Origin of the sequence: Vibrio navarrensis (genome assembly GCF_000764325.1) — a bacterium.
GTDB lineage: Bacteria > Pseudomonadota > Gammaproteobacteria > Enterobacterales > Vibrionaceae > Vibrio > Vibrio navarrensis.
In genome coordinates this window covers 1-57671 of record NZ_JMCG01000002.1, presented here as the reverse complement: position 1 = coordinate 57671, position 57671 = coordinate 1, and the positions used below count along the sequence as shown (strand labels likewise).

46 protein-coding genes, 1 CRISPR repeat array and 1 riboswitch (1 of these 48 running past the window's edge) are annotated in these 57671 nt (G+C 45.5%); of the genes, 27 read left to right on the top strand and 19 right to left on the bottom strand.

The features are described from left to right. The 5 genes from hutH to hutC all read right to left on the bottom strand — a co-directional run. Nucleotides 1-433: the 5' portion of a histidine ammonia-lyase gene (gene hutH / locus EA26_RS14665; protein WP_039429429.1), read on the bottom strand. It extends 1103 nt beyond the left edge of the window; the window shows 433 of its 1536 coding nt (coding positions 1-433); the start codon lies at nt 431-433; its stop codon lies off the left edge, out of view. A gap of 11 nt (nt 434-444) precedes the next feature. Next, nucleotides 445-2136, bottom strand: a complete 1692-nt coding sequence (hutU, locus tag EA26_RS14660) for a urocanate hydratase (protein ID WP_039429427.1) — start codon at nt 2134-2136, stop codon at nt 445-447. Nucleotides 2137-2236: 100 nt separating this feature from the next. Then, nucleotides 2237-3238, bottom strand: a complete 1002-nt coding sequence (gene hutG, locus EA26_RS14655; RefSeq protein ID WP_039429425.1) for a formimidoylglutamase — start codon at nt 3236-3238, stop codon at nt 2237-2239. Further along, a complete protein-coding gene (hutI, locus tag EA26_RS14650; RefSeq protein ID WP_039429422.1) occupies nt 3238-4452 on the bottom strand; it encodes an imidazolonepropionase in 1215 nt (404 codons plus the stop codon). Before hutI ends, hutG begins: the two co-directional genes overlap by 1 nt. Nucleotides 4453-4571: 119 nt before the next feature. Beyond that, nucleotides 4572-5279 carry a histidine utilization transcriptional repressor HutC gene (gene hutC, locus EA26_RS14645; protein ID WP_039429420.1) on the bottom strand — a complete coding sequence of 236 codons (708 nt, stop codon included), beginning with the start codon at nt 5277-5279 and terminating at the stop codon, nt 4572-4574. A gap of 182 nt (nt 5280-5461) precedes the next feature. Between hutC and EA26_RS14640 the strand changes: the two genes are divergently transcribed. Further along, the gene (locus EA26_RS14640; RefSeq protein WP_039429417.1) at nt 5462-6205 is read left to right on the top strand and encodes a sporulation protein; all 744 of its coding nucleotides are present in this window, start codon (nt 5462-5464) and stop codon (nt 6203-6205) included. A 9-nt stretch (nt 6206-6214) separates the two neighbouring features. On the opposite strand, the gene EA26_RS14635 is transcribed toward EA26_RS14640, so the two are convergent. Then, complete coding sequence (locus EA26_RS14635) at nt 6215-7195, bottom strand: DUF3187 family protein (protein WP_081947159.1); 981 nt, start codon at nt 7193-7195, stop codon at nt 6215-6217. Between the two features lie 374 nt (nt 7196-7569). Between EA26_RS14635 and thrS the strand changes: the two genes are divergently transcribed. The 4 genes from thrS (at nt 7570) to rplT (ending at nt 10749) form a co-directional block, all read left to right on the top strand. Next, complete coding sequence (gene thrS / locus EA26_RS14630; protein WP_039431551.1) at nt 7570-9498, top strand: threonine--tRNA ligase; 1929 nt, start codon at nt 7570-7572, stop codon at nt 9496-9498. 3 nt (nt 9499-9501) lie between these two features. Next, nucleotides 9502-10053: a translation initiation factor IF-3 gene (gene infC, locus EA26_RS14625; protein ID WP_081946392.1), complete on the top strand. Its 552-nt coding sequence runs from the start codon at nt 9502-9504 to the stop codon at nt 10051-10053. Nucleotides 10054-10158: 105 nt separating this feature from the next. Further along, nucleotides 10159-10353, top strand: a complete 195-nt coding sequence (gene rpmI / locus EA26_RS14620; protein WP_039429413.1) for a 50S ribosomal protein L35 — start codon at nt 10159-10161, stop codon at nt 10351-10353. A 42-nt stretch (nt 10354-10395) separates the two neighbouring features. Further along, nucleotides 10396-10749 (top strand): 50S ribosomal protein L20, encoded by a 354-nt coding sequence (gene rplT, locus EA26_RS14615; protein WP_004727974.1) that lies wholly within the window; start codon nt 10396-10398, stop codon nt 10747-10749. 65 nt (nt 10750-10814) lie between these two features. Here rplT and EA26_RS14610 read toward each other — a convergent pair whose 3' ends face one another. From EA26_RS14610 to EA26_RS14600, 3 genes are all read right to left on the bottom strand, one after another. Then, on the bottom strand, nt 10815-11777 hold the full coding sequence (locus EA26_RS14610) for an integron integrase (protein ID WP_039431550.1): 963 nt from the start codon (nt 11775-11777) through the stop codon (nt 10815-10817). 234 nt (nt 11778-12011) lie between these two features. Then, entirely contained in the window at nt 12012-12584 is a 573-nt protein-coding gene (locus EA26_RS14605; RefSeq protein WP_039429362.1) for a sugar O-acetyltransferase, read from the bottom strand. Nucleotides 12585-13001: 417 nt separating this feature from the next. Then, on the bottom strand, nt 13002-14477 hold the full coding sequence (locus tag EA26_RS14600; RefSeq protein ID WP_039429360.1) for a carboxypeptidase M32: 1476 nt from the start codon (nt 14475-14477) through the stop codon (nt 13002-13004). A gap of 237 nt (nt 14478-14714) precedes the next feature. Here EA26_RS14600 and EA26_RS14595 point away from each other — a divergent pair, with 237 nt between their 5' ends. Continuing rightward, on the top strand, nt 14715-15350 hold the full coding sequence (locus tag EA26_RS14595; protein WP_039431548.1) for a LysE family translocator: 636 nt from the start codon (nt 14715-14717) through the stop codon (nt 15348-15350). Nucleotides 15351-15414: 64 nt separating this feature from the next. Here EA26_RS14595 and EA26_RS14590 read toward each other — a convergent pair whose 3' ends face one another. Continuing rightward, nucleotides 15415-16791 (bottom strand): alanine/glycine:cation symporter family protein, encoded by a 1377-nt coding sequence (locus EA26_RS14590; protein ID WP_039429358.1) that lies wholly within the window; start codon nt 16789-16791, stop codon nt 15415-15417. 135 nt (nt 16792-16926) lie between these two features. Next, nucleotides 16927-17026, bottom strand: a riboswitch (glycine riboswitch). A 330-nt stretch (nt 17027-17356) separates the two neighbouring features. Here EA26_RS14590 and EA26_RS22060 point away from each other — a divergent pair. Together EA26_RS22060 and EA26_RS14580 are read left to right on the top strand one after the other, a co-directional pair. Next, nucleotides 17357-17515 carry a hypothetical protein gene (locus tag EA26_RS22060; protein ID WP_039429357.1) on the top strand — a complete coding sequence of 53 codons (159 nt, stop codon included), beginning with the start codon at nt 17357-17359 and terminating at the stop codon, nt 17513-17515. A gap of 30 nt (nt 17516-17545) precedes the next feature. Continuing rightward, the gene (locus EA26_RS14580) at nt 17546-18295 is read left to right on the top strand and encodes a chromosome partitioning protein ParA (protein WP_039429356.1); all 750 of its coding nucleotides are present in this window, start codon (nt 17546-17548) and stop codon (nt 18293-18295) included. A gap of 52 nt (nt 18296-18347) precedes the next feature. Here the strand turns inward: EA26_RS14580 and EA26_RS14575 are convergent, their stop codons facing one another. The 5 genes from EA26_RS14575 to EA26_RS14555 all read right to left on the bottom strand — a co-directional run bounded on the left by EA26_RS14575 (nt 18348) and on the right by EA26_RS14555 (nt 23384). After that, nucleotides 18348-19475: an ABC transporter permease gene (locus EA26_RS14575; protein ID WP_039429354.1), complete on the bottom strand. Its 1128-nt coding sequence runs from the start codon at nt 19473-19475 to the stop codon at nt 18348-18350. Then, nucleotides 19472-20632 carry an ABC transporter permease gene (locus EA26_RS14570; RefSeq protein ID WP_404976593.1) on the bottom strand — a complete coding sequence of 387 codons (1161 nt, stop codon included), beginning with the start codon at nt 20630-20632 and terminating at the stop codon, nt 19472-19474. The genes EA26_RS14575 and EA26_RS14570 overlap by 4 nt, the downstream gene beginning before the upstream one ends. Before the next feature lie 8 nt (nt 20633-20640). After that, nucleotides 20641-21615, bottom strand: a complete 975-nt coding sequence (locus EA26_RS14565; protein ID WP_039429350.1) for an HlyD family secretion protein — start codon at nt 21613-21615, stop codon at nt 20641-20643. Further along, on the bottom strand, nt 21612-23021 hold the full coding sequence (locus EA26_RS14560; protein WP_039429348.1) for a TolC family protein: 1410 nt from the start codon (nt 23019-23021) through the stop codon (nt 21612-21614). The genes EA26_RS14565 and EA26_RS14560 overlap by 4 nt, the downstream gene beginning before the upstream one ends. Nucleotides 23022-23156: 135 nt before the next feature. Further along, on the bottom strand, nt 23157-23384 hold the full coding sequence (locus EA26_RS14555; RefSeq protein ID WP_039429347.1) for a hypothetical protein: 228 nt from the start codon (nt 23382-23384) through the stop codon (nt 23157-23159). A 343-nt stretch (nt 23385-23727) separates the two neighbouring features. On the opposite strand from EA26_RS14555, the gene EA26_RS14550 reads away from it, so the two are divergent. The 10 genes from EA26_RS14550 (at nt 23728) to EA26_RS14510 (ending at nt 35326) form a co-directional block, all read left to right on the top strand. Beyond that, complete coding sequence (locus EA26_RS14550; RefSeq protein ID WP_039429344.1) at nt 23728-25347, top strand: ATP-binding protein; 1620 nt, start codon at nt 23728-23730, stop codon at nt 25345-25347. Further along, the gene (locus tag EA26_RS14545; RefSeq protein ID WP_039429342.1) at nt 25344-26030 is read left to right on the top strand and encodes a response regulator; all 687 of its coding nucleotides are present in this window, start codon (nt 25344-25346) and stop codon (nt 26028-26030) included. Before EA26_RS14550 ends, EA26_RS14545 begins: the two co-directional genes overlap by 4 nt. A gap of 394 nt (nt 26031-26424) precedes the next feature. Continuing rightward, nucleotides 26425-27927: a glucose-6-phosphate dehydrogenase gene (gene zwf, locus EA26_RS14540; RefSeq protein WP_039429340.1), complete on the top strand. Its 1503-nt coding sequence runs from the start codon at nt 26425-26427 to the stop codon at nt 27925-27927. Next, nucleotides 27924-28640 carry a 6-phosphogluconolactonase gene (gene pgl, locus EA26_RS14535; RefSeq protein WP_039429338.1) on the top strand — a complete coding sequence of 239 codons (717 nt, stop codon included), beginning with the start codon at nt 27924-27926 and terminating at the stop codon, nt 28638-28640. Before zwf ends, pgl begins: the two co-directional genes overlap by 4 nt. A gap of 36 nt (nt 28641-28676) precedes the next feature. Beyond that, on the top strand, nt 28677-30125 hold the full coding sequence (gnd, locus tag EA26_RS14530) for a decarboxylating NADP(+)-dependent phosphogluconate dehydrogenase (protein WP_039429335.1): 1449 nt from the start codon (nt 28677-28679) through the stop codon (nt 30123-30125). A 239-nt stretch (nt 30126-30364) separates the two neighbouring features. Then, complete coding sequence (locus EA26_RS22470; RefSeq protein ID WP_264299479.1) at nt 30365-30496, top strand: hypothetical protein; 132 nt, start codon at nt 30365-30367, stop codon at nt 30494-30496. A gap of 743 nt (nt 30497-31239) precedes the next feature. Next, a complete protein-coding gene (gene tnpA, locus EA26_RS14525; RefSeq protein ID WP_039429332.1) occupies nt 31240-31560 on the top strand; it encodes an IS66 family insertion sequence element accessory protein TnpA in 321 nt (106 codons plus the stop codon). Beyond that, complete coding sequence (gene tnpB / locus EA26_RS14520; protein WP_039423669.1) at nt 31557-31910, top strand: IS66 family insertion sequence element accessory protein TnpB; 354 nt, start codon at nt 31557-31559, stop codon at nt 31908-31910. The genes tnpA and tnpB overlap by 4 nt, the downstream gene beginning before the upstream one ends. Before the next feature lie 59 nt (nt 31911-31969). Beyond that, the gene (gene tnpC / locus EA26_RS14515) at nt 31970-33502 is read left to right on the top strand and encodes an IS66 family transposase (protein WP_039424673.1); all 1533 of its coding nucleotides are present in this window, start codon (nt 31970-31972) and stop codon (nt 33500-33502) included. A gap of 1026 nt (nt 33503-34528) precedes the next feature. After that, nucleotides 34529-35326 (top strand): hypothetical protein, encoded by a 798-nt coding sequence (locus tag EA26_RS14510; protein ID WP_152593735.1) that lies wholly within the window; start codon nt 34529-34531, stop codon nt 35324-35326. A gap of 161 nt (nt 35327-35487) precedes the next feature. Here EA26_RS14510 and EA26_RS14505 read toward each other — a convergent pair whose 3' ends face one another. Then, a complete protein-coding gene (locus tag EA26_RS14505; RefSeq protein WP_000221349.1) occupies nt 35488-35778 on the bottom strand; it encodes a type II toxin-antitoxin system RelE family toxin in 291 nt (96 codons plus the stop codon). Next, the gene (locus tag EA26_RS14500; RefSeq protein ID WP_000126952.1) at nt 35768-36016 is read right to left on the bottom strand and encodes a type II toxin-antitoxin system Phd/YefM family antitoxin; all 249 of its coding nucleotides are present in this window, start codon (nt 36014-36016) and stop codon (nt 35768-35770) included. Before EA26_RS14500 ends, EA26_RS14505 begins: the two co-directional genes overlap by 11 nt. Nucleotides 36017-36227: 211 nt before the next feature. Between EA26_RS14500 and EA26_RS14495 the strand changes: the two genes are divergently transcribed. Both EA26_RS14495 and EA26_RS14490 read left to right on the top strand, forming a co-directional pair. Further along, the gene (locus EA26_RS14495; protein WP_039428564.1) at nt 36228-36509 is read left to right on the top strand and encodes a hypothetical protein; all 282 of its coding nucleotides are present in this window, start codon (nt 36228-36230) and stop codon (nt 36507-36509) included. Between the two features lie 1091 nt (nt 36510-37600). Further along, complete coding sequence (locus EA26_RS14490) at nt 37601-38179, top strand: DJ-1/PfpI family protein (protein WP_039429326.1); 579 nt, start codon at nt 37601-37603, stop codon at nt 38177-38179. Nucleotides 38180-38305: 126 nt separating this feature from the next. On the opposite strand, the gene EA26_RS14485 is transcribed toward EA26_RS14490, so the two are convergent. Both EA26_RS14485 and EA26_RS14480 read right to left on the bottom strand, forming a co-directional pair. Beyond that, entirely contained in the window at nt 38306-38596 is a 291-nt protein-coding gene (locus EA26_RS14485; RefSeq protein ID WP_005377002.1) for a type II toxin-antitoxin system RelE family toxin, read from the bottom strand. Next, the gene (locus EA26_RS14480) at nt 38586-38834 is read right to left on the bottom strand and encodes a type II toxin-antitoxin system Phd/YefM family antitoxin (RefSeq protein WP_039429296.1); all 249 of its coding nucleotides are present in this window, start codon (nt 38832-38834) and stop codon (nt 38586-38588) included. Before EA26_RS14480 ends, EA26_RS14485 begins: the two co-directional genes overlap by 11 nt. Nucleotides 38835-43310: 4476 nt before the next feature. On the opposite strand from EA26_RS14480, the gene EA26_RS14460 reads away from it, so the two are divergent. The 7 genes from EA26_RS14460 (at nt 43311) to EA26_RS14430 (ending at nt 54248) form a co-directional block, all read left to right on the top strand. Next, complete coding sequence (locus EA26_RS14460) at nt 43311-43532, top strand: VF530 family protein (protein WP_005526706.1); 222 nt, start codon at nt 43311-43313, stop codon at nt 43530-43532. Nucleotides 43533-43811: 279 nt separating this feature from the next. Next, nucleotides 43812-45639: direct repeats of the CRISPR family, unit length 28 nt; unit sequence GTTCACTGCCGCACAGGCAGCTTAGAAA. A 3106-nt stretch (nt 45640-48745) separates the two neighbouring features. Next, nucleotides 48746-49111 (top strand): hypothetical protein, encoded by a 366-nt coding sequence (locus EA26_RS14455; protein ID WP_039428613.1) that lies wholly within the window; start codon nt 48746-48748, stop codon nt 49109-49111. A 1542-nt stretch (nt 49112-50653) separates the two neighbouring features. Next, nucleotides 50654-51109 carry a GNAT family N-acetyltransferase gene (locus tag EA26_RS14450; protein WP_200877698.1) on the top strand — a complete coding sequence of 152 codons (456 nt, stop codon included), beginning with the start codon at nt 50654-50656 and terminating at the stop codon, nt 51107-51109. Nucleotides 51110-51720: 611 nt separating this feature from the next. After that, nucleotides 51721-52194, top strand: a complete 474-nt coding sequence (locus tag EA26_RS14445; protein WP_039428546.1) for a GNAT family N-acetyltransferase — start codon at nt 51721-51723, stop codon at nt 52192-52194. 153 nt (nt 52195-52347) lie between these two features. Further along, on the top strand, nt 52348-52707 hold the full coding sequence (locus EA26_RS21685; protein WP_032471909.1) for a hypothetical protein: 360 nt from the start codon (nt 52348-52350) through the stop codon (nt 52705-52707). Nucleotides 52708-53321: 614 nt separating this feature from the next. Then, nucleotides 53322-53636, top strand: a complete 315-nt coding sequence (locus EA26_RS14435) for a DUF4144 domain-containing protein (RefSeq protein ID WP_039426510.1) — start codon at nt 53322-53324, stop codon at nt 53634-53636. A 159-nt stretch (nt 53637-53795) separates the two neighbouring features. Beyond that, the gene (locus EA26_RS14430; RefSeq protein ID WP_039429287.1) at nt 53796-54248 is read left to right on the top strand and encodes a hypothetical protein; all 453 of its coding nucleotides are present in this window, start codon (nt 53796-53798) and stop codon (nt 54246-54248) included. Nucleotides 54249-57671 lie beyond the last annotated feature (3423 nt).

Below are 57671 nucleotides of genomic sequence, written 5' to 3'. Positions count from 1 at the left end.
CCGAAGCGCCGACCGAGCCTTTTTGTGGTACGCAAGGGTAGACTTCGGCATTCACCAGTTCGATCAGCATGTTGATCACTTTCAAACGAATGCCGGAGAAGCCGCGAGCCAAGCTGTTGATTTTCAAAACCATCATTAAACGGACGGTTTCATCTGCCATAAACTGACCGATTCCCGCAGCATGCGAAAGCACAATACTGCGTTGCAGTGTTTCGAGATCTTCTGGGGCGATACGCGTATTGGCCAGTAAACCGAAGCCAGTGTTGATGCCGTACACGGTGCGATTTTCCGCGATAACGCGATCCACGACTTGAGTGCTCTCCTCAATCGCTGGAATCGCTGATGCATCCAAGGACAATTTGAGCGGGGAGCGGCTTACTTTGCGCAGTTCATTTAGGCTCAAGTGGCCTGGGTTCAGCGTGAGATTAAACATGTCGATTTTCCTTACTTCAACTTGCGCAATTCTTCGTTAAGCATTGGCAGATCAAGCCCTTGCTCGGCAGCACATTTTTTGGCGATGTCGTAACCGGCATCGGCATGGCGCATCACACCAGTCGCTGGGTCGTTGTGCAGCACGCGAGCAATACGCGCAGAGGCATCATCGCTACCATCACAGCAGATCACCATACCGGAGTGTTGTGAGAAGCCCATTCCCACGCCGCCACCGTGATGCAGCGAAACCCAAGTTGCGCCGCCCGCAGTGTTCAGCAGAGCATTGAGCAGTGGCCAATCTGAAACTGCGTCTGAGCCATCCATCATGCCTTCTGTTTCACGGTTCGGACTGGCGACAGAACCCGAGTCGAGATGGTCGCGACCAATCACTATCGGCGCTTTTAACTCACCATTTTTAACCATTTCGTTAAACGCTTGGCCCAAACGTTCGCGATCTTTCAAGCCGACCCAGCAGATCCGTGCAGGCAAGCCTTGGAACTGAATGCGCTCACGTGCCATGTCGAGCCAGTTGTGCAGATGAGGGTTATCTGGGATCAGTTCTTTGACCTTCTGATCGGTTTTGTAAATATCTTCCGGATCACCAGAAAGGGCTGCCCAGCGGAATGGGCCAATTCCTTCACAGAAGAGCGGGCGAATATACGCGGGTACAAAACCCGGGAAATCAAAGGCGTTTTCCACCCCTTCTTCCAGCGCCATTTGACGAATGTTATTGCCGTAGTCGAGCGTCGCAGCGCCGCGAGCTTGCAGATCGAGCATGGCACGGACTTGAACCGCCATCGACCGTTTTGCTGCTTTGACAACCGCAGCTTCATCTTGCAGACGCATTTCGGCGGCGTGTGCCATGCTCCAACCTTGCGGAAGATAACCGTTAAGCGGATCGTGCGCCGAAGTTTGGTCGGTGACCACATCCGGGGTGATGTTGCGCTCAACCAGCTCAGCGAAGATGTCGGCGGCGTTACCCAGCAAGCCAACCGAAATCGGTTTATCGGTTTCTTTGATCATCGCCAAGGCTTCGTCAAGCGACGTGGCTTTTTTGTCCACGTAACCAGTGCGCAGGCGGTAGTCAATGCGTGATTCGTCACACTCAACCGCAATCATAGAAAAGCCAGCCATTGTCGCTGCCAGCGGCTGCGCGCCGCCCATGCCACCAAGGCCACCCGTCAAAACCCAGCGTCCTTTGGCATCACCTGCAAAATGCTTCTTCGCCACGGCAACAAAGGTTTCGTAGGTGCCTTGCACTATGCCTTGTGAGCCGATGTAAATCCAACTGCCAGCCGTCATTTGGCCGTACATCATCAAACCTTTTTTATCGAGCTCGTTGAAGTGCTCCCAGTTGGCCCAATGCGGCACCAAGTTTGAGTTGGCAATCAGAACGCGTGGTGCGTTTTTGTGGGTGGGAAAAACGCCCACAGGTTTACCCGATTGCACCACCAGCGTCTGGTCTTCTTCCAAGCGCTCCAGCACTTCAACAATTTTATCAAAACATTCCCAGTTACGAGCGGCACGGCCAATGCCACCGTAGACCACCAGTGCGTGCGGGTGCTCTGCCACATCAGGGTCGAGGTTATTCATCAGCATGCGAAGTGGCGCTTCAGTGAGCCAGGATTTGGCACGCAGAGTTGTACCGTGCGGGGCGCGAATGGTTCTGCTGGTGTCAAGGCGAGGATCGTGTCCTTGTGTCATGTGGAGACTCCTTTAATTTCACGAATTGGCAGGCTCATTGGCCGACCTGATAGTTGTTTTAAGTCGCCTGAACGCTGGCGCTGTTCAGGCCGAGTTCGGTCTAAAACTTGTTATTCATCGCGTTGGCGATATCCCAGCACAATCTGGCGGCCAAACGGGCGGTTTGGCTGTCAACATCATAGGTTGGGTTGTATTCGGCGATGTCTGCCAGCATCAGCTTGGAATGATGGCTGAGAATGCGTTCAAGAAACGGAGCCAAGTAGTCATAGCTCACGCCTCTGGCTGCTGGCGCACTGACGCCCGGTGCGGCTGCTGCCGGGAAAACATCGAGGTCGATGGTTAAGTAGAGGTAATCACAACCATCGATGAAGTGCTGCAGTTGTGTCAGGAGATAGTCGAGATTGAGTACCCCGAGATCTTTATCTTCCACATACCAAACATGGAGTTGCTCCGCGCGTTCAAAGAGCGCTCTGGTATTGCTCGCTCGGCTTACTCCAAGGCACGCGTAATGGAAATCCCAGCCCGCCTGCTGGCAAAAGTGCTGGATCTGATTAAATGGTGTACCTGAGCTTGGCTTAACTTCGGCGTGTTGGCTGTGAAACGTGCGCAGGTCGAAATGTGCGTCGAAGTTGATGATGCCAATTTTGGGCTTACTCTGTGGCTGATGATTTTGCAGATAAGCCGCTAAGCCTTGGAATGAAGCCCACGCGACTTCATGTCCGCCGCCGAGGGTAATGACCGGGCAGTGGGCGAGGGCTTGACTGATAACCTCTGCACATTGCTGCTGACTGCTCTCGAGTTGGTCATCCTCACACACCACAGTGCCGAGATCGTAGAACGGCGCATCGCTGTGCCAAGCCAGATTGGCTAGTGCACGGCGGATCAAATCGGGAGATTTCTTTGCCCCGATACGCCCCTTGTTACGCGCCACACCCGCATCGCAGGCGAAACCCAGCAGGGCAACGGCGCGTGAAAGTTGCTCGATGTCAGCATAGTCGACATGACGAATGACATGATGGACGCGTTTACCCAGCGCACCATCTTCGGCATCGTGTCGGCCTTGCCAATGAAACTCGTTGGTGAGATTAAGTGGACTTTTCATCACAACACTCCTTTGTGCTGTTGGTAATCGCCATCGACCACGCGAGCATGCAGGCGTTTTACACCGACTTGATAACTTAAATCAGCGGGGTGTTCGATATCCCAAATCGCCAGATCGGCTTCCAAGCCAAGACCGATTTGCCCACGTTTTCCTTGATAGCCAAGCGCTTGCGCCGCATGTTGGGTGACGCCGCGCAGCGCCTCTTGTGGCGTGAGTCTGAACAGTGTGCACGCCATATTCATCATTAAGGTCAAATCGGCAAAAGGCGAAGTGCCTGGATTGACGTCGGAGGCAATCGCCATGGGCACTTGATGCTGGCGCAAGAGATCAATCGGCGGCTGTTGCTGTTCACGTAAGAAATAGAAAGCGCCGGGCAGCAGTGTCGCTACCGTGGACGAATTGGCTAAGGCGAGAACACCAGCCTCATCTAGGTATTCAATATGATCGGCCGACAGCCCATGGTACTTGGCGGTTAATGCACTACCACCAAGGTTGGATAACTGTTCGGTGTGGCCTTTGATGTGCAAGCCATGCTCAAGAGCGCAGCGAAACACCTTCTCCGTTTGCGCGAGGTTAAAGCCTATCGACTCGCAAAACACATCCACACTCGAAGCCAGTTGCTCTTGTGCAACCGTTGGAATGATCTCTTGGCAAATGAACTCGATATAGTCATCTGCTCTACCAGCGTATTCGGGAGGAAGGGCGTGGGCGGCCAAGAGAGTCGTCGTGACCTTAACTTTACGATGACGTTGTAACTCCTTGGCCGCTCGCAGCATTTTGATCTCGTCAGCCAAGGTCAGCCCATAGCCAGATTTCACTTCCACGGATGTGACACCGCTGGCAAGCAGCCCATCCAATCTCGGCAGACTTTGCTCAATCAAGGTGTCGATGCTTGCCAGACGTGTGGCTTGTACCGTAGAAAGGATCCCGCCACCTTGCTGGGCAATCTGTTGATATGGCGCCCCGTTTAGGCGCATCTCAAATTCATTCGCGCGATTTCCGGCGTACACAAGATGGGTGTGGCAGTCAATCAGACCGGGTGTGACCAGACGGTTTTCCAGGTTGATGCGTTGGTTTGCATGGTGCTCAGTGTCCACACCCACATACGTGATCAACCCATCTTGAATACCAATGGTGAGCGGATCAGTCGGGTGGTAACCCATGTCTCCGTCAAGCATGGTAACGAGGCGAGCATTGGTGAGCAGCAGATCCATGATGTCATCCTGATTAATTGTATGCATTAAATGTATATACAAATAAATAGATCAAAAAAGTGTTTATGACAAGTTGGATGTTGCAAAAATGTGATCGAATCGAAGTGGCAAGGTGGCGATCAAAGCAGAATTTTGGAACTTAGCTTGTAGCGGTTACCAGGGTGATAGAGCAGGGCAGTACTGACGAGTCGGTCGTCGCTCCATGTGCGTCGGTTGAGCAGCAAACAAGGTTCGCTCACTTTCATATTGAGTTCTTGGCGCACGCGCGCATCGGGAATGATCGCCTCTACCGTGTGTTCCATCGCGCTCAGTGGGCAGCTTTCCGATAAATACTGGTTCGGCGTTATCTGGGTGAAATCCTGCTGCAAGTAATTGGGCGCATAGCTGCTATTGACCCAGCGCAGCTCGAGTTGGATTGGTTCTTTGTCCTCGTAGTGGATGATCTCACTGTAAAACACTTGCGTGCCTAGCATCACGCCCAACTTAGTTGCAATTGTATCGTCCGCTTTCAAAGCTTGTTGGCGAAGCACTTTGCTGCGGTACGCTTTGCCACGATTACTCACTTCCTCGGCAATATTGCGAATATCCAGCAACGGCGATTCGGCTTTTTCCGTCGGTTCACAGACAAAAGTGCCTAAACGTGGCCGACGCTGCAGTCGCCCTTCATTGACCAAATCGCGGATTGCTTTGTTAACCGTCATGCGGCTGACGCCAAATTGCTCTGTCAGTGCCAGCTCCGTGGGGATTTTGAAGCCGATATGCCACACACCGCTGTCGATTTTCTGCACAATAAACTGTTTGATTTGCATATAAATTGGCGATGACATAAAGGTTCCTTTTAATTGACTATACAAATAGTGCGGAAAAGAGGCATAAAAAGCAACTCAAGATGACCATTTTGTGCTGTGACACATTCCTACCATTCATTTGCGCCATTTTACTTGCGACACGTTATGCGGTTGTGTAAACAGGGGCAAAGTACAAATAAATCAGCATAAAAAGGGATCTCATGTTTAAAAAACTTAAGGCGTCATTGGGAATTGGTTCAGCCAAGGTGGATACGATTCTCGACCAAATGAGTGTGTATCAAGGTGAAACACTCAAAGGCTACGTTCACATTAAGGGCGGCGATGTGGAACAGCAGATCGACGCCATCATCATCAAGCTCAATACCGAAGTCAAAGTTGAGAGCGAAGAGAGTGTCAGTTACCAAACGTTCACACTGGACAAATTGGCTGCCGTTCAGCCATTCGTAATTCAAGCGAATGAAGAAAAACAAGTGCCGTTTGAGATGAAATTGCATGACGAAACCCCGATCACCGCGGTCAATGCATTGAAAAACCAGTGCCATGTTTGGCTGGAAACGACATTAGATATTGACTTTGCCATCGATCCGCGTGACCGAGATTTCATCGAAGTCAAACCACTGCCCGTAGTGAGCAAGGTCATCGACGCTATTGTTCAGGCGGGGTTCACTATGGTGAAAGCGGACGTCGAAAAGGGGCAGTTGCGTGGACAGAGTTTTTCTTCCCGTTCCGGTTGCTATCAAGAGCTTGAGTTTCGCAGTAACGGCTTTATCGGCAGTAAAGAGATCGAACTGTCGTTTATTTTGGGCGGCCAGCGAGTCCATTGCTTGGCGGAAATTGATCGCTCATTGAGCTTTTCTGGCGATCAATATCGTTCCTTTACCCTGCCGTTATATGCGTCCGCCGCGCAAATTACTCAAGCGCTTGCTCCGACGCTCAATCTGTAATAGATAAGGTCAGCGCCCATCTTGGGCAAACAGGTACCGATATCCAAATGTAAATGCGATATCGGTACTGTTATCCATATTTCTCGCGTTTTCGATCATCATTATCTCGAACGCCGAATTGTCGAGTAAGTATCGATAACCAAGAAGCACTTCGTTAGAAGGATCGGTAAAATCGTCGGGGCCTTCTGTTGCACCTTGATAGAGGTGGTACTCCAGCAATAAGTGATGACGCTTGCTGATCGCATAGCGATAGCCAGCAGCGAATGCGAAGGTTTCACTTCGATAGAGAATGTCGGCAAGAGAAAGATCCTTATCGCTCAAGGTGATGCCGAACATGGTGTAGAGAGCGTGGTCTTGGCGATAGAAACTGTAGTTAAGCTGAATACCTTGTTCAAAACTATGTCCCTTAAATGGCCCTTGATTAACACCGTTGTAATAGAGACTGCCACCTAACGAGAGTGCATGCTGCTCGTCTTCATAGAGTTGATATTGTAAATAGGTGGAAATACCGCTCGACAGGGTTTCGCCTGTAAAGTCTTCGACTTCAATGCCATATTCGGGCATTGAAATGTAGAAGCGATGTTTATCAACCGTATCACGTCCATTTTGCTCAATACCGAACAGATCGTGAAATGCCTGAGTCAAACTGTCTAGGTGATTATCGGCGGCAAATGTCCAACGGTAGTTGATCTCCCACTGCCACAACTCATCAACTTGCCATTTAGCACCAAATTCCAGTTGGTTGTGGTAATAATCGAGCATGTAGTCGTCTGTTTCTGCCCAAACACTGGCTGCAGTGAGCGAGGTGTATGCCTCTATTGAACCTTCAGGCATGCTTGCGCCAGAACGTAGCACATTGCTCAATGCGTTCGATTGCATCGGAGATTGAGCATAACTGCGCAGCGGGCCATAGGCGTCACTAGCGTAAGTTGGCGCAGAAAAGCCGCAAACGATGGGAATAATGGATGCTAACTTCAGGTCAATATTCATATTATCTATTTGATCTTTCTAATTATTGTCATCAAGGTAACTATAGACTAAGGAAAAGCTAAGGGTAAGCAATCGTGAAAATTCATCTGTAGTAGCGTAGTGATGAATTAATGTGAGAAGTGACTGCAAGCCTACAATGCTGCAATGTAAGGTGGTATTTTCATGAAACCTTCTCAAATGAGAAACTCATTGCGATCTCAGCTTCATTGGTTAGAATGCGAGGTCAGTACTTAAGCTGGTGCATCCGTAATTGCACCAAAATTCGTACCAAATCAATTACACTCGCAATGCGTTTTTCATACCAATATGAATCTAAAGCGTATTTCTTAAAACATGTGTTGCTTGGTGTGCAACACCACTGTAAAGGAAAAAACATGCCAATTATTACTCTTCCTGACGGCAGTCAGCGTCATTTTGATAACCCAGTTTCTACTATGGAAGTTGCGCAATCGATCGGTCCTGGTCTTGCGAAAGCGACCATTGCAGGTCGTGTCAACGGTCAACGTGTGGATGCGTGCGATCTGATCGAAAGCGATACCAGTCTTGAAATCATCACCACAAAAGATGAAGTGGATGGTCTTGAGATTGTGCGCCACTCTTGTGCGCACCTTTTGGGGCACGCGCTTAAGCAGCTTTATCCAAATGCGAAAATGGCGATCGGTCCGACCATCGACAGTGGCTTTTACTACGATATTGATCTTGAAGAGTCGTTAACACAAGATGATCTAGAAAAGATCGAAGCTCGCATGAAAGATCTGGCGAAAACCAAATATCAGGTTATCAAGAAGAAAGTCAGTTGGCAGGAAGCGCGTGATACGTTTGAAGCGCGCGGCGAAACCTACAAGATGGAAATCTTGGACGAGAATGTCTCTCGTGACGATCGTCCGGGTCTGTATCATCACGAAGAATACATCGACATGTGTCGTGGTCCGCACGTCCCTAATATGGGCTTTTGCCAACACTTCACTTTGTTGAATGTGGCTGGTGCGTACTGGCGTGGTAACAGCGACAACAAGATGCTGCAACGCATTTACGGTACGGCTTTCCACGATAAGAAAGCGCTGAAAGACCACCTGACTCGCCTTGAAGAAGCGGCAAAACGCGACCACCGTAAGATCGGTAAGCAACTTGATCTATTCCACATGCAGCAAGAAGCACCGGGCATGGTGTTCTGGCATCACAACGGCTGGTCAATTTTCCGCGACTTGGAAGTGTTCATTCGCGCTAAGCTAAATGAATATGGCTATCAAGAAGTGAAAGGCCCATTGATGATGGACCGTGTATTGTGGGAGCGTTCTGGTCACTGGGACAAATACGCTGACGCGATGTTCACGACTTCTTCTGAAAACCGTGAGTATGCGATTAAGCCGATGAACTGTCCGGGTCATGTGCAGATCTTCAACCAAGGTTTGAAATCATACCGCGATCTACCACTGCGTATGGCGGAGTTTGGCTCTTGTCATCGTAACGAGCCTTCTGGCGCATTGCATGGTATCATGCGTGTTCGCGGATTTACTCAAGACGATGCGCACATTTTCTGTACAGAAGGTCAAATTCAAGAAGAAGTGACCAGTTGTATCAAGATGGTGTATGACACTTACCAAACTTTCGGTTTCGACAACATTGTTGTTAAGCTTTCTACTCGCCCGGAACAACGTGTTGGTAGCGATGAAATTTGGGATCAGTCAGAAGAAGCATTGAAACTGGCACTGGCGTCGATGGAAATTCCATACGAAATCCAAGAAGGCGAAGGGGCATTTTACGGTCCAAAAATCGAATTCACGCTGTATGACTGCCTAGATCGTGCTTGGCAATGTGGTACTGTACAACTCGACTTCAACCTGCCGTCTCGTCTTGGTGCAACTTACGTTGGTGAAAACAACGAACGCCTTATCCCGGTTATGATTCACCGTGCGATTTTGGGTTCACTTGAGCGTTTCATCGGCATTTTGATCGAAGAATACGCGGGTTTCTTCCCAACTTGGCTGGCGCCAGAGCAAGCAGTGATTATGAACATCACTGACAAACAGGCTGATTATGTTCAGGAAGTTGCTCAAAAACTACAAAAATGTGGAATTAGAGCAAAAGCGGACTTGAGAAATGAAAAGATTGGCTTTAAAATCCGCGAACACACTTTGAAGCGCGTACCATTTATGTTGGTTTGCGGCGACCAAGAAATGGAAGCTGGCGAAATCGCAGTGCGTACTCGTAAAGGTAATGATTTAGGTAAATTTAAGGTGGATGACTTCATTTCTTACATCCAAGACCAAATCAGTAGCCGTAAGCTCAATCTGGAGGAATAAACTATTAAAGGCGGAAGACGTGGCCAAGTTCCGGTCAAACAAAACCAGCACCGTTTAAACGGTGAAATTCGTGGCGTTCGTGAAGTTCGTTTAACAGGCGCTGACGGTGAATCTGTCGGCATCGTATCGATCCAAGAAGCATTAGCAGCAGCCGATGAAGCTGGTATGGATCTCGTAGAGATCAGCCCTAACGCCGAGCCACCAGTCTGTCGAGTGATGGACTATGGCAAGTTCCTCTTTGAGAAGAGCAAAGCTACTAAAGAGCAAAAGAAGAAGCAAAAACAGATTCAGATCAAGGAACTTAAATTCCGTCCTGGAACTGATATCGGAGACTACCAGGTAAAACTACGCAACCTGGTGCGTTTCCTTGAGGAAGGCAACAAAGTGAAAGTAACTATTCGCTTTCGTGGCCGCGAGATGGCTCACCAAGAGATCGGTGTTGACGTTCTGAATCGCCTGAAAGAAGACACAGTGGATTTTGCTGTTGTGGAATCTTTCCCGACGAAGATTGAAGGTCGCCAGATGATCATGGTGTTGGCCCCTAAAAAGAAGTAATTAACGGCTTTTGCAAGTAATAAATACCCGCCGTTTAACGCGGCGGTTTTTTATTCGCCCTAATTACGTTGTTTATTAAACTACTACAATGCGGAGTTATTCATCATGCCTAAGATGAAAACCAACAAAGGTGCTGCTAAGCGTTTCAAGAAAACTGCTGGTGGTTTTAAGTTCAAACACGCTACCAAACGTCACATCCTGACTAAGCGTACTACTAAGAACAAACGTCAACTACGTCCAAACTCAATTCTTCCTAAATGTGAAGTTGCGGGTATCGTTCGTTGTCTGCCATACGCTTAATTTGTTTTTAGTTTTTAATTCGTTTAGTTTAGGAGAAGCATAATGCCTCGCGTAAAACGTGGTGTACAAGCTCGTGCACGTCATAAGAAAGTTCTGAAACAAGCTAAAGGTTACTACGGTGCACGTTCTCGTGTTTACCGCGTAGCTTTCCAAGCAGTTACTAAAGCTGGTCAATACGCTTACCGTGACCGTCGCGCTAAGAAACGTCAATTCCGTCAACTATGGATTGCGCGTATCAACGCAGCATCTCGCCAAAATGGTCTATCTTACAGCCGTTTCATCAACGGTCTTAAGAAAGCTTCTATCGAGATCGATCGTAAGATCCTAGCCGACATCGCAGTATTCGACAAAGCAGCATTTGCTGTTCTAGTTGAAAAAGCGAAAGCTGCTCTTTAATTAGCAGTTTGGGTTTAAGAAAAGGAGAGCATTTGCTCTCCTTTTTTCTTATCCTTTTTGCTCATTTACAAACGAGATAACGGGCTGAGTACGCCTGATGCGCCTCTGTCGAGCACGTGAGTATAGATTTGCGTTGTTTTGACATCTGAGTGTCCTAACTGTTCTTGCACGGTACGAATGTCAGCGCCTGATTCAAGTAAGTGAGTTGCAAAACTGTGCCGCAAGGTGTGGCAAGTGATGCTCTTTGTGATCCCAGCGTCGGCTGCAGTTCTTCGCACCGCACGTTGCAAAGCGGCTTCGTTGATATGTTGCCGGCGTTGTAGGCCAGTTTCAGGATCGATGGAAAGCTTGGTTGATGGAAACAGGTAATGCCAGTTGAACTCAAACTCAGCGCCTGGGTGTTTTTTCTGTAGCGCGTTCATCATCCATACGCCCGCATAACCGGGTGTGATCATATCTTTGTGATAATATCGTCGTGCCAGTGCTTCTTGCTCTTTGAGCAGCGGGTGGAGTTCTTTAGCCAATGTCACCGTTCGATTCTTCCCGCCTTTACCTTGCCAAATACGGATCGCGCCGTAATCATAATCAATATCTTGAACTCTGAGCCTTACGCACTCCATGACCCTCAATCCTGAGCCATAGAGGAGCATTACGTGCAGTTTGTATTTGGGGTCTATGAACTGCATGAAGCGGCGCATTTCATCTTTGGTCAGTACTACAGGCAGTTTTTTATCGACCAAGGATCGCTTAAATTTCAAATCCTGATTTAGAGGTGTGCGAAAGTAATCACGGTATAAAAATTGAATCGCATTGAGAGCAAGTGCTTGTGTTTTGGCCGCGACTTTTTCTTTGACTGCCAAGTGAGTTAAAAATTGCTCTACCTGTTCGTCATTCAAGCGAGAAGGATGTTGCATCTGGTGAAAGACGATATAACGTTTGATCCAGAACAGATAGCTTTTTATGGTTTTATTGGCGTAGTACTTGGCATGCATAAACTCTTGCAGGCTAAGAAAGAACTGAGATTTCATTCGTGAAGTGTCCAGTTGACTGTTTATATAAACAGTATTGCTACCTATCCTAACCAGCAAGATGTTTTCTGAACAATTGATGAAGTTGCAAGCGATGCTGTGAAAAGTAAACTTTATCAGACAATCTTGTTGCAGCAGAAACAGCTGCATGTCGACACGTTCCAGTAAGGTATTTAGCAAGGAGCGAGCTGATGTCCTTAAACTCTCAGGAAGGCTAAGGACACCTTGATGTACTCAGCTATTTAGCTCATTCTCTGTAATCTGTTTGACCACGCGACACGGATTGCCCACAGCGACCACATTATCGGGAATGTCTTTTGTGACCACGCTACCCGCGCCAATAACACTATTGTTACCAATGTTGACTCCGGGGCAGACGATAACGCCGCCACCCAGCCAAACGTTGTTGCCTATGTGAATCGGTAAGCCAAACTCAACACCGTCCTCAACGCGGCCTTTGACGTCGATAGGATGGCCTGCGGTATAGATTTGCACATTAGGGGCAAACAAAACGTTATCCCCGATTGAGACCTCAGCTACGTCGAGAATGACACAGTTGAAGTTCGCATAGAAATTCTTACCCAATTTAATGTTTGTGCCGTAGTCGCAGCGAAAGGGCGGTTCAATATAAGCCTGATAACTGTCAGGCAATAGTTCGTCAATCGCCGCTCTCCACTCTCCGCTTAGAGGGAGGCTGTTGTTTAAGCTGTGCAAAGTTTTACGACAGGATAACCGTGCTTGTAAAAGTTCTTGATCCCCTGCATCGTATGGTTCTCCAGTGAGCATTTTTTGTTTTTCAGTTTTCATTACTTTATCCCGTTTAAAAAAGTGAATAGAACCATAGAGGAATAACACAAAATGTGACCTTAGTTGGATATGAAAAACTTGCTGAAGGCGCGTCTTCCGCCTTTGGCGATATTCTGCTCTGATACACGTTTCGCGTTATACAAAAAATGACAAGCGTGTCTTACAGGGTTCAACCGTAAGAGTGAAAGGTAGAGAGTTCGCAGATGAGCGTAAGGTTTAAGGGATTTCAAGTGGAAGTAGATATTTATCAGGTTGATGCGTTTACCAATGAACTGTTTAAGGGCAATCCACTCTAGGTGGGCGCATGGTGGTGAAGTTATCGCCTGAGGATGAATAGAAACACTCGCATAGGTCATATTTGTCATCCTCTGAAGGAGAGCGAGTTATTCTTCAGAGGATGACAATTTACAAGTTTGTTTATCCGAGATAGCGAGAAACTAAGTGACGCTTAAAGTGCTCGGAATTTAATGTCTCGCCCGTTGCCGCTTTGACCAGTTCGTCGGTGGTTAAAAGGCTACCTTTGCTCCAGATATTGCTCGACAACCAGTGGAAGATTGGCGTCAAGTCGCCAGAACGAACCACGCTGTCCACATCTACCGTCTTTCTCATTGCTGCCATAAATTGCGCCGCATACATCGCGCCCAATGTGTAACTTGGGAAATAGCCAAAGCTACCATCGGTCCAGTGAATGTCTTGCATACAGCCATTGGTGAAATTGCCAGCAGTAGAAAGTCCAAGGTAAGCTTGCATTTTTTCATGCCACAGCTCAGGGACGTCGGTGTGTTTGATGGCACCGTTCATCAGATCGCGCTCGATTTCGTAGCGTAAAATGACGTGAGCGGGGTAGGTGAGCTCATCCGCATCAACCCGAATAAAGCCTTTTTCAACGTGGGTGTAGATTTTTGACAGGTTGTCCTTGGCAAATTCCGCACCTTGGAAATGATTTGAGGCGAGACGCGATAAGTGTTCCACAAACGCTTCACTGCGGCCAAGCTGCATTTCGAAAAACAGGGACTGAGACTCGTGGATGCCCATAGAGCGAGCTTCACCAGCAGGTGTTCCTGCGAAGGCTTGAGGTAAGCCTTGCTCATAACGTGCATGACCTGTTTCGTGAACAATACCCATTAAGGACTGCACAAATTCGCTTTCGTTATAACGGGTAGTAATGCGCACATCGCTCGGTACTCCACCACAAAATGGGTGGGTGCTCTCATCCAAACGGCCATGTTCGAAGTCAAATTGCAGCAGCTTCATCACTTCTAAACCGAGTGCTTTTTGTTTTTCAGCCGGATAGTGACTATTGGGCAAAAGTATTGAACGTGATTTCTGCTTTTCGATAGCGTTATCGATGAGTGATGGAAGCCAAGTTTTTACCTCGGCAAAAAGCGCATCGAGTGACGCAGAGCTCGTGCCGGGTTCATAGAGTTCGAGCATAGCATCGTAGGGCGATGTGCCATTGGCGTCAGCACGAATTTGCGCCTCTTCTTGGGAAAGCTTAACCACTTCAGCCCAGTTTTTCTCAAAGCCAGCCCAATCGTTGTTTTTACGTTGACTGCGCCAAGCGTGCTCGCATTTTGAACCGGCAAGTGATTGAGCTTTAACTAGCGCTTCCGGGAGCAGGTTGTCTTGCTGCCAAGTACGTTTCATCTCGCGCAGCACGGCTTGTTCTTCTGTTGAGAGCGGAAGCTCTTGTGCTTGGTCAAACAAATCAGCGAGGTGTGGCTGTGTCATCAGTGAGTGGATATGAACATCGAGTTCTGCCATGGCATTGGAGCGTGCTTCAGCGCCGCCTGATGGCATCACCGCGGCTTGATCCCAGCCAATGATGGAGGAGAGATGTTGAAAATTGGACACTTTCTTTGAATGTTCGACCAGTTGTTGAAATGCGTTCATGTGACTACTCATTAATTATTGTTCTTTCCGTAAACACCTGTTTTTAAGTGCAGGGTTCCTCTTTACTTTATTCGTTTTGTTAACCAAGGGTAAACAAAACCAAGCCTATTATTCTCCACAAATGAGAACGATTGTATACAAGCGGTTGCGATTGTTCTCGCCAATGTGAAAGCGGCTTGCGTAAATCAAGAAATCAGAGTATTGATCAACGCCTGTTTCACATTTTTATTCAACAATATGGACATTCTAAACTTCGAAGCGTTTCTGCTCGCCATCACCATACTGACATTGACTCCCGGGTTAGATACCGCATTGGTGATCCGTAATACCAGTCGCGCAGGGCTTAAAGATGGCTGTATGACCAGCCTGGGTATCTGCTTTGGCCTTTTTGTGCACGCTCTTTTCTCTGCGATTGGCATTTCTGCCATCCTTGCACAATCTGCCGAGCTTTTTCAGATGGTAAAAATGATTGGTGCCGCCTATCTTATTTGGCTGGGACTCAGTAGCTTAAGAGCGCTGATGAAAAGTGGTGCAGGCATGACGGTCGCGGAAATGACTCACCAGTCATACAGTGCCAAGCGTTCGCTCAGGGAAGGGTTTCTTTCCAACGTGCTCAATCCGAAAACGGCGGTGTTTTATTTGGCGTTTTTGCCTCAGTTTGTTAACCCAGAAGGCTCTCCGCTGCTGCAATCCATGACCATGGCGGCGATTCACTTTGTGATTGCGATGGTGTGGCAATGCGGACTAGCAGGGGCGTTGAACTCGGCGAAAAATTTGCTCAAAAATGCCAGCTTCATGAAATGGATGGAAGGAGCAACAGGAACGGTTTTGGTGGTTCTGGGTATCAAATTGCTGATTGAGAAACCCGTGTGAACCCAGCGGTAGGGTGAAGTGACGTTAAAAAGCCCACGTGAGATCGTGGGCTTTTTGCTGTTGGTTATGCGTTCACTGTATCCAGCTCGTCATTGCGCGATGCGGACTGAAAAAAGAGTTTGGTCTCTTCGATGACCACGTGGCGTAGCGCGATCAAGCCGATCAAATTGGGAATGGCCATCAAACCGTTCACGATGTCGGCTAAAATCCAAATCATGTCGAGTTGCATAAACGCGCCAGAGGCGACCAGCGCTAAGAAAATCACCTTGTAGGGCAATACCGCCTTGGTGCCGAGCAAAAAGACCACACAGCGCTCGCCGTAGTAATTCCAGCCCAAGATGGTGGTAAAGGCAAAAAACATCAAACCGATTGAAACCAGAATGGGCCCCAGAGTTTCCGCATTGAGCCCAACGGCAAACGCATGGGTTGTCATCGCTGCGCCAGAGAAATCACTTTGCCATGCGCCAGTAAGGATGAGTGCCAGCCCCGTCATGGTACAAATAACGATGGTGTCGAAGAAGGTGCCAGTCATGGAGATCAAGCCCTGCTTGACACAAGAATCGGTTTTGGCCGCCGCGGCCGCCATAGGCGCACTGCCTAGGCCCGATTCGTTGGAGAAGACACCGCGCGCTATACCCGATTGGATGGCCAGCATGATACTTGCGCCAAGGAAGCCACCAGTTGCCGCCGTTGAGCTAAATGCAGAAACCAGCACCAGCTCAAGCGCGCTGAGCAGTTGATCGCCATTCATGATGATGACGCTCAGACAAGCCAGAACATAAAACAGCGCCATCGCCGGAACCACTTTGCCTGCCACGCTTGCAATTGATTTGATGCCGCCTAAAGTGACGAATGCTACCAGCAGAGTGAGCACTGACGCGGCTATTTCTCGTGACACACCCAGCGAAATTTCGCTCGCATCAAGGATGGCATTCACCTGCGGGAAGGTGCCGATACCGAAACACGCAACGCCAAGAGCGAACACAGCAAACAAAATTGCCAACGCTTTTGAGCCGACACCGTATTGCAGGTAGTACATAGGACCGCCGATCATCTGTCCTTTGTCATCCACTTTGCGATATTTCACCGCCAGTAAGCATTCTGCGTATTTGGTTGCCATGCCGAATAGCGCGGCAAGCCACATCCAAAACAGCGCACCCGGGCCACCGAGTTTAATGGCCGTGGCGACACCGACGATATTACCGGTACCAATGGTGGCGGAAAGTGCAGTGCACAGTGCAGCAAAACTGGACACATCGCCCTGTTTGTCGGTGGATTTCTCTTTACTAAAGACCATCGCTAAAGCGGTCGGTAAATGTTTGAACTGGATTAAGCCAAGAGTAAAGGTGAAGTAGATGCCCGTACCAACCAGCAGGATAAGCAGTGGTGGTCCCCAGACAAAGTTATCGATAGTTTGTAGCAATGATTGCAGGTCGTTCATGATTTCCCCTTAATAAAACAACTAATAAGGAGAAGAGGGAAAGGTAAGATCAACGATCTATTAAATAGCCAAGTAGCAGCGAGATTTTGCTAGATAGAGAGAGCCGCAAAATGCTCACATTATTGGGATGTTACTTTCCACTCCTCTGTCCTTTTGCCTGAGAGTTTCACCTTGCACATGGGCAGGGCTTGCTCCTTCGGCGACCGATTTAACGGTTCTCTCCAGAGGTTCCTCCAACTACAGTCCTCGCATCATCGTTCCAATTTCTTGAAAGATGATTGCACCTGAAAGATTTACTTCTTCGGCGGGTATGACTAACCAAATGTTAATGATTGGTTAATTACCACTCTCCTGTAGTCTTCATCGGAACAATTATCTGGGCATGCCAGATAATCTGTACGCGAATCCTAACCAAATAATTTTGTGATGTCATCCCCATATTTTTCGTTCGAATATTTATTGCTCAATCGCCAGAAAAAACTACCGAACCTTGACTTAATCTGGACGCCAAATGGCATAGAATGCTACCGTTTAGTCACATAAGTTGATGACGCAAGGAGAGGTCATGATTCGGCTGATTGTGATTGCAGTGTTAATTGTGCTGGCGTATTTCTTGCTGAGATACCGCACGAACGAAAAAATCCAAAAAGGGGTGGTGGTGACCTTGCTCGGTCTTTTCGCCATTTATACCTTGGTTTTGGTGGCTACAGAGCTGTTTAGATAATCCTATTAATCGAGATTGGAGTGAGATGTTGTGACTTCGCCAAATAATCAAGCTGATGAACAAGCTGATGAACAAGATGATGTGGTCGTCATCGAGGAACGAGACAAACGTACGTTCGTGTATATTGCGATTGCTGCTGTATTAGGCATGGCGTTTGGTGGTTTGATCGGCGCTCACTTTACGGCTCAAAAATGGCAAGAGACTTATCAAGGGCTGCAGCAGCAGTATCAAAGCCTAGCAAATGACAAAACTCAGTTGGTGGCGAGCGTTAAATCACGCGAAGCGAGTTTGGACTCTGAGGTGGACAAAAAGCTCGAAGCAGAAATCGCACTGCGACAAAAAGAGCATCAGGCGGAGCTTGAAAAGCTGCAAAATCAACTCACTGAAATGGAAAAACTGAACATCACCTTGGAAGGGCAGATCAAATCGCAAAAAGCGCAGATTGAAACCACGCAAACCGAGAACGATAAGCTCAGCCGTCAGGCCGATATGCAAAGTAATATGTTTGAGCGCTCGCGAGAACTTTTCCGCCGTGAAATGGAGATTTCTCAAGAGTTGGAGGCGCTGCAAAAAGAGCGGGAAGTGTTGGTTCCGAAGTTGGAAACACTGAAGAAAGCGTGTGAAGTGTATCTTTCCGGTAAGTCTTGGGACGCGAAATCCGATGCGTGCGATAACCAAGACGAAGCCAGTTCGCGCTTAAGTCAAGTGGATCAACTGATCGAAGTGTACAAAATGGATTTGAAGCAGATTAAATCCATTACCCAAGAGATGGGATTGTAAAGAAAACAATAAGGGCTCAAAATTGAGCCCTTATTGTTTTACTTCTTAGCAATCACGGCTGTTGGCGGCGCCACAATAGCAAGCAGGCACAAAGCCAAAACAGCACCAATCCCCACAAACTGCTCCAATGAAGGCTGACTTGTTGCCAGCTAGCCCCCATTTGATTGAGAGCGAGAAAGCCTTTTATCGCGCTGGTACTCGGGCTCAATTGGGCGACCCATAGAAGCGGCGCTGGGATCATCTCGACAGGCCAGATGAAACCAGCAAGGAAAATCAGCGGCATGGAGCTGATAAGCACCACCAGTGTGACCAGTTCACGGCGCGGAAGCAAATCACCCAGCCAATAGCCAAGCAGGCAAGAGGCAAGCAGAAACGGCAACAGCAAGCTGAGCAGTGATGATATGCTGGCCAGCGTATTGATGCCATGCATAGTAAAACTGGCACCGAAATAGTAGGCGCTGAGCAGATAATAGATAGCCACCAGTACTGCGGTTCTTACGCTGAGCAACTTCCAGCGCGGTACATGTGACCAATAACCTTGGCCATGTTTTTGTGTACCGACGATAAGTCCCGCCGCCATGATCAAAGTCTGCTGCAAAATCAGCACAAACACCGCGGGCACTACATAGTCAACGTAACCCATGGTTGGGTTAAAGGTTGGCTTGAGGTTGAGCTTTACCGCGCTGTACTGATTGGCCGCGAAAGCGAGTGGTACACCATCTATCAGCAGTTTCGAGACTTTGACCTGCGCTGCCAGCGTACCACCAGTTTGTGCCAGCCCTTCCACCACGGTGCCATACACCAGAAAGTAGGAGGCATCGCCTGCATACGACAGTGTCGGACTTTTACCCAGCAATAGGTCTTTGTAGAAATGCTCTGGGATCAACAAAATGCCGCTCACCTTTCCAGCAAGAAAAGCCGCTTTTGCCTCAGCCAACGTGCCATCGCGGCGGACGATTTTCACTTGAGGAGTCGCGTCGACCATGCGTTCGAGCCTCAAGCTGGTGGGGCTCATATCAAGGTTGACGACTGAAATCGCCTGCTCTCGTGGCGTTTGCTGCGCGTAGGGTAGTGGATAGAGAAACGAATAGAACAACACACCACCGAATACAGTCAGGGTTACCACCGGATTGGTTAGCAGCGCTTTCAACTCTGCTTTGAGTAGTTCAAGCCAGCTCATGATTTTCCCTCCGCTTTGTTAAGGTGCTTTTTCATCAGAAGGAGAGTGAGCAGGGCAGGCAGCAGATAACCCACCATCGGCGCAAGAGGTTGCAATGCGTGATAGAACTCAGCCCCATAGCTGGCTTGAGACACTTGTACTTCGATGTAATGACTCACCGGTAATAATCCACGCCAAAACTGCGCGGGCGCGCTCATGTCGGTAACCGGGAAGGTAATGCCCATAAAGGCAAAACTGGGCGCGGTAAATGCGCCGGCAAAACTCATCGCTCGGGCGGCATCAAGCGTCATAGAAAAAAAGAAAGCGCCCATGATCATGCATGCTAATACGGTGAAAAGCTGCGCAATCACAATGGGCAAAAAGTGGCCGTGAAAAGGCCAGTCAAGGATGAAGTAGAACCAGCACAGAAAAGCCAAACCATGCAGCATAAAGATAGGCAGATAGCAGCTCAGAGTGCGGAAAAGGGTGAGTAGAATGTTATCACCAAGCCAGATCTCCAGTTTTTCAGGGGATCGCGCATAGACTCGTAAATTTGCCGCCAGAATTAAAATCGTGCACACCACCATCATAATTTGCCAGATAGCGGGTACCACCGCTGAAACCAAAAACTGCGCGTAGTTGGTATTTTGGTTAAACAGCGGAGAGATTTGCGTGGTAATGGTCACGGCGCTCCCCATGGCGCTCGCAGTGGTTTGGTTACCATGACTGAGGCTTTTGACCGTTTCTAATGCGGCGTTAAAGTGCCCTTGCGCTTGCACAATGGCAGAGTTGACTAAGCGGCCAGTCAGTATGTATTGACTGTTGTAAAACGCCGAAATCTGCGGAGGCTGCTTGAGATAAATATCGCGATCAAAATGGTCGGGGATGATCACGTAAGCGTATATCTCACCACGAATCAGGGCGTCTTTGGCGGCGGTAACGTCTGAGTATGCTCTCTCTGTGCTGAGTGTGGGCGAAGCATCCAGCATTTGCACCAGCTTGCGTGATAATGTGCTGTGTGACTGATCAACAATGCCAATTGGCAAATCACGAGCGATCCCAGCGGAAAATACGCCCCAAATCATTAAGGCAATTAGCAGTGGGATCCAAGTCAAGCACGACAAAAGCCATTTGTCGTGCCGCAGCACATGCAGTTGCGCGTAGATAGCGTTCATCATAAGGCCAATTACAGCTCAACCACCAAACTCATGCCCATGCGCAGAGCAGAAATGGGCTCCACAGGACGAGCTTCGACTTCGAAAGTACGTAAGTCGAAACCTTGTGAGGCATCGGTCGCCCGCCAAGTGGCAAAATCGCCCATCACCGCAATATGAGTGACGCGAAACTGCACGTTTTTATCCAGAGCAGGTAAATAAGCGCTGAAGGTCTCACCTTTTTGAAAGTGTTTTAACAAATCTTCTCTCACGTTAAGCACGGCCCAAGCATCATGGGTATCAATCACGGTCACGACAGGGAAGCCTTGAGGCGCTAACTCGCCACTTTGTAGCAAAACCTGAGACACTTCACCGTCAAACCAACTCTCAATACGGGTATCACTCGCGTAAGCTTCCACTTCCGCAACGGCTCCTGCCGCCATGCGCGCCTTTTCTGCCGCCGCGAGTTTGGTCTCATCGCGCGCGCCTTCTTTGGCGAGCTCATACATTTGGAATGCCGCGCTTTCGGTGTATTTGGCGGCTTGCCATTGGGTCATCGCTTCGTCACGCTTTTGTTCTGCGACCACGCCATCCTTGTACAGATTGTTGACGCGCTGGTAAGTCTTCTCCATTAAATCGGCGGCCGCTTTCGCTTTAAGCCACTGATCTTTGGCTACTTGAATTTGCTGCGCGCGAGCGCCTTTTTCCGCTTCTTGCGCCAGTGCTCCGGCGGCTTTTTCTCCCGCTTTGGCTTGCTCTAGCTTTGCCTCGATCTCTGGGCTATGCAAGGTAAACACCAATTGCCCTTTGCTCACCGTATCGCCTTTGCGGACCAAAACTTGGTCAATGCGTCCCGGCACTTTGGAGGAGATACTGTATTGCTGCGCTTCAATCATTCCCTGTAAACGTACCGGCTTTGGCTGATATGCTTGGTAAAACTGGTATCCGATCCAGCTCACCGCACCCACAGCGCAGAGAGAAAGCAGAATAGGTTTGAGCGATTTCATAGTGATTCCTTTTGAGTGGGTGCGTAGGCGCTAGCTTGATATTGAGCAAAGCTATTCATTTCACTGCTCAGAGCCAGCAGCTTATTGAGTGAGATGAGATAGCGAAAGCGGGCGGCGGATTGCTGCGTTTCAATACTGGCCAAGTACAATTGTGCATCGACCACTTCCAGTGAGTTCGAAAGCCCTTGATTAAAGGCTTTTTCCCGCAAATCGAGGTTCTCTTTGGCAAGGCGAATACTCGACTCCAAACCGATCACTTCATCCACCGCTTGCTGCGCTTCAAGATAGGTTTTTTGTACCAGCACCGACAGATCTTCTCGCGCTTGCGCCTTGAGTGAATGTACTTGCGAGACCATGCTGCTGGCGGCTTTGACTTTTTCGCTGCGCCCAGATGTGTCAATCAATGGGACATTTACCCCAACACCGACCAACCAGTCCGGTTTCATTTCGCTGGCGAGTGAATCATCTTCATACAGACTGTAGTCGCCATAGAGATAGACTTGTGGATAGTATTTGCCCTTTTCTGCTTTGATCAGAGCGCTGGCTTGCTGCTCTTTGGCGTCCAACAATGAAAGGCCCGGATAAGTGGCGAGAGTCTGCTCAGTGAACGCAGAGAGAGGCGGCAAGTTATGGTTGATAAACAACCCTTCGGCAGGTTCGACCAAGCTTGACTGAGCCAAAATTTTGCTCAGCGCTGACTGCGCGATCTCAAGATTACTTTGCGCTTTGCGCGTTTCTACTTTGGCTTTATCCAACGAGGCTTCGGCTTGTAAACGCTCGACATGGGCGATCTGCCCTTGTTTTTCCAGTTTGATGGCGAAATCGCGGTGCTGAGTCAGCCCTTTTTCGACCGCTTGGCGCGTTTGCAACACCTCTTTGGCGAGTACCACGGAGAAGTAGTACTTGCTGAGATCTTCGTAGCGTGCTTGCGTTTCCATTTTAAGCTGGCTGCGCGCTTCCTCGGTTTTGCCTTGTGCCGCCGCTTGTGCAGCGCTAATGCGCCCGCCGGTGAAAATGGGCCAAATAGCGCGGATAGATGAGCTAAAGAGATCTTTTTCTGCGATGGTGGTTTCTATCCCGCTCAATACTGGCATAAGCGCTTGCAGTATTAGCCCTGTTGACGCAGGCATCGTGGTATTGGACATTAACTGCTCGCCACTGAGCGTGACATCAGTATCAAGGCGGGTGTAATTCGCGCCGACGCTCACCGAAGGCCAGTCCAAACTGCGAGTAGCACTTTGCAGGTGCTCTTGGCTGGCAACGTTAGCTCGCTGCGCTGCAAGCGAGTGGTTGTTATCTTGTAGCAACTGCCAAGCTTGCTGAAAGGTAATCGGCGCGGCCTGACAAGTGTATGAGAGAGAGCTGGAGAGTAGCCCAATCATTAGTAACTGATGAGTTCTTTTCATGATAGCGTTATCAAAATAGAGCAATGACTCTAATATATAGGAATTGTCTTTTTCTGTTAAGTGTAACGTTGATTAAGTCGGCGGAAATAAAAAGCACAGCGCATCGGCTGTGCTTCCTCATAAAAGGTGAGCTGGTTATTTTAATGAAGGGCAAAAGAACTCGGCTCGCCATTCAAGCTGCTTGGAGTCTTGCATGGTTTGCAGCAGATCGCGCCCGCTCATTTGCGGGAAAGCAAGCAAAACTTTGAGCTCGCTCGAACCGTATCCCTCTTTTTCGTAAGCCCTGACGTGTGTAAAAGTTGAATGCATATTTCTCGACAGCATCGCCTTGTTAAGGCAAATTCCAAAGGTATCTCTTTCCATCTTGATCGTTCCTTATCAATTGATACCACCTTGTGCTTATTATTGTCGTTATGTTAGGTAGATTGTCACTCTAGACTTTATGAAGTATACGTTTGGCTGGTTAAAAAATCCTCAAAAATTCCTAAAATTGAGATGATCTAGATCAACTAAAATCAAACTTCATATGTAACATGTTGATTATTTATTTTTATGTGGTTTTAGTTTGAGTGAAACAGACCTAAAAGCATGCTAAAAAATCTGTCGACATTTTCCATTCCCGTCTCACACTTCCAAGCGCTACTCTGCACTTAAGTGTTAGATAAGTGTTAACTTATCGCAAATGAGATAGCGATTGGAGAGCGGGATGAAGTGGCAGAGTGTCAGTTTTCGGCAACGAATGTTGGTGATTATGACGTTGTCAGGGCTGATTGAACTGCTGATTCTGGTCGCCGCTGGTTTTGCCTATCTTAAACACGCTCAAGAAGAGGAAATGGGACAAAAAGCGTTAGGCGTTGCGCGATTTTTGGCCAGCTCTCCCATTGTGATTGAGCTGATAGAACAGCGCGATAACGTGACCCATCAAGCCCGCTTTCGTGAACTTACCGATGCGCTTGGTGCTGCTTTTATTGTCGTTGGCGATGAGCAAGGTTTGCGTCTCATCCATCCGCTTGATTCTCGCCTAGGTTTGCCAATGAGTGGTGGCGACAACGAGCGAGCGCTCAAAGAGGGTGAAGCTTATATCTCTACAGCAAAAGGCTCGCTTGGCTATTCGGTGCGCGGCAAAGCCGCTGTGTTCAATGCACAAGGAAAAGTGATTGGCGTCGTTTCCGTTGGCTATCTGCTTGAGAGATTGCAAGATCGCATTGAGCCATTTATCTGGTTTTTGATCGCGATGACGGTTTTAGTGGTTGCCGCTAACGCACTGGTGTCCAATTACGCTGCGCGCAAGTTCCAAAAAGCGATCTTAGGTTTTGAGCCAGAAGAGATTGGCCGATTGTACAGCGAGTTGGATGTGACTATGAGCACCATCAAAGAGGGGATCCTCAGTATTGACGCCAACGGTGTGCTGCGTTCGATTAACCGCAGTGCAGCGCAGATCCTTGGGCTTGATCCAGCCTTGGCACTCAATCGCCCTCTGGCCGATTCTTTGCCAAGCAGCGATCTCTATCGCGTGCTGGAGACCGGACAAGAAGATCACGATATTGAGCTCTATCTTAATCACAAACATTTGATCGCTAACCGCACGCCCGTTTTGGTTGATGGAAAGGTTGTTGGCGCGGTATCGAGTTTTCGTCTGCGCGATGAGATCAGTGAACTGACTGAGCAGCTATCGCAAACTAAGGAGTACGCGGATCTGCTGCGCTCTCAGACGCATGAACATCGCAATAAACTCAATACCATAAGCGGTTTGGTGCAAATGGGGGAGCTGGACGCGGTGCAACAACTGATTGGTCAGGAAACGGAACATTATCAAGGTCTCATTGAATTTCTGCGTGACACGATTAAAGATCCGTTGGTCGCGGGGATGCTGCTTGGTAAAACGGAACGCGCAAGAGAACTTGGCCTCGAACTCAGTGTAGAAGAGGGCACTCGCTTGGAACCACTACCGGACGGGGTCAACGCGGAAGACATTACCACCATATTAGGCAATTTGATTGATAATGCCTTTGACGCCACCATGAGTGGTATTGCTCATCAACAACCGTTTGCCAAATCGAGAAGGAATATTGAAGTCTCAGTGAGCGATTACGGCACTGAAATCATCTTGGAAGTGACCGATCAAGGTTGCGGGCTACCCGAAGGTTATTTACCACAGCAACTGGTTGAAAAAGGGGTGTCAAGCAAAGCCAAAGCCAACCGTGGTGTCGGGCTTTATTTAGTCAGCCAATTAGCCCAGCGTTATGGTGGCCACATCGAAATGAGTCCAAATAAGCAATACGGAACACGAATGACCGTTTACATACCCAAGGAAGAGCAGCAATGAGTGCCAATAGCCGAGTGATGATAATCGAAGATGACCTAGCGATTGCGCAATTACATCATAACTATTTGCAGCAGTTGAATGGTTTTGAGGTGATAGCCATCGCCACGACATCGGCAGAAGCACAACTGCAGTTGACACTGTTGGAACCCGACTTGGTTTTGCTCGATGTCTATCTGCCCGATGGCAGTGGTCTGGACATTTTAAACCAAATCCGTGGCAGTAACCGCCATTGTGATGTGATTCTGATCACCGCCGCGCGCGATGTAGAGACGCTGCAAACGGCGATGCGTGGTGGCGTGGTCGATTATTTGCTCAAACCGGTGATGTTTGTGCGCCTTGAAGCCGCGCTCAACAAGTATCGCGCGCAGCGAGAGCAACTTGGCCACGTGTCTGCGGATCTCAATCAGGGGCTGGTGGACAAGATGTTACAGTCAGGCAGTGTCCAGGAAAAAGCAGGCCATTTGCCCAAAGGAATTGATGGTGTCACGCTCGACAAAATACGCGCACTCTTTCAGCAAGAAGAGAGCTATACCGCCGATGAAGCGGGGGAGAAGATGGGTGCCAGTCGCACCACCGCAAGGCGCTACTTGGAATATTTGATTGCTGCGGGCGAGCTGCAAGCCGATCTCAGCTACGGTACAGTGGGGCGGCCAGAGCGCTGTTATAAAAGAGTGCTGAGATAAAATAACTCAATTAGTCCCATAGCGGGTACTGATAGTGGTCTATTTTGTGGCGAAAATTTGCGCAAAAACAGCGTAATGCAACCACAAAAAATAGGGCTAACTGGTCTAATCAGTAAAAAATCAAATATCACTTTTGATACAAATAGTTATCTTGAAATCGCGTCATTATTTAAACGATTGCACTTTCAACTATTGATGTATGTCAAAGAGTCGTAGACAATACGCCCCCGTGTCGGGCAAATCATTCTTATTACCAACCCACACACTCTAGGTTTTGCCTATCGCTGATATAGGCAAGATCAACTATCAATTTTTTAGTGTCATTGATAGGGTTGGCTCATCCTTTAAGCCGTATCCAGGCACAAATAAGTACCTCGTTTTTAAGGGAAAGATGATGGTAATACCAGAAAACAGCAGCATCGTGATTTTTGGTGCTTCGGGTGACTTGACCTACCGCAAGTTGATTCCTGCCTTATACCACCTCTATGCAAGTAAGCAGCTTCCAGAAAACTTCGCCATTCTGGGTGTCAGCCGAACAGAGTACAGTGATGAGTCCTACCGCGAAAAGCTCAAGAATTCGCTTCAGGAAATGGAAAAAACAGAGCCAGCAACGCTGGATGCCTTCATTAACCATTTGCATTATCAAGCAATCAATACCTCAGATACTGCAGATTATGCCAATTTAGTGACTCGCTTGAACGAGTTGGCGCTACAGTATCAGTTTGAACAGCGCAATACGTTGTTCTACATGGCGACGCCACCAAGCCTTTACAGTGTGATTCCAGCGAGCCTAGCTCACCATGGCTTGAACAACGAAGACGATGGTTGGAAGCGACTGATCATCGAAAAACCTTTTGGTTACGATCTGGCCTCTGCCAAACAACTGGATAAAGACATTCACGAGTGTTTCCAAGAGCATCAAATCTACCGTATCGACCATTATCTGGGCAAAGAAACGGTGCAGAATTTGTTGGTGTTTCGTTTCTCCAACGCGATGTTTGAACCGCTATGGAATCGCAATTTCATCGATTACGTAGAAATCACTGGCGCAGAATTCCTCGGTGTTGAAGAGCGTGGCGGTTACTACGACGGTTCTGGTGCGGTGCGCGATATGTTCCAAAACCATCTTCTGCAAGTGTTGGCGATGGTGGGCATGGAACCACCGGCGCAGATCAACGCGGACTCTATGCGTGATGAAGTGGTAAAAGTGCTGCAATGCCTCAAACCGTTGGATGAGCACGATCTGCGTAACAACCTTGTGCTAGGGCAATACACCGCCTCTGATGTGCGTGGACAACACCTTCCCGGTTACCGCGAAGAGCATGGTGTTGCCGAAGATTCGCGTACCGAAACTTATGTTGGCCTTAAAGCTTACATTAACAACTGGCGTTGGAATGGTGTGCCTTTTTATGTGCGTACCGGTAAACGTCTACCAACACGCGTCACAGAAGTGGTCATCCACTTTAAACGCACGCCGCATCCTGTATTTGGGCAAAATGCGCCTGAAAACAAGCTCATCATTCGTATTCAGCCCGATGAAGGCATCCAGATGAGTTTTGGCTTGAAGCAGCCAGGTGCCGGTTTCCATGCCAAAGAAGTGAAAATGAATTTCCATTACACCTCACTTCAAGAAACACAAATGCTGACCGCGTATGAACGTCTACTATTAGATGCGCTCAATGGCGACGCGACACTGTTTGCACGTAGTGATGCAGTGGAAGCGTGTTGGAAATATGTCCAGCCGATCCTTGATTTCAAACAAGATCCGCAAGCTTTGTTTGGCTACGCCTGTGGCACTTGGGGACCAAAAGAATCGGACGATCTGCTCCAGCGCGATGATCGCGCATGGCGCTTCCCATGCAAAAACCTAACTGACACGGATTACTGCGAACTATGATCAATCATAAGATTTTTAATACCGCAGAGCAGGTAGTTGAAAGCCTCGCGAACGATATGAAAGCGTTTAGCGAAATGGGCCGCCCTGTTCATATTTCTCTTTCTGGTGGCAGTACGCCCAAAATGTTGTTCAAGCTACTAGCGTCCGATGCATACGCAACGGCGATTCAATGGCAGAATCTACACTTTTGGTGGGGGGATGAACGATGTGTGGCGCCGGATGATGCAGAAAGTAACTACGGCGAAGCCAATGCGCTTTTGTTTAGCCAAGTTGCCTTGCCTACCGAGAACATCCACCGTATTCGTGGTGAAGATGAGCCTCAAATGGAAGCGGAACGTTTCGCGAAAGAAATGCTGGCGTTGATCCCGACCGAAAATGGTACACCCGTGTTTGATTGGATCTTGCTCGGTGTTGGCGCCGATGGTCACACCGCTTCGCTCTTTCCTGGTCAAACAAACTACGACGAAGAAAAACTCGCCATTTTAGCAAGCCATCCTGAATCTGGTCAGATTCGTGTATCTAAAAGTGCACGCGTGCTTGAGGCAGCGAAACGTATCAGTTACCTCGTTTTGGGCGCTGGTAAAGCAGATATCGTGGATGAGATTAACCGCTCACCCGCAGAAATTCTTCCATATCCGGCAGCCAAGATTCAGTCTCATCAGGGGCTGACGGAATGGTATTTAGATTTAGACGCAGCGGCGAAAATCGTGTGATCGCGATAGCCAAGTAAAATTTATTGGAGAGAAAAAATGAAAGGTGATATCGGTGTAATTGGCCTAGCAGTTATGGGTCAAAACCTTATCCTCAACATGAATGACCACGGTTTTAAAGTGGTGGCGCACAACCGTACTGCGGCCAAAGTAGACGAGTTCCTAGAAGGCCCGGCCAAAGGTACCAACATCGTTGGTGCTTACACGCTGCAAGAGCTGGTGGACAAACTGGAAGCACCACGTAAAGTCATGCTGATGGTTCGTGCTGGTGCGGTGGTTGATGCGTTCATCGACCAACTAGTTCCTCTACTGGATAAAGGCGACATCATCATCGACGGTGGTAACACTAACTACCCAGACACTAACCGCCGCGTTGCAGCACTGCGTGAAAAAGGCATCCACTTCATCGGTACTGGCGTATCAGGCGGTGAAGAAGGCGCTCGTTTCGGACCATCTATCATGCCAGGTGGCGCACCAGAGGCTTGGGCAGCAGTGAAACCTATCTTCCAAGCGATCTCGGCAAAAACGGATGCTGGCGAGCCTTGCTGTGACTGGGTTGGCAACGATGGTGCTGGCCACTTCGTGAAAATGGTTCACAACGGTATCGAATACGGCGACATGCAGCTGATCACTGAAGCTTACCAGTTCATGAAAGATGGCCTGGGCATGACTGCTGACGAAATGCAGGCAGTGTTCGCTGACTGGAACGAAACTGAGCTGAATAGCTACCTAGTAGAAATCACGGCTGACATCCTTGGCTACAAAGATGAAGACGGTGAAGCACTGGTTGAGAAGATCCTGGATACTGCAGGCCAGAAAGGTACCGGTAAATGGACAGGTATCAACGCTCTGGACCTAGGCATTCCGCTGACGCTGATCTCTGAATCTGTCTTTGCGCGCTGTTTGTCTGCACTGAAAGACCAACGTGTTGAAGCGGAAAAACTGTTTGGCAAAACCATCACTCCGGTTGAAGGTGACAAACAAGAGTGGGTTGATGCACTGCGTCAAGCGCTGCTGGCATCAAAAATCATCTCTTACGCACAAGGCTTTATGCTGATGCGTGAAGCGTCAAACGAAAACGGCTGGGATCTGAACTACGGTAACGTAGCGCTGATGTGGCGCGGTGGTTGTATCATCCGTTCTGCATTCCTGGGCAACATCCGTGACGCGTTCGAAGCGAACCCAGACCTAGCATTCCTGGGTTCTGACGATTACTTCAAAAACATCCTAACGGGTAGCCTAGCAGCATGGCGTAAAGTGGCAGCGAAATCTCTGGAAGCCGGTATTCCAATGCCATGTACCACATCTGCCCTGACCTTCCTGGACGGTTACACCACTGCTCGTCTGCCAGCGAACCTGCTGCAGGCACAACGTGACTACTTCGGCGCGCACACGTATGAGCGTACTGATCGTGCACGTGGTGAGTTCTTCCACACCAACTGGACAGGTACAGGTGGTGATACTGCGTCAACCACTTACGACGTATAATCCAGATCTGTAATACGCTAAAAGAGATGCCCAAGTGGCATCTCTTTGTTTTCGTGTCTAAGCAGAGTCGAACAAAAATTCTACGCCTTTCACCTCATCCTATAAATTTTATTCCATGGAGGATGACGCTGTTTTAGGCATCCACTATTTTTATGCTGCCACAGGGATCAATGGTTTTTCATGTGGTATCAACAATTAGCTACCGGGAAGGTGAATTTAACTAGTTCGAGGTTCTTAAGATGACTATTAATAAATACTTTGTTTTCGTTCCACAAGATGTAGAACAAGAAATAGAAAATCAATTGGTATCAGATCAGGAAGCTCAACGTCAGGCATTAGTAAAACAAGCCCAGCAGGAAGGCGGCTTGTAACGCTAGGTTTCATGGCAAAGAATGCATAGATGCATTCACTCTGCTGACAAAGGTCTAGCATCCAAGCTAGGCCTTTGATAAAGCCACAATCTTGTTATTCTTCACAGCCTAAAGATTATACGCATTGTTTGGCGACAGGTCTCCTCAAGCTAATATCGAGAGAACCACCAACTAGACAACGTTTCGCAGTCTAATTTTCGATGTGAGCAATCCTCCAACACTAACAGATTGTTCTAGATAGTTTTATTTTTTTTCTATACGATTGTTTTCATACAAACACGACACTTCAATGGTAGATTGTGAGATATTTTGTAGTTTAGAAAGCGTTAGCTTAAAACAAATAAAATCAACTGGTTGTGGTCTTTTCTTTCTGCCCTTGACCATTCGTTCAGGTTTTTCGGCAAATCAGCATTGTTTGCCAATGCGAGTTTTGAGCGCTTGCCTCAATTGAGTTTTGGGGTTGCGCGAGGTTAGCCAGTTTGGCGCAAAGTCGCTTTGGAAGTTTTGTGTTCGCACTGAGTTTTCCGAAAATGATTTATTAAAATTTTCGGGTTTTCAAATTGCATGAAATTCCACATAGTTTGAGCCAATTTGGGTTTTAAAACCTAAGTGGTTTGCCGGTTTCCTAAATCGAGTAAATCTCAGGCTTGGTAAATCTAAGGTGTAAGCGCATCATAAACCCCGCATTCTAATCGTCTAGCCCGAATAATAAGATCAAACCTCCAACCCAAAGGAGATTTGAAATGGCCAAACGACGCACTAACCAAGAATGGCGAACCCTGTTCGAACACTATGAATCCAGCCAGTTATCACAACGATTATTCTGTGAACGTAACGGACTGAGTCTCTCCACTTTTTACGCTAAGCGCCAACAGTTAAAGCACTGCGAAAAACCGAACACGGTTGGCTTTGTTAAAACAGAAGTCGTTGAAAAGACCACAAAGTATCAAGCCACTCACGTTGCCGTTGCCAATATGATCCTGCTCGTCAATGATGTTGAACTGAGCATCCCACAAGGCACGCCAGCGACCTATCTCGCAGAGCTTATCGGTGCGCTGTCATGAAACGTATGCTCAGTGCTCCCGAAATCTATCTCTATCGCGAAAGCGTCGATTTTAGAAAGTCCATCAACGGCCTCGCGGCGATTATCGAAAGTGACACCGACTTACCCTTGGGCAGTGGTGCGCTGTTCCTATTCACCAACAAACAGCGCGATAAAGTCAAAGTGTTGTACTGGGATAAAACAGGCTTCGCTCTTTGGTACAAGCGCCTCGAAAAAGCCAAGTACAAGTGGCCTTCCAAAGAGCAAAATGAGGTGTTTACCCTAACTCAATTCGAGCTTGATAGACTGCTTTCTGGCTTCACGATTATCGGCCATAAACCCATTGAAATAAACGATTTTACAATGACTTAAGCGATAATAAAGTCTTATCCACCAAGCGTTAACGTCATGATTTTAGTATAATCAACGCCATGAAAAAGACGCTAAATATCAACCCAGAAAGCCAAGATGTTGCCGAGCTACAAGCGATGGTGAAAGTGCTGATGTCGGAGAAAAATGAGTGGCAACAAGAGCGTCAATCCCTACTTGAACAGCTCAAGCTTGCCTTCGACCGTCAGTTCGCTAAACGCTCAGAGGCGTTAAAGCCTTACAATGAATCCCAAGGTGACCTCTTCAACGAAGCGGAGTGTGAAGCTGCTAAGGAAGAAGAGGTTGATGTTGTCACAACGACCACCACAATGAAGAAACGCGGCAAACGTCAGCCCCTGCCAAAGAGCTTGCCTCGTGAGGTTATCGAACTTGATTTAGACGACGATGAAAAGCAGTGCACTTGCTGCCAACATCACCTGCATAAAATCGGTGAAGACCGTAGCGAGAAACTTGAGTTCACGCCAGCGGTACTCAAAGTGTTGGAATATGTTCGTCCTAAATATGCTTGCCGCCAATGCGAGCAAACTCAGGACAACAGCCGCATCGTTCAAAAGCCAGCGCCGCAAAGTATTATCCCTAAAAGCTTCGCTACAGAAAGCTTGTTGGCCAATATCATCCTCGGCAAATACCAATACGCGATGCCACTTTATCGACAAGAGTCGTTGTTTACCCAGTCGGGTATCGAACTCTCGCGCACCACCATGGCAAGGTGGATTATCCAAGTCAGTGAGAAGTTCGCTCCACTTTATGCGGCCTTGAAAGCGCACCTACTTGAGCAAATGGTGATTCAGGCGGATGAAACGCCGCTCAATGTCCTCAAAGAAGATAAACAGTGTTACATGTGGCTCTACTGCTCGGGCGCGGACTCGCCAGATGCCGCACTGCCCAATGTAAAAAATATCGTCTTGTATGACTATCAAAACAGTCGCGCGAGGTCGTGCCCTGTTGCCTTCTTGGGCGACTATGATGGGTATCTGCAAACCGATGGCTATGGTGTTTATGATGGGCTTCATCGAGTCACCAATGTCGGTTGCTTTGCGCATGCTCGGCGCAAGTTCATGGACGCGAAAAAGCTTCAAGGCAAAGGTAAGTCAGGCAAAGCGGATAAAGCGCTGGCCAAAATCCAGAAACTCTATGGGATAGAATCCCGCTTAAAAGGTGCCAGTGCCGAAAAACGGAAAGCAGAGCGCCAAGAGCATGCTAAGCCGATACTGGATGAGCTTTATGAATGGATGACAACTCAGAAAGTGCTTGAGTCTAGCCCGCTGGGTAAAGCGATAAAATACACGCTCGGTCAGTGGCCGAAGCTCATTCGCTATATCGATGACGGTCACTTATCGATAGACAATAACCGTGCTGAACGCGCAATAAAACCGCTGGTTATTGGGAGAAAGAACTGGCTCTTCTCGACCAATCCCAATGGAGCGGAAGCGAGCGCGATGCTTTACAGTATCGTCGAGACAGCGAAAGCCAACGGCCTTATCCTTTACGACTACATAGTCAAGTGCATGCAGGAGTTAGCGAAAGCAGAACCAGATATCGATGCACTCCTGCCTTGGAACTTCAAACACTAACAATATCGCCCCGTGGGTTCATGGGGCGGATACAGTTGTCATGCGGTAACTTTTGTATTGCGTGCCTGCGCCCCTTAACGCGGCGTTAGCTTAAAACATTAAAAATCAGTTGTTTGTGGTTTTTTCTTTCTTCCTTTGACAATTCGTTCAGGTTTTCGGCAAATCAGCATTGTTTGCCAACGCAAGTCTTGAGAAGTTGCCTCAATTGAATTTTGGGATTGCGCGAGGTCAGTAGGTTTGCCGCAAAGTCGCTTTGGAAGTTTTGCTTTCGCTTTGAGTTTCCCGAAAGTGATTTATCAAAATTTTCGGGTTTTTAAATCGCATGAAATGCCACAAAGTTTGAGTCATTTCGGGTATTAAAACTCTGGTTGTTTGTTAGGAACCCAAATCAGGTTAATCTCAGGCTTGGTAAATCTAAGGTGCTGAAATTTAAGCTAACAAACTGCTTAAGCGGGATTCGCAATGCGTGGCATTTTCAGCATGCGGTGAGTTTTGTGATTAAGGCGGTGTGCGGTAGCTTTCGTAGTGCATTGCTCACCCCTTAGCAGGGCGTTAGCTTAAAACAATTAAAATCAATTGTTTGCTGCTTGTTCTTTCTTCCATTGGCAGTTCGTTTTGGTTTCTCGGCAAATTAGCATTGTTTGCCAACGCGAGTTTTGAGCTGTTGCCTCAATTGAGCTTTGGGATTGCGCGAGGTTAGCAAATTTGGTGCAAAGTCGCTTTGGAAGTTTTGCTTTCGCTTTGAGGAGTTTTCCGAAAATGAGTTCTCAAAATTTACTGGTTTTCAATGCGCATTAAAGGCCACAAAGTTTGAGCCTATTCGGGTTTTAAAACTCAGGTGGTTTGCCAGTTTTCCAAATCGGGTTAGTCTCAGTTTTGGTAAACCTAAGGTGCTGAAATTTAAGCTAACAAACTGCTTAAGAGGGATTCGCAATGCGTGGCATTTTCAGCATGCATTGGGTTTTCGTGATTAAGGCGGTGTGCGGTAGCTTTCGTAGTGCATTGCTCACCCCTTAGCAGGGCGTTATGTTTATAGAAATTCTTAGTTCCCATGGAGTAATTATGAGAGTGTATATTTTGTTTTTTTATTTGGTGATTATGTTTGGGTGTAAATCTACCAACTCGGAAATTTATGAAACTATACCTAACAGTGGGATTTCATCACATGAAAAGTTTAGTTTTGACCATTTGCTGAATGACTATTTGGCTATGAATGCAATCACAGATGAAAGAGTTCATTGGTATATAAATTCTTATTCAGTTTTAAGGAAGGAGTTTGAGTCTAGAAAAGAATCAGGCTTTGAATTTGATGACTTTATTAATAAAGTAAAAGATGATATTAAACATAAGGTTAAAGTAAATAGTTATAGCACGTTTTATGATGTTAAATTATATGAGTACGATAAGGAAGAAAAGTACTTCAATTTGGTTGCGCAGGATGGAATTGGTACTATTGAAACATATTGGAATAATTATTCAGGCTCATCTAATCCTAATACTCCTGGTTGGTTTAAAATTATAGTTCGTGCTGATATGCGTGGATGGGTTTTTGATGCTACACCAGAACAAGCAATGGAAATTATAGAAAATAATAAAAATAGAGTTTTAAATGGATTTGTTACGTATCAAGTAGACAAATGTATATCGACTCAAGATTCAGGAGAAGCTAAAAAGATGAAAGTTCCTCTTGGTCATGAATATGCACATGCTATTTTTTGTGATGTAACAGTGACGGGTGTTAAATTTTTTAACACGAATAAAATTTATGATCATAGTGTGCCATATGCAGAAGCAAAATTTGTAAGTAAGTATGCTGGCAAATAAACATAACAAACGGTTCAAGAGGGACAACCAACGCGTGGCATTTTTATTATGCGTTGGTTTTTGTGATTACGGTGTTATGCGGAAAGTTGGTAGTAGCGTTGGTTGCCCCTTAACCGGGCGTTATACCTTGCCGAAAAAAGAGGCATTAATTGGTACATTAATCAGTCATCTAATCGTTTCATTGCGCTACGGTAAACATCACTTCGCTCTCGTTTTCCAACTGCTAAGACTGTTACCACGATAACGTCATCTTTTACTTGGTAAACAAGACGATAGCCAGACTGACGTAGTTTTATTTTATACATATTATCAGCGCCAGAGAGTTTTGATGCTGGTACATGTGGGTTTTCTAAGCGCTCAATGAGTTTCTTTTTAAATTGCTGTTGTAGTGTAGAGCCAAGTTTTTTCCATTCTTTTAAGGCGCTCTTTTTGAAATCAAGTTTATAGGTCATCGATGTTTACCGAAATGCTTTCTTCAGACTCTCGTTCTCTTGCAATAGCTAATAGTTCGAGATCATCGAGTCGATCCATCATCATTTCGTATGCTTTTGCTGGAACACAGTAAAAGGCTGGTTCGTTTCGGTTAAGTACAGCGACAGGCTCACCATATGCACTTGTTGCAACTTTCATAGGATTAGCTTTTAATTCAGTAATACTTGCAGCTACATCGGCTAAGATTCTAGCGGTCATTTATTGAGTCCTTTAAGTGGTCTTTATAAAGGTCATTCTAGCGCTATAAGAACGGTATAACAAGGCGTTCAAGAGGGACAGCCAACGCGTGGCATTTTTACTATGCGTTGGTTTTGGTGATTACGGCGTTATGCGGAAGCTTGGTAGTAGCGTTGGCTGCCCCTTAACGCGGCGTTAGCTATTATTTTATTCAGCAGTAAGGAAATTCAAGATGCCAAAATATCAATTTTTCTGTAAACCAAATTCAAATCGTGGTGAGTTTACTTATCTGAATATGGACTCAGAAACTTATCTTTTTGAAAAGAAAGAACTCTTGAGTTCGGGGCTTGAAGTAGACGGTGATACGATACAAGCTCCCACTCCAGAAGAAGCGATTGAGAAGTTCAAATTAAATTTCTGTCAGCCTTTAGAAGATTATGCAAATTCAAGTGCTTCAGGTGGGTTGGCGACATTCATTTTTGAATCATTCAAATCAATTACTGAGAAAAAATAGCTAACAAACTGCTTAAGAGGGATTCGCAATGCGTGGCATTTTCAGCATGCGGTGGGTTTTGTGATTAAGTTGGTGTGCGGTAGCTTTCGCAGTGCATTGCTCACCCCTTAGCAGGGCGTTAGCTTAAAACAAATAAAATCAATTGGTTGTGGTCTTTTCTTTCTTCCCTTGGCAATTCGCTCAGATTCTTCGGCAAATCAGCATTGTTTGCCAACGCAAGTTTTGAGTAGTTGCCTCAATGGAGTTTTGGAATTGCGCGAGGTTAGTCTCTTTGGCGCAAAGTCGCTTTGGCAGTTCAGTTTTCGCTTTGAGTTTTCCGAAAGTTATTTCTCAAAATTTACTGGTTTCAAAGCAAGTGAACGGTTACAAAGCAAGTGAACGGTTACAAAGCTTGAGTCATTCCGGGTTTTAAAGCTCAAGTGGTTTACCAGTTTTCTAAATCAAGTTAATCTCAGGTTTGATCAATCTAAGGTGCTGAAATTTAAGCTAACAAACTGCTTAAGCGGGATTCGCAATGCTTGGCATTTTCAGCATGCGGTGAGTTTTGTGATTAAGGCGGTGTGCGGTAGTGTTTGTAGTGCATTGCTCACCCCTTAGCAGGGCGTTAGCTTAAAACATTAAAAATCAGTTGTTTGTGGTTTTTTCTTTCTTCCTTTGGCAATTCGTTCAGGTTTATCGGCAAATCAGTATTGTTTGCCAACGCGATTTTCGAGTTGTTGCCTCAATTGAATTTTGGGACTGCGCGAGGTTAGCCAGTTTGCCGCAAAGTCGCTTTGGAAGTTTTGCTTTCGCTTTGAGTTTCCCGAAAGTGATCTATCAAAATTTTCGGGTTTTCAAATCGCATGAAAGGCAACAAAGTTTGAGTCAATGCAGGTTTCAAAACTCAAGTGGTTTTCCGGCTTTTCAAATCAGGTTAATCTTAGGCTTGGTAAATCTAAGATGCTGAAATTTAAGCTAACAAACTGCTTAAGCGGGATTCGCAGTGCGTGGCATTTTCAGCATGCGGTGGGTTTTGTGATTAAGGCGGCGTGCGGTAGCTTTAGCAGTGCATTGCTCACCCCTTAGCAGGGCGTTATGTGCAAGGAGGCAAAATGAACATTGGGATTTATATTTACGATGAAGCCGAGGTTCTCGACTTCTCAGGGCCTTTCGAAGTTTTCAGCACAGCTAGACGGTTAGGTGTTGAAAACTGGAATGTATTTTTAGTTTCAGAAAAGTTGGAGCCAGTGAAAGCCAGAGGTGGTTTTACTGTTTTACCCGATTATTCGTTTCAGAATCATCCTCAAATTGACCTTTTAATCGTTGTTGGCGGTGTCCATACGAACGAAATGAATAAGACAAATGTGCTGCACTGGATTGTGTCAGTGGACAAGCACGCTAAGCATATTGCATCAGTTTGTACCGGCGCATTCCTATTAGCTAATGCGGGCTTGCTGAAAGGACTTTCTGTTATCACCCATTGGGAGGACACTCAAGAGTTGAGACAACGGTTTTCTGATTTAGTCGTTGTGGAAGAGCAGCGTTGGGTAACAACCGGCAAGTACACGACGTCGGGCGGCATATCAGCGGGCATTGATATGAGCTTATTCTTAGTATCGAAGTTTCATAGTCAAAGTCATGCGGAGTTGGTTGCTCGTCAAATGGAGTACAACTGGCAAAAATGCACATAACAAAGCGTTTAAGAGGGATTCGTGCCGCGTGGCATTTTTGGTATGCGGTGGTTTTTGGTAGTGAAAGTGGTTTGCGGTAAGTTGGTTTATGCGGCACTCACCCCTTAACGCGGCGTTATACCGCAATCAATCATCTAACCTTTTCATAGCTTTACGGTAAACGTCGCTACGTTCGCGTTTTCCGACTGCTAAGACGGTTACAATGATGACATCGTCTTCAACTTTGTAGACAAGACGGTAGCCCGATTGACGCAGCTTAATTTTATACATATTGTCAGCTCCAGAGAGCTTTGAAGCCGGAACATGCGGGTTATCTAAGCGCTCGATTAACTTTTTCTTAAATTGTTGTTGCAGCGTTGAGCCAAGCTTTTTCCACTCTTTGAGTGCGCTCTTTTTAAAGTCGAGTTTATAGGTCATCAATGTTTACCGAAATGCTCTCTTCAAATTCACGCTCTTTTGCAATAGCTAGTAGTTCAAGATCTTCGAGTCTGTCCATCATCATTTCGTACGCTTCGGCAGGTACGCAATAAAATGCTGGCTCATTTCGGTTCAATACAGCAACAGGTTCACCGTAAGCACTAGTTGCAACTTTCATAGGATTAGCTTTCAACTCAGTAATGCTTGCAGCAACATCAGCTAAAATTCTAGTGGTCATATAATCGGTCTCTTAAGTGGTCTTTATGTTGGTTATTTTAACTTCAACCAAGCGGTATAACAAGGCGTTTAAGAGGGATTCATGCCGCGTGGCATTTTTGGTATGCGGTGAGTTTTGTGGTGAAAGTGGTCTGCGGAACGTTGGTTTAGGCGGCACTCACCCCTTAACGCGGCGTTAGCTTAAAACACATAAAATCAATTGTTTGCTGCTTCTTCTTTTTTCCATCGGCAACTCGCTCAGGTTTTTCGGCAAATCAGCATTGTTTATCAATGTGAGTTTTGAGCTATTGCCTCAATGGAGTTTTAGGATTGCGCGAGGTTAGTCAGTTTGGCGCAAAGTCGCTTTGGCAGTTTTGCTTTCGCTTTGAGTATTCCGAAAATGAGTTCTCAAAATTTACTGATTTTCAAAGCACATGAGCGACCACAAAGTTTGAGTCATTTCGGGTTTTAAAGCCCAGGTGGTTTGTCGGTTTCTTAAATCGGGTTAGCCTCAGGCTTGGTAAATCTGAGGTGCTGAAATTTAAGCTAACAAACTGCTTAAGCGGGATTCGCAATGCGTGGCATTTTTGGCATGCGTTGGGTTTTCGTGATTAAGGTGGTGTGCGGTAGCTTTTGCAGTGCATTGCTCACCCCTTAGCAGGGCGTTAGCTTAAAACATTGAAAATCAATTGGTTGTGGTCTTTTCTTTCTTCCCTTGGCCATTCGTTCAGATTTTTCGGCAAATCAACATTGTTTGTCAACGTGAGTTTCGAGCAGTTGCCTCAGTTGAGTTTTGGGATTGCGCGAGGTTAGCAAATTTGGCTCAAAGTCGCTTTGGCAATTTTGCTTTCGCTTTGAGTTCTCCGAAGATGAATTTTCAAAATTTGCTGGTTTCAAAGCAAATGAACGGTTACAAAGTTTGAGTCATTCCGGGTTTTAAAGCTCAAGTGGTTTGCCAGTTTTCTAAATCAAGTTAATCTCAGGTTTGATCAATCTAAGATGCTGAAATTTAAGCTAACAAACTGCTTAAGAGGGATTCGCAATGCGTGGCATTTTCAGCATGCGGTGGGTTTCGTGATTAAGTCGGTGTGCGGTAGCTTTAGCAGTGCATTGCTCACCCCTTAGCAGGGCGTTAGCTTAAAACAAATAAAATCAACTGGTTGTGGTCTATTCTTTTTTCCTTTGGTCATTCGTTCAGTTTTCTCGGCAAATCGGCATTGTTTTCCAACGCGAGTTTTGAGCAGTTGCCTCAATTGAGTTTTGGGATTGCTCGAGGTTAGCCAGATTGTCGCAAAGTCGCTTTGGAAGTTTTGCTTTCGCTTTGAGTTTTCTGAAAGTGTGTGCTCAAAATTTACAGGTTTCAAAGCGAACGAACGGCCACAAAGTTCGAATCGATTCGGGTTTTAAAACTCAAGTGGTTTGCCGGTTTCCTAAATCGAGTTAATCTCAGGTTTGGTAAATCTAAGGCGTTGAAATTTAAGCTAACAAACTGCTTAAGCGGGATTCGCAATGCGTGGCATTTTTGGCATGCGGTGAGTTTTGTGATTAAGGCGGTGTGCGGTAGCTTTTGCAGTGCATTGCTCACCCCTTAGCAGGGCGTTAGCTTAAAACAATTAAAATCAATTGGTTGTGGTCTTTTCTTTCTTCCTTTGGCCATTCGTTCAGGTTTCTCGGCAAATCAGCATTGGTTGTCAAAGCGAGTTTTGGGTTGTTGCCTCAATTGAATTTTGGGATTGCACGAGGTTAGCCAATTTGATGCAAAGTTGCTTTGGCAGGTTTAGCTTTCGCTTTGAGTTTTGCGAAAACGTGTTTTCAAAACTTACTGGTTTTTAAAGCAAATGAACGGCCACAAAGTTTGAGCCATTTCGGGTTTTAAAACTCAGGTGGTTTGTTGCTTTTCCAAATTGGGTTAGTCCCGGGTTTGGTCAATCTAAGGTGCTGAAATTTAAGCTAACAAACTGCTTAAGCGGGATTCGCAATGCGTGGCATTTTTAGCATGCGGTGGGTTTTGTGATTAGGTTGGTGTGCTGTAACTTTTGTAGTGCATTGCTCACCCCTTAGCAGGGCGTTAGCTTAAAGCAATAAAAATCAATTGGTTGTGGCTTTTTCTTTCTTCCTTTAGCTATTCGTTCAGGTTTTTCGGCAAATCAGCATTGTATATGAACGTGAGTTTTGAGCTGTTGCCTCAATTGAGTTTTTAGGTTGCACGAGGTCAGTCAGTTTGGCGCAAAGTCGCTTTGGAAGTTTTGCTTTCGCTTTGAGTTTTGCAAACATGTGTTATCAAAATTGATTGGTTTTCAAAGCAAATGAACAGTCACAAAGTTTGAATTAATTCGGGTTTTAAAACTCAGTTAGTTTGCCAGTTTTCCAAATCGGTTTAATCTCAGGTTTGGTTAATCTAAGGTGCTGAAATTTAAGCTAACAAACTGCTTAAGAGGGATTCGCAATGCGTGGCATTTTCAGCATGCATTGGGTTTTCGTGATTAAGGCGGTGTGCGGTAGCTTTCGTAGTGCATTGCTCACCCCTTAGCAGGGCGTTATGTTTAATCACCAAAAATCAGTGGGTTATGGTTTTTCTTTGTTCCCTCGGCTGATTGGTTTTGTATTTGTCGGCAAGTTGGCTTCAGCGGGCGCTGTTTTCCGGACACTTGTTCTTTGGTGCTGGAAATTCAGTGAATTGCCTCAATCAATTTTTTGCCAAGCGCGAGGTTAGTGCTGCTGGCTCAATCAGTATTTTGATCACAGGTTTTTGTGCTTGAATTGCCAAAATTCGAAGTCTGTTTTTCAAATATATGAGTCGTTTCAGTTTTTCAGGTCTTGGCTTTTGTTTGTGAATCAAAGCTGAGTTAATCTTGGTTTGGGTTAAACGTAAGTCATTGAAGCTTAAACATAACAAACGGTTCAAGAGGGACAGCCAACGCGTGGCATTTTTACTGTGCGTTGGTTTTTGTGGTTACGGTGTTATGCGGAAGCTTGGGAATGGCGTTGGCTGCCCCTTAACCGGGCGTTAGCTTAAAATAATGAAAATCAATTGTTTGCAGCCTGTTTTTCTTCCCTTGGCAGTTCGTTCAGGTTATTTCGGCAAATCAGCATTGTTTGCCAACGTGAATTTTGAGTTGTTGTCTCAATTGGGTTTTGGGGCTACACGAGGTTAGCCAGTTTGGCGCAAAGTCGCTTTGGAAGTTTTGCGTTCGCTCTGAGTTTTCCGAAAATGATTTATCAAAAATTTCGGGTTTTCAAACTTAAGTGGTTTGCCAGTTTCCTAAATCAGGTTAATCTCAGGTTTGGTAAATCTAAGACGTTGAAATTTAAGCTAACAAACTGCTTAAGAGGGATTCGCAATGCGTGGCATTTTCAGTATGCGGTGGGTTTTGTGATTAAGGCGGTGTGCGGTAGCATTCGTAGCGCATTGCTCACCCCTTAGCAGGGCGTTAGCTTAAAACAAATAAAATCAATTGGTTGTGGTTTTGCATTTCTTCCTTTGGCCATTCGTTCAGGTTTTTCGGCAAATCAGTATTGTTTGCCCAATTCGAGTTTTAAGCAGTTGCCTCAATTGAGCTTTGATGTTGCGCGAGGTTAGCCGGTTTGCTGCAAAGTTGCTTTGGCAATTTTGCTTTCGCTTTGAGTTTTCCGAAAGTGATTTATCAAAATTTACAGGTTTCAAAGTAAACGAATGGCCACAAAGTTTGAGTCAATGCGGGTTTCAAAACTCAAGTGGTTTTCCGGCTTTTCAAATCAGGTTAATCTTAGGTTTGGTAAATCTAAGGTGTTGAAATTTAAGCTAACAAACTGCTTAAGTGGGATTCGCAATGCGTGGCATTTTCAGCATGCGGTGAGTTTCGTGATTAAGTCGGTTTGCGGTAGCTTTTGCAGTGCATTGCTCACCCCTTAGCAGGGCGTTATGTTTAATTATTTAAAGTCAGTGGTTTATGTTTTTTTGCTCCCTCGGTTTGTTAGTTTCGAGTTTGTCGGCAAGTTAGCTCCACTGGGCGCTGTTTTCTGGACATCCATTCTTGGGCGCTAAAAATTCTGAGAGTTGCCTCAATCAAATTTCGGGTAAGCACGAGGTTAGGGCGGCTGGCTCAATCGGAAATTTGGTCTTAGGCTTTTGAGTTTGACTGCTAAGTTCAAAGTCTGATTTTCAAAATTATGAGTCGTTCCGGTTTTTTAGGTTTTGGCTTTTGTTTGTGAGTCAGAGCCGAGTTAATCTTGGTTTTGGTAAAACGTAAGCCCTTGAACCTTAAACATAACAAAGCGTTCAAGAGGGATTCATGCCGCGTGGCATTTTCGGTTTGCAGTGAGTTTTGGTGGTGAAAGTGGTCTGCGGAAAGTTGGTTTATGCGGCATTCACCCCTTAACGCGGCGTTATGCAAATATTCAAATCTGCCCATTTCTCAGTGCTTATGTCTTAGGCTGTGGATGTAAATAAATTGGCTAACTGGTTTCAGAATTCTGGTAAACTGCGTCCAAACTAAGCGGTATTATTAGGACCAAAATAATGAGCCAAGAGCAGCAAAATAATCCTTTACATGGTTTAACCTTAGAGAAAATTCTCGTTCGTTTACAAGAGCACTACGGTTGGGAAGGGTTAGACAGAGAAATTAAAATTAACTGTTTTTACAGCAATCCATCAATCAAATCTTCTCTTAAGTTTTTGCGTCGTACGCAGTGGGCGAGAGACAAGGTTGAGGCTTTGTATATAGATACATTTTGCCGTTAAGAACATTTGCATAACAAGGCGTTCAAGAGGGACTTGGCACGCGTGGCATTTTTGGTTTGCGTTGGTTTTAGTGGTTAAGTTGTCATGCGGTTACTTTTGTATTGCGTGCCTGCGCCCCTTAACGCGGCGTTAACTGGCAATAAAATTACCCATCTTTTTTCGTTGGATTTTAAGTTATTGATTTATATTAATAATAAATCGAGTGAAAAATAAAAGGTTATTTTGAGAAATTTGATGTAATTACTTTTATTAACAATAGGTTACTGATAAAGTTTCATAGTTCACTGCCGCACAGGCAGCTTAGAAAAAGAAGTTAAAACGGTCCAGACCGGACAACTGGTTCACTGCCGCACAGGCAGCTTAGAAATTGGGTGATCAGCACTGAATGATCATCATGCCGTTCACTGCCGCACAGGCAGCTTAGAAATTGGTTCTTGCTCGATACAAGCCGTCCGCTTAGTTCACTGCCGCACAGGCAGCTTAGAAAATCGATGGCGACCCGTACAAGATGATTTCTCTGTTCACTGCCGCACAGGCAGCTTAGAAAATCAGGAATGCAAGAAATCATGGGCGCGTTGTGTTCACTGCCGCACAGGCAGCTTAGAAAAGTATGACGGCACCGCTGAACGTTACGTGAAAGTTCACTGCCGCACAGGCAGCTTAGAAATGAATAACCGTTAGCTGGCGCGCAAGCGTATAGTTCACTGCCGCACAGGCAGCTTAGAAATGAATAACCGTTAGCTGGCGCGCAAGCGTATAGTTCACTGCCGCACAGGCAGCTTAGAAATGCTACGGAAACGTAGCGGGAATGTGCGAACGTTCACTGCCGCACAGGCAGCTTAGAAATGACTTATCATCAGCGAGTTTGCATTAAGCTCGTTCACTGCCGCACAGGCAGCTTAGAAAAACCACAACGAGAGCCCCACTGCAAAGCATTAGTTCACTGCCGCACAGGCAGCTTAGAAAGTTTCTGTCATCCGGCACGCGGCCATCGGTTCGTTCACTGCCGCACAGGCAGCTTAGAAATTTTTCTGCCAATCTCTCAGCGGAAACCTTGATGTTCACTGCCGCACAGGCAGCTTAGAAAGTTACAGCGTTTCGCGCTGCGACCAATCAAATGTTCACTGCCGCACAGGCAGCTTAGAAAATCAAGCCTACCCGCCTCATCCTGCCTAACTTGTTCACTGCCGCACAGGCAGCTTAGAAATAATAAGAAATAAAAACGCTAAGGTTTTTTGGGTTCACTGCCGCACAGGCAGCTTAGAAATGAAAAGCCTTGTGCCAATGAACGCTTGCATTGTTCACTGCCGCACAGGCAGCTTAGAAATCTTGCCGCTATTCGTGATTTTTATTTTTAACGTTCACTGCCGCACAGGCAGCTTAGAAAACTTCGCGCATCTTTTCGTCAGTGTCGCACATGTTCACTGCCGCACAGGCAGCTTAGAAATATCAGCCATGCGCCTTGGCATGGATGCAAAAGTTCACTGCCGCACAGGCAGCTTAGAAATCATCAGCAATCGCACGAGCTTTTTTACCGCCGTTCACTGCCGCACAGGCAGCTTAGAAACTAACCCGTGCTATTGAAGCCGCCAAGTTGTAGTTCACTGCCGCACAGGCAGCTTAGAAATGGGGGTGTGTGAAAGGACATAGCACACGCCAGTTCACTGCCGCACAGGCAGCTTAGAAAGATTTAAGCGTGTGTTTGATGTAGGTCCAGTTGTTCACTGCCGCACAGGCAGCTTAGAAATGAATATTTCAAGACTAAGCATGAAATGTACTGTTCACTGCCGCACAGGCAGCTTAGAAAACTCTTTATCAGGCGCTTCGGGAGTGTCTGCCGTTCACTGCCGCACAGGCAGCTTAGAAAAAAGGTGGTCGCGGCGCTTTAGCTGGCGCTATGTTCACTGCCGCACAGGCAGCTTAGAAATTAACCCGCAGCGGCTCATTTACCGCTTGTCTGTTCACTGCCGCACAGGCAGCTTAGAAAAAGTCCCATTTTGACACCAGCGGTATAAGCTCGTTCACTGCCGCACAGGCAGCTTAGAAAAATACTTCCAGCTCTAAACTTTGTCATGAATGGTTCACTGCCGCACAGGCAGCTTAAAAATATTGGTACTTTTGGCATTTGGGATCGGCCAGTTAACAAAGCGTTTAAGAGGGATTCGCAACGCGCGGCATTTTCGTTATGCATTGATTTTATTAGTTTTTAGTGCAATGCGGTAAGTTAGTCGTTGCGTTGCTCACCCCTTAACGCGGCGTTATGCTTTATTGAGCCTCAGCAAAATCAATATATAAATTTTAATGGGAAAACTTAGTCTGATTTAGAAGTTTTCCTATTCTAATTTATTGATATTATGAGTTTATTGTTCTTTTTTGTGGCGATTGAAAGTTGAACGATGCTTATGCGTTTTTGTCCGGCTCAGCTCTGATAGATTGTGTTCGTAAAAGGTTCAATTATCGCTGAAAGGTCTCTTCCTTTGGTGTTGTTGACCCATTGATTCCGCAGGCTAATTCGCTTCAATTTATTTGGGATCTTATTTGCACCAATGATTGCTGAAAGTAGGCAAGTTTATCATTTTGAGTTAAAGTGGCTGCAAGCGATAGTCATTGTAAAAATTCAATGTAATCAATGAGTAATAAAGCATAACAAACACTTCAAGAGGGACTTCCAACGCGCAGCATTTTCATTATGCGTTGATTTTGGTGGTTTCAGTGTTGTGCAGAAACTTGGTAGTCGCGTTGTCAGCCCCTTAAGTGGGCGTTAGCTTAAAACAAATAAAATCAACTGGTTGTGGTCTTTTCTTTCTGCCCTTGACCATTCGTTCAGGTTTTTCGGCAAATCAGCATTGTTTGCCAATGCGAGTTTTGAGCGCTTGCCTCAATTGAGTTTTGGGGTTGCGCGAGGTTAGCCAGTTTGGCGCAAAGTCGCTTTGGAAGTTTTGTGTTCGCACTGAGTTTTCCGAAAATGATTTATTAAAATTTTCGGGTTTTCAAATTGCATGAAATTCCACATAGTTTGAGCCAATTTGGGTTTTAAAACCTAAGTGGTTTGCCGGTTTCCTAAATCGAGTAAATCTCAGGCTTGGTAAATCTAAGGTGCTGAAATTTAAGCTAACAAACTGCTTAAGAGGGATTCGCAATGCGTGGCATTTTTAGCATGCGGTGAGTTTCGTGATTGAGGCGGTGTGCGGTAGCTTTGGCAGTGCATTGCTCACCCCTTAGCAGGGCGTTAGCTTAAAACACGTAAAATCAAATGGTTGTGGTTTTTTCTTTCTTCCCTTGGCCATTCGTTCAGGTTTTTCGGTAAATCAGCATTGTTTATCAATGCGAGTTTTGAGTAGTTGCCTCAATTGAGTTTTGGGACTGCACGAGGTTAGCAAGTTTGCCGCAAAGTCGCTTTGGAAGTTTTGCTTTCGCTTTGAGTTTTCCGAAAGTGATTTATCAAAATTTACTGGTTTCCAAGCAAATGAACGGTCACAAAGTTTGAGTTGTTTCGGGTTTCAAAGTTTAGGCGGTTTGCTAGTTTTCCAAATCGAGTTAATCTCAGGTTTGGTCAATCTAACGTGCTGAAATTTAAGCTAACAAACTGCTTAAGAGGGATTCGCAATGCGTGGCATTTTCAGCATGCGATGAGTTTTGTGATTAAGTTGGTGTGCGGTCGCTTTTGCAGTGCATTGCTCACCCCTTAGCAGGGCGTTAGCTTAAAACAATGAAAATCAATTGATTACAGCCTGTTTTTTCTTCCCTTGGCAGCTCGTTCCGGTTTCTCGGCAAATCAGCATTGTTTGCCAACGCGAGTTTTGAGCAGTTGCCTCAATTGAATTTTGGGATTGCGCGAGGTCAGTAGGTTTGCCGTAAAGTCGCTTTGGAAGTTTTGCTTTCGCTTTGAGTTTCCCGAAAGTGATTTATCAAAATTTTCGGGTTTTTAAATCGCATGAAATGCCACAAAGTTTGAGTCATTTCGGGTATTAAAACTCTGGCTGTTTGTTAGGAACCCAAATCAGGTTAATCTCAGGCTTGGTAAATCTAAGGTGCTGAAATTTAAGCTAACAAACTGCTTAAGCGGGATTCGCAATGCGTGGCATTTTCAGCATGCGTTGGGTTTTGTGATTAAGGCGGTGTGCGGTAGCTTTCGTAGTGCATTGCTCACCCCTTAGCAGGGCGTTAGCTTAAAACATTAAAAATCAGTTGTTTGTGTTTTTTTCTTTCTTCCCTTGGTAATTCGTTCAGGTTTACTCGGCAAATCAGCATTGTTTTCCAACGCGAGTTTTAAGCTGTTGCCTCAATTGAATTTTGGGATTGCGCGAGGTCAGTAAGCTTGGTGCAAAGTCGCGTTGGAAGTTTAGTTTTCGCTTTGATTTATCCGAACATGTACCATGAAAAATCGTTGGTTTCACCAAAAACGACTAGCTACAAAGTTTGAGTCATTCCGGGTTTTAAAGCTCAAGTGGTTTGCCAGTTTTCTAAATCAAGTTAATCTCAGGTTTGATCAATCTAAGGTGCTGAAATTTAAGCTAACAAACTGCTTAAGAGGGATTCGCAATGCGTGGCATTTTCAGCATGCGGTGGGTTTTGTGATTAAGTCGGCGTGCGGTAGCTTTTGCAGTGCATTGCTCACCCCTTAGCAGGGCGTTAGCTTAAAACAAATAAAATCAATTGGTTGTGGTCTTTTTTCTTCCTTTGGCCACTCGTTCAGGTTTCTCGGCAAATCAGCATTGTTTGCCAATGCAAGTTTTGAGCTGTTGCCTCAATTGAGTTTTGGGGTTGCGCGAGGTTAGCCAGTTTGGCGCAAAGTCGCTTTGGAAGTTTTGCGTTCGCTCTGAGTTTTCCGAAAGGTGACATATCAAAATTTCGGGTTTTCAAATCGCATGAAATGCCACAAAGTTTGAGTCAATTCGGATTTCAAAACTCAAGGCGGTTTGTTGGTTTCTCAAATCGGGTTAATCTCAGGTTTGGCAAATCTAAGATGCTGAAATTTAAGCTAACAAACTGCTTAAGAGGGATTCGCAATGCGTGGCATTTTTAGCATGCGTTGGGTTTTCGTGATTAAGGCGGTGTGCGGTAGCCTTTGCAGTGCATTGCTCACCCCTTAGCAGGGCGTTATGTGCCTAATCCTGTATACGTGACTTAGGCTGTGAAATTCCAAATATCTTATGAAATTGGTTGTCTTTAGTAATAGTCTCAAGGTAATCAATTTTCAAGGATATAAAATCATGTTGGAACGCATAGAAAAAATACTGGATCTCAATGACATTGCTTATGAAAGCGGTGAAAGCACGATGTATGTAAAACTTGGCGGTCTGAGTTCAAAGGTAAAAATTAGGTATGATTATGCGGACAACACCTACAAATTTAGTTGTGGTGAGTTGAGAATGTTCATATCCAGTATCATCTTCTTTTGTCTGGCATTCAACACACTCATTCAAGCTAATCTCGGGTTATGGAATGGATATGCAGCAGGCTTAATGTTTGCTATAGCTATTGGAAATCTGTTTTCCGTGATAGTTACAAATATACAAATGTTAGATTTACGAACTCAACTCCGTCAGGAAGGCGTGTACTTGAAACCAGGCACATAACAAGGCGTTAAAGAGGGATTCATGCCGCGTGGCATTTTTGGTATGCGGTGATTTTTGGTGGTGAAAGTGGTCTGCTGAAGGTTGGTTTGTGCGGCATTCACCCCTTAACGCAGCGTTAGCTTAAAACAAATCAAATCAATTGGTTGTGGTCTGTTTTTTCTTCCTTTGGCCATTCGTTCAGGTTTTTCGGTAAATCTGTATTGTTTGCCCAATTCGAGTTTTAAGCAGTTGCCTCAATTGAGCTTTGAGATTGCGCGAGGTTAGCCAGTTTGCTGCAAAGTCGCTTTGGAAGTTTTGTGTTCGCTTTGAGTTTTTCGAAAGTGAGTTTTCAAAAATTTCGGGTTTTCAAATCGCATGAAAGACCACAAAGTTTGAGCCTATTCGGGTTTTAAAACTCAGGTGGTTTGCCAGTTTTCCAAATCGGGTTAATCTCAGGTTTGGTTAATCTAAGGTGCTGAAATTTAAGCTAACAAACTGCTTAAGAGGGATTCGCAATGCGTGGCATTTTTAGCATGCGGTGGGTTTTGTGATTAGGTTGGTGTGCTGTAACTTTTGTAGTGCATTGCTCACCCCTTAGCAGGGCGTTAGCTTAAAATATTAAAAATCAGTTGTTTGTGGCTTTTTCTTTCTTCCTCTGGCAATTCGTTCAGGTTTATCGGCAAATCAGTATTGTTTGCCAACGCGATTTTCGAGTTGTTGCCTCAATTGAATTTTGGGATTGCTCGAGGTGAGTAAGTTCGGCGCAAAGTCGCTTTGAAAGTTTTGCTTTCGCTATGAGTTTTCCGAAATTGATTTATAAAAATTTTCGGGTTTTCAAATCGCATGAAATGCCACAAAGTTTGAGTCAATTCGGGTTTTCAAACTCAAGCGTTTTGTTGGTTTCCCAAATCAGGTTAATCTCAACTTTAGCAAATCTAAGGTGCTGAAATTTAAGCTAACAAACTGCTTAAGAGGGATTCGCAATGCGTGGCATTTTCAGCATGCGGTGAGTTTTGTGATTAAGGCGGTGTGCGGTGGCTTTGGCAGTGTATTGCTCACCCCTTAGCAGGGCGTTATGTTTAATCACGCAAAATCAGTTGGTTGTATCTTTTCTTTGTTCCCTCGGATGATTGGTTTTGTGTTTGTCGGCAAGTTGACTTCAGCGGGCGCTGTTTTCTGGACACTTATTCTTTGGCGCTGGAAATTCAGAGAATTGCCTCATTCAATTTTCGAGTAAGCGCGAGGTTAGGGCGGCTGGCGCAATCAGTATTTTGAACACAGGTTTTGGGGCTTGAATTGCCGAAATACAAAGTCTGTTTTTCAAATCTATGAGTCGTTTCCGTTTTTTAGGTCTTGGCTTTTGTTTGTGAATCAAAGCTGAGTTAATCTTGGTTTTGGTAAAACGTAAGTCATTGAAGCTTAAACATAACAAACGGTTCAAGAGGGACAGCCAACGCGTGGCATTTTTATTATGCGTTGTTTTTTGTGGTTACGGTGTTATGCGGAAGCTTGGTTGTGGCGTTGGCTGCCCCTTAACCGGGCGTTATGCCTAAGGTGAAATTGATGATCAAGCAGCTTGATGTAAATGAAAAATTAGTGGTTGAACTGTCAGAGCGTTGCTTCGACGAACTTCGTCAAGTTTACAGGCCAACCGAGCTCGCAGTTAGCAATAAAAACAGTGCTAAAAGTGAGTGGAGTTGTTTTGGTTTCCATGTTGATCAGGCTTTAGTTGGAGTAGTTAAAGCTAAACAGGTTGGCTCAGAATTACAGCTTAGCTCGTTAGCAGTTACACCAAGTTTTCGCCAAAAAGGTGTAGCCAGAAAGCTCGTTGATTTCGTTGTTACACAGTTTAAGCGTATTAACTCAGTCTCGGTTTGGTGTGTTGAGCAAACAGGTAATGTCGCTGTTTTTAAGGCACTAGGCTTTAATGTGGTTCAACGTTTTGATTCAGACTTTTTCATACTTTCCGATGGTTCAAAAGCGGTAGAGGTTCACTTAAAACAAAAAGTAACGGCATAACAAAGCGTTTAAGAGGGACTTGGCACGCGTGGCATTTTCAATTTGCGTTGGGTTTAGTGGTTAAGGTGTTATGCGGTCACTTTTGTATTGCGTGCCTGCGCCCCTTAACGCGGCGTTAGCTTAAAACAATGAAAATCAATTGGTTGTGGCTTTTTCTTTCTTCCTTTAGCAATTCGTTCAGGTTTTTCGGCAAATCAGCATTGTATATGAACGTGAGTTTTGAGCTGTTGCCTCAATTGAGTTTTTAGGTTGCACGAGGTCAGTCAGTTTGGCGCAAAGTCGCTTTGGAAGTTTTGCTTTCGCTTTGAGTTTTCCGAAAATGAGTTCTCAAAATTTACTGGTTTTGTAAAGCAAATGAACGGCCACAAAGTTTGAGTCATTTCGGGTTTTAAAGCTCAGGTAGTTTGCCGGTTTCCTAAATCGGGTTAGTCTCAGGTTTGGTAAATCTAAGGCGTTGAAATTTAAGCTAACAAACTGCTTAAGAGGGATTCGCAATGCGTGGCATTTTCAGCATGCGTTGGGTTTTGTGATTAAGGCGGCGTGCGGCCGCTTTGGCAGTGCATTGCTCACCCCTTAGCAGGGCGTTAGGCGTCATTTGAGATCGAGGTAACATGTTAATTATTGAGAAATATAATAAAACTCGTGATGCTGAAGTTGAAAAATTACGAGTAAAACCCGAACAAGTTCAGTTCACAGTCGATAAGCTTGGTGAATTCATCTTATCTTTAAAAGAAGATGAACATCCTCATTTGATCATCGAAAATGATCAAGTTGTTGGTTTTTTCGTCTTAGATCTATCTTATTCTGACGCTTATAGTTTTAGTGATCCAAAAGCGCTAGGCGTTCGAGCTTTGCTGATTGATCATAATCATCAAGGTTTAGGTGTTGCGAGTAGAGCAATGAATTTGTTACCAAGCTATGTTGCTTCAACCTATCCCGAGTTTGAACGGTTACAATTGACGGTAAATTGCCGTAATAAAGCCGCGTACAATTGTTATCTTAAATGTGGTTTTGAAGACACCGGGAATTTGTATTTAGGTGGTCCAGCTGGTCCTCAACATATAATGCAGAGAACCGCCGCCTAACAAAGCATTTAAGAGGGACAGCCAACGCGTGGCATTTTTATTATGCGTTAGTTTTTGTGATTACGGTGTTATGCGGTGAGTTGGTAGTAGCGTTGTCTGCCCCTTAATGCGGCGTTAACTGATGCGAATATATTTAAGTGCGGGGATTTACTCTTGAATAAAATTGGTGTTCTAATCTACTGGTTATCTTGTATTTATATTTTTAGTCATCTATTTCTAATGAATAGTTGGCTTCAATTTTTTGATGCTTTTTCAATTATATGTACGTTTGTGCCAGCAATTTTCTCGTTACTTATCATTAAAGGGCGGACTTTAGTGATTAATTTTTCAATCTTTTTAAAAGTAATGTGGTTTAGCGCGGGATTAACAACGTTTTACGGAATAATTTTAACGCTGAGTAATTTAACTGTAGAGTATGAAGCATTGGCTGCAGGATTTAGTGTTGCGATTCTTCCAATCTTTTACGCATTTGGTGCTAGTCTGTTGCTATTGCCGTTGATTGTTCAAGATTGACAATCAGTTAACAAAGCATTTAAGAGGGACAGCCAACGCGTGGCATTTTTATTATGCGTTAGTTTTTGTGATTACGCTGTTATGCGGTGAGTTGGTAGTAGCGTTGGCTGCCCCTTAATGCGGCGTTAGCTTAAAACAATTAAAATCAATTGGTTGTGGTCTTTTCTTTCTTCCTTTGGCCATTCGCTCAGGTTTCTCGGCAAATCAGCATTGTTTGCCGGCGCAAGTTTTGAGCAGTTGCCTCAATGGAGTTTTAGGATTGCGCGAGGTTAGCAAGCTTGGCGCAAAGTCGCTTTGGAAGTTTTGCTTTCGCTTTGAGTTTGGCGAACATGTGTTGTCAAAAATTATTGGTTTTCAAATCACATGAAAGGCCACAAAGTTTGCGTCATTTCGGGTTTTAAAACTCAAGCGGTTTGTTGGTTTCCCAAATCGGGTTAATCTTAGCTTTGGTAAATCTAAGGTGCTGAAATTTAAGCTAACAAACTGCTTAAGAGGGATTCGCAATGCGTGGCATTTTCAGCATGCGGTGGGTTTTGTGATTAAGGCGGTGTGCGGTAGCATTCGTAGCGCATTGCTCACCCCTTAGCAGGGCGTTATGTTTATCGGAGAAGTTCATGGTCAATTGGCCTTGTATTCTGAAATTAGATGGTGACGATGAGCTTGTTTATTTGGGTTCTGAAGCTGATTTGAATTGCGAGTGTGTGGATTTGATTGTTGGTCCAAGCGATCGAGTCATTGACTCTGAAGGTTTTGTCTATTCAATTGTTTCAGATGGCTCAGCAGTTAACCTGATTGGAAACTCAATCCAGGTTTCAGCAGAGGAAGCGTCTAGATTGATTCAACGTCATGAGTTCTGTTTAGCGGAGGTCTGTTTGACAAAAATTCAGTTTGAAACAGTCGCTGATGGATTTAACTGTTTTAAATCTTAGGCTAAATAAACATAACAAAGCGTTCAAGAGGGACTTGGCACGCGTGGCATTTTCAATTTGCGTTGGGTTTAGTGGTTAAGTTGTCATGCGGTAACTTTTGTATTGCGTGCCTGCGCCCCTTAACGCGGCGTTATATTTTATTGAAGGACTTAGCTCTAAATGAAAAGTGTGAGTAAATATTGTATTCCGATTCTGCTAGGTTGTATGTGCTTTAGTACATTTGCTGAGACTACTAAAGAAGATTTTGAACAGTTTTTGGAACAAGAAGTTTCACTTAGTGCCCTAAAGATAGTTGGTTATAAGGCTGGAGATATGTGGGCAATGATGCTGCAAGCACATCGAGGTGAAATATCATTAAGTAAAACTGAGGCAGAGGTTCTATTGTCTAAACTGATTGGCCTACATATGTGTTTCCAAAAAATCTATGAAAAACATCCCTACGAGCCGGATGTTGAATCGGCTTATTTCCTGACGTTAGATGATTCGATTTTATTTCGGCAAGCGGGAAACAGTTTAGCGAAGATCATCGGTGAGGATGACTCTGCTGCTTTGAAACTAGTTCCTGATATTATCTGTAGTCAGTATCTGTCGCCTGATGAACTTAAAATATAACAAGGCGTTAAAGAGGGATTCATGCCGCGTGGCATTTTTAGTATGCAGTAAATTTTGGTGGTGAAAGTGGTTTGCAGAAAGTTGGTTTATGCGGCATTCACCCCTTAACGCAGCGTTAGCTTAAAACAAATAAAATCAATTGGTTGTGGTCTTTTTTCTTCCTTTGACCATTCGCTCAGGTTTTTCGGCAAATCAGCATTGTTTGCTAGTCCGAGTGTTAAGCAGTTGCCTCAATTGAGTTTTGGGCTTGCGCGATGTCTGCAAGTTTGGCGCAAAGTCGCTTTGTCAGTTTTGTTTTCGCTTTAAGTTTTGCGAACATGTGTTATCAAAATTTATTGGTTTTAAAGCAAATGAACGGTCACAAAGTTTGAGTCAATTCGGGTTTTAAAACTCAAGTGGTTTGTTGATTTCCCAAATCGGGTTAACCTCAATTTTGGTCAATCTAAGGTGTTGAAATTTAAGCTAACAAACTGCTTAAGAGGGATTCGCAATGCGTGGCATTTTCAGCATGCAGTGAGTTTTGTGATTAAAGTGGTGTGCGGTAGCTTTCGTAGTGCATTGCTCACCCCTTAGCAGGGCGTTATGTTTAATCACGCAAAATCAGTTATTTACACTCTTTTTTGTTCACTTAGCTTTCAAGTTTTCCCTTGTCGGCAAGCTAACTTCAGTGGTCGCTGTTTTCTGGACTCCTATTCGCGGGCGCGAAAAATTCAGAGAATTGCCTCATTGAAATCCAGTGTGTTGGCGAGGAGAGTGAAGTGTTCTCATTTCCAAAGTTAGAGTTCCAGTTTTCGGTTTTTCACGCTAAAACTTAATGTTAATAAAATCAAATTTATGAGTTAATTCAGTTTTTTAGCTTCTGGTTTTGGTTTTCAGCGGTAAGTCGAGTTAAGCTCTTGGTTTCGTAAACTTAACCCTTTGAGCCTTAAACATAACAAGGCGTTCAAGTGGGATTCATGCCGCGTGGCATTTTTAGTATGCGGTGAGTTTTGGTGGTGAAAGTGGTCTGCGGAAAGTTGGTTTATGCGGCATTCACCCCTTAACGCAGCGTTAGCTTAAAACAAATAAAATCAATTTGTTGTGGTCTTTTCTTTCTTCCCTTGGCAATTCGCTCAGGTTTTTCGGCAAATCAACATTGTTTGCCCATGCGAATTTTGAGCAGTTGCCTCAATTGAGCTTTGGAACTGCGCGAGGTTGGTCAGTTTGCCGCAAAGTCGCTTTGGCAGTTTTGCTTTCGCTTTGAGTTTTTCGAAAGTGAGTTGTCAAAATTTTCGGGTTCCCAAATCGCATGAAAGGCCACAAAGTTTGAGTCATTTCGGGTTTTAAAATGCAGGTGGTTTGTTGGTTTTCCAAATCGGGTTAATCTCAGTCTTGGAAAATCTAAGGTGCTGAAATTTAAGCTAACAAACTGCTTAAGAGGGATTCGCAATGCGTGGCATTTTCAGCATGCGGCGGGTTTTGTGATTAAGGTGATGTGCGGTAGCTTTAGCAGTGCATTGCTCACCCCTTAGCAGGGCGTTAGCTTAAAACAAATAAAATCAATTGGTTGCGGTCTATTCTTTCTTCCTTTGGCAATTCGTTTAGGTTTTCCGGCAAATCAGGCATTGTTTGCTCATGCGAGTTTTGAGCAGTTGCCTCAATTGAGTTTTGAGACTGCACGAGGTTAGCAAGTTTGGCGCAAAGTCGCTTTGGCAGTTTAGCTTTCGCTTTGAATTTTCCGAAAGTGATTTATCAAAATTTTCGGGTTTTTCAAATCGCATGAAAGGCCACAAAGTTTGAGCCAATTCGGGTTTCAAAGCTTAAGTGGTTTGTTGGTTTTCCAAATCGGTTTAATCTCAGGCTTGGTAAATCTAAGGTGCTGAAATTTAAGCTAACAAACTGCTTAAGCGGGATTCGCAATGCGTGGCATTTTCAGCATGCGGTGAGTTTCGTGATTAAAAGCGGTGTGCGGTAGCTTTTGCAGTGCATTGCTCACCCCTTAGCAGGGCGTTAGCTTAAAGCAATAAAAATCAATTGGTTGTGGCTTTTTCTTTCTTCCCTTGGTAATTCGTTCAGGTTTACTCGGCAAATCAGCATTGTTTTCCAACGCGAGTTTTGAGCTGTTGCCTCAACTGAATTTTGGGATTGCGCGAGGTGAGTAAATTTGGTGCAAAGTTGCTTTAGCAGTTCAGTTTTCGCTTTGAGTTTTTCGAAAATGTGTGGTCAAAATTTACTGATTTTCAAAGAGCACAAAATGCCACAAAGTTTGAGTCAATTCGGGTTTTAAAACTTAAGCAGTTTGCCGGCTTCCCAAATCGGTTTAATCTCAGGCTTGGTAAATCTAAGGTGCTGAAATTTAAGCTAACAAACTGCTTAAGCGGGATTCGCAATGCGTGGCATTTTTAGCATGCGGTGGGTTTCATGATTCAGGTGGTGTGCGGTAGCTTTTGTCGTGCATTGCTCACCCCTTAGCAGGGCGTTAGCTTAAAACAAATAAAATCAATTGTTTGCAGCCTGTTTTTTCTTCCTCTGGCCATTCGTTCAGGTTTCCTCGGCAAATCGGCATTGTTTGCCAATGCAAGTTTTGAGCAGTTGCCTCAATGAAGTTTTAGGATTGCTCAAGGTTAGCCAGCTTGGCGCAAAGTCGCTTTTGAAGTTTGGCGTTCGCTTTGAGTTTTCCGAAAATGATTTATCAAAATTTACTGGTTTTCAAAGCACATGAGCGGCCACAAAGTTTGAGTCATTTCGGGTTTTCAAAGCTTAAGTGGTTTGTTGGTTTTCCAAATCGGTTTAATCTCAATTTTGGTAAATCTAAGGTGCTGAAATTTAAGCTAACAAACTGCTTAAGCGGGATTCGCAATGCGTGGCATTTTCAGCATGCGGTGAGTTTCGTGATTAAGGGCGGTGTGCGGTAGCTTTCGTAGTGCATTGCTCACCCCTTAGCAGGGCGTTATGTTTAATCACGCAAAATCAGTTGGTTGCATCTTTTCTTTGCTCCATCGGCTTGTTGGTTTTTGTGTTTCTCGGCAATCTGGCTTCGTTTGGCGCTGTTTTCCGGACATCAATTCTTTGGCGCTGGAAATTCAGAGAATTGCCTCAATCAATTTTCGGGTAAGCGCGCGAGGTTGGTGCGCTTGGCTCAATCAGAAGTTTGGACCACCAAGTTTTTGGGGCTTGAATTGCCAAAATTCGAAGTCTGTTTTTCAAATCTATGAGTCATTTCAGTTTTGTTAGGTCTTGGCTTTTGTGTTGTGAGTCAACGCTGAGTTAATCTTGGTTTTGGTAAAACGTAAGCCCTTGAAGCTTAAACATAACAAACGGTTCAAGAGGGACAGCCAACGCGCAGGCATTTTTTATCATGCGTTGATTTTTTTGGTTACGGTGTTATGCGGAAGCTTGGTAATGGCGTTGGCTGCCCTTAACCGGGCGTTATGCTTAATCAAG

Excerpts from the sequence above, each read along its gene's own strand:
- hutU (WP_039429427.1), bottom strand. The coding sequence starts at position 2,136 with ATGACACAAGGACACGATCCTCGCCTTGACACCAGCAGAACCATTCGC.
- hutG (WP_039429425.1), bottom strand. The coding sequence starts at position 3,238 with ATGAAAAGTCCACTTAATCTCACCAACGAGTTTCATTGGCAAGGCCGA.
- hutI (WP_039429422.1), bottom strand. The coding sequence starts at position 4,452 with ATGGATCTGCTGCTCACCAATGCTCGCCTCGTTACCATGCTTGACGGA.
- hutC (WP_039429420.1), bottom strand. The coding sequence starts at position 5,279 with ATGTCATCGCCAATTTATATGCAAATCAAACAGTTTATTGTGCAGAAA.
- EA26_RS14640 (WP_039429417.1), top strand. The coding sequence starts at position 5,462 with ATGTTTAAAAAACTTAAGGCGTCATTGGGAATTGGTTCAGCCAAGGTG.
- EA26_RS14635 (WP_081947159.1), bottom strand. The coding sequence starts at position 7,195 with ATGAATATTGACCTGAAGTTAGCATCCATTATTCCCATCGTTTGCGGC.
- thrS (WP_039431551.1), top strand. The coding sequence starts at position 7,570 with ATGCCAATTATTACTCTTCCTGACGGCAGTCAGCGTCATTTTGATAAC.
- rpmI (WP_039429413.1), top strand. The coding sequence starts at position 10,159 with ATGCCTAAGATGAAAACCAACAAAGGTGCTGCTAAGCGTTTCAAGAAA.
- rplT (WP_004727974.1), top strand. The coding sequence starts at position 10,396 with ATGCCTCGCGTAAAACGTGGTGTACAAGCTCGTGCACGTCATAAGAAA.
- EA26_RS14610 (WP_039431550.1), bottom strand. The coding sequence starts at position 11,777 with ATGAAATCTCAGTTCTTTCTTAGCCTGCAAGAGTTTATGCATGCCAAG.
- EA26_RS14605 (WP_039429362.1), bottom strand. The coding sequence starts at position 12,584 with ATGAAAACTGAAAAACAAAAAATGCTCACTGGAGAACCATACGATGCA.
- EA26_RS14600 (WP_039429360.1), bottom strand. The coding sequence starts at position 14,477 with ATGAACGCATTTCAACAACTGGTCGAACATTCAAAGAAAGTGTCCAAT.
- EA26_RS14595 (WP_039431548.1), top strand. The coding sequence starts at position 14,715 with ATGGACATTCTAAACTTCGAAGCGTTTCTGCTCGCCATCACCATACTG.
- EA26_RS14590 (WP_039429358.1), bottom strand. The coding sequence starts at position 16,791 with ATGAACGACCTGCAATCATTGCTACAAACTATCGATAACTTTGTCTGG.
- EA26_RS22060 (WP_039429357.1), top strand. The coding sequence starts at position 17,357 with ATGATTCGGCTGATTGTGATTGCAGTGTTAATTGTGCTGGCGTATTTC.
- EA26_RS14575 (WP_039429354.1), bottom strand. The coding sequence starts at position 19,475 with ATGAGCTGGCTTGAACTACTCAAAGCAGAGTTGAAAGCGCTGCTAACC.
- EA26_RS14570 (WP_404976593.1), bottom strand. The coding sequence starts at position 20,632 with ATGATGAACGCTATCTACGCGCAACTGCATGTGCTGCGGCACGACAAA.
- EA26_RS14565 (WP_039429350.1), bottom strand. The coding sequence starts at position 21,615 with ATGAAATCGCTCAAACCTATTCTGCTTTCTCTCTGCGCTGTGGGTGCG.
- EA26_RS14560 (WP_039429348.1), bottom strand. The coding sequence starts at position 23,021 with ATGAAAAGAACTCATCAGTTACTAATGATTGGGCTACTCTCCAGCTCT.
- EA26_RS14555 (WP_039429347.1), bottom strand. The coding sequence starts at position 23,384 with ATGGAAAGAGATACCTTTGGAATTTGCCTTAACAAGGCGATGCTGTCG.
- EA26_RS14550 (WP_039429344.1), top strand. The coding sequence starts at position 23,728 with ATGAAGTGGCAGAGTGTCAGTTTTCGGCAACGAATGTTGGTGATTATG.
- EA26_RS14545 (WP_039429342.1), top strand. The coding sequence starts at position 25,344 with ATGAGTGCCAATAGCCGAGTGATGATAATCGAAGATGACCTAGCGATT.
- zwf (WP_039429340.1), top strand. The coding sequence starts at position 26,425 with ATGGTAATACCAGAAAACAGCAGCATCGTGATTTTTGGTGCTTCGGGT.
- pgl (WP_039429338.1), top strand. The coding sequence starts at position 27,924 with ATGATCAATCATAAGATTTTTAATACCGCAGAGCAGGTAGTTGAAAGC.
- gnd (WP_039429335.1), top strand. The coding sequence starts at position 28,677 with ATGAAAGGTGATATCGGTGTAATTGGCCTAGCAGTTATGGGTCAAAAC.
- EA26_RS22470 (WP_264299479.1), top strand. The coding sequence starts at position 30,365 with ATGACTATTAATAAATACTTTGTTTTCGTTCCACAAGATGTAGAACAA.
- tnpA (WP_039429332.1), top strand. The coding sequence starts at position 31,240 with ATGGCCAAACGACGCACTAACCAAGAATGGCGAACCCTGTTCGAACAC.
- tnpB (WP_039423669.1), top strand. The coding sequence starts at position 31,557 with ATGAAACGTATGCTCAGTGCTCCCGAAATCTATCTCTATCGCGAAAGC.
- tnpC (WP_039424673.1), top strand. The coding sequence starts at position 31,970 with ATGAAAAAGACGCTAAATATCAACCCAGAAAGCCAAGATGTTGCCGAG.
- EA26_RS14510 (WP_152593735.1), top strand. The coding sequence starts at position 34,529 with ATGTTTATAGAAATTCTTAGTTCCCATGGAGTAATTATGAGAGTGTAT.
- EA26_RS14505 (WP_000221349.1), bottom strand. The coding sequence starts at position 35,778 with ATGACCTATAAACTTGATTTCAAAAAGAGCGCCTTAAAAGAATGGAAA.
- EA26_RS14500 (WP_000126952.1), bottom strand. The coding sequence starts at position 36,016 with ATGACCGCTAGAATCTTAGCCGATGTAGCTGCAAGTATTACTGAATTA.
- EA26_RS14495 (WP_039428564.1), top strand. The coding sequence starts at position 36,228 with ATGCCAAAATATCAATTTTTCTGTAAACCAAATTCAAATCGTGGTGAG.
- EA26_RS14490 (WP_039429326.1), top strand. The coding sequence starts at position 37,601 with ATGAACATTGGGATTTATATTTACGATGAAGCCGAGGTTCTCGACTTC.
- EA26_RS14485 (WP_005377002.1), bottom strand. The coding sequence starts at position 38,596 with ATGACCTATAAACTCGACTTTAAAAAGAGCGCACTCAAAGAGTGGAAA.
- EA26_RS14480 (WP_039429296.1), bottom strand. The coding sequence starts at position 38,834 with ATGACCACTAGAATTTTAGCTGATGTTGCTGCAAGCATTACTGAGTTG.
- EA26_RS14460 (WP_005526706.1), top strand. The coding sequence starts at position 43,311 with ATGAGCCAAGAGCAGCAAAATAATCCTTTACATGGTTTAACCTTAGAG.
- EA26_RS14455 (WP_039428613.1), top strand. The coding sequence starts at position 48,746 with ATGTTGGAACGCATAGAAAAAATACTGGATCTCAATGACATTGCTTAT.
- EA26_RS14450 (WP_200877698.1), top strand. The coding sequence starts at position 50,654 with ATGATCAAGCAGCTTGATGTAAATGAAAAATTAGTGGTTGAACTGTCA.
- EA26_RS14445 (WP_039428546.1), top strand. The coding sequence starts at position 51,721 with ATGTTAATTATTGAGAAATATAATAAAACTCGTGATGCTGAAGTTGAA.
- EA26_RS14435 (WP_039426510.1), top strand. The coding sequence starts at position 53,322 with ATGGTCAATTGGCCTTGTATTCTGAAATTAGATGGTGACGATGAGCTT.
- EA26_RS14430 (WP_039429287.1), top strand. The coding sequence starts at position 53,796 with ATGAAAAGTGTGAGTAAATATTGTATTCCGATTCTGCTAGGTTGTATG.